We start from the raw sequence: 57,671 nt of genomic DNA on the forward strand, positions 1-57,671 counted from the left end.
TCAAAATGTTCAACTTTTTTAACTAACTTTCTTCGCCGTCGGTATTGAGCATTTGTTAACCAACCATATAATCGTTGTCTCTGACAAACGGCAACTCCCCTATAGCCTAGTACCCTGAGAGTAACTCATACATTTAAGGAGATACATCAAACAGGATGACAGAGAGGCAGAGCAATTTCTTTCGCGGAATGTTGAGTTAGGCTGCTGTGGTTCTGACGTCGTCTACAATGAATTCTAGAAATTCACAATAAATATTGAATTAACTCTATGCAAATATCAATTAATTGAAAAATAACATTTCAAAAAAGTTATCTATAAAAAATTAAACTGATAGCACTTTTTATAACGTTCTATTTGCTAACTCGGTAAGGAAAAACTTGTATGTTTGCTCAGTAAAGTGGAACGGAGCTAACCCCCACTTATGATCCATATCGGCCTTTATTATTTCTTTAGGGTACTCAATCATTGCCTCGCTTCCGAAGGTGTTTTCTAACTTAAGGTAAGCTGCTCGCAAATACTCGTTTTTTTCTGCAATTTTCGCTGGGAAATCTATAGAGTGATTGCCAGTTGGTTGATAAAACACACAATTAACGAATATTTTATTTAGCTTTAGATCATCACAATATCCCTTCAGACGTCTTAAACCTGCTTCCCATAGGGTTTTAAATTCGTCAGAGGAGCTTTTGACTATACGTCCATTTTGACCTTGAGAGATCGATGCTGTTTTGTACTCCGATGAAACAGTATGTGACGAATTATCATCAAAAAGCTTTAGATTAAATCTATCATCAATTAGGTCAATAACAATAATGTCATTTTGGCTGTTTTCTAAACTAAGCCAAAACCTTTTAGTCATATCTCTTTCTACCATTCGTTTTTGAAATGTAGATTTGATATTAGTTAATATTTTAGGGTCTTTTCTGCTTTTGGTTGCCAAAGACGCTAAGCTGGTTCTCGCCGTATAGTCAATTAACTTAAAGTCCGTAGTTATTTCTAATGCATCCCGCGTTACACAACTACCAAGAATTCGAACATTTTTCATTTCAAAAACTCTATAAATATTAAGTGTTGTTTCATTTTTATTAACTCACTAATTTTATTATAAGTACAGCACCACCATGCACCTAAGCTCTACTGAAATTGTTCGATTTTCAAACTATGAGCAGAATCCTGTATAGGTTTTTTCATGTTAGCAAGACAGCACAGTTTTAGCCATGAAGTTATAAACAGTTTTAGTTTACAGTAAGAAATAAGTTCGAGGAAATTAGGAGTTTTGCAACCAATGATGTTTTTATTGTGACCTAGTATAAAAATTAGTGACTTACCATATCGGAGGATAAAATGGGCCAATTTAATAAGTTGTCAACAATTAAGAAATTTCCGCAATCAGGCTTCAATGAGACTAGAATAGTACTTAGCTCTTCATCGCTACTATATTTATAACCATTTATTCCATCTACCACATAATAATTAAGGGTACCTAAACTAGGGGCTAATACGCTTTTTGAAAAGGACATTGCTTGAAAAAAGCCACCGGAAGTTAAAATATCACGATACGAGAGAAGCACGTAGTCTGCTGAGTTAAGATATAACTGTACATCATCATCATCAATAAACTTGTTTACTAATACAAGGTCCCCTTTATCTATTGATTTAATTTCAGCTAATGTTTCTTTACAAAAAACTTTCCCGGCAATTACGTAGCTCAAATAATCTTTATTTTCATTGAGCACCTCTTTAAAAACTCTGAGTTTATCAACCAAGTTTTTGTATTTTTTAATTTTACCTAAAGTCGTGATTACTAACTTATTAGAACCTACACCAACAATATCTCTTGCTTCAGACTTGGAAATCGTATTTTTATAAACATCTTGATAATGCCCATGTTCAATTATTTGTATGTTGGCATTTTCATCTAACCAGCCTTTTATCTCCATTTCTATGAGTGGATGATGAAGTAAAACAACATCACTCAAGTTAGACAATTCCTTTCGAAATTTATACTCTACATCAAGGTCTAACTGATCGTGATTCTGACGATTGTGAACTGTCCAAACAACCTTTACGCCCTTTTTCTTTAACAGCCTCAATTTAGTTAAAAAATCATCAAGTACAACAGATAAGGTATCCGTGGTTTGATTATTGAAGAAAATATTTACCCAATGAATATGTAAAACATCACCATTAATAAATTGTGACAAATCCAAGTTTTTACTGTCAGATTCTGACAAGCCCTTAACCTCAACACCAAACTGTTTAAAGTTTTGATAAAGTAGTTTTTGATAAGGGTTACCTTCACTATAATCTGGCAAATAGTAAAGAGTGCGATCAGGTGTTAACCAAGAAAAGTCTGACATTTTCGGCGCTTTATCTATTCTATCCAAAAAGTAAGATAATTTTTCCTCTAATCCATAAATACGATTTATGTTACACCAAAACTTATAATGGTCGGTGCTGTAAGCCTTGTTTAAATAAACGTTTTCAAGTTGTGACTCGCCCTTTTGGTGATGTACTTTCGCTTTTATCATCCACCCTAAAATACCGTCCTCGGAGGATATAATTTTGTCAGACAGAATCAATAGGCGGGCAAATAGGTTTTCAGTAATATCTTGCTGATTCAAACCTCGCAAATAAAATCCAATGAAATCAAAGAAAGTATCTCTTAGGTTTGAAACCGGCAAAAGTCTATTTGTGCAGTCAATCAAATACTGAAAATCAGTTTCTAATATTGATTCACATAAGGCTTCCAATAACTCCTTTTGGGATTGATGGTTAACAGACTCTTTTCTCAAAAACTTGTAAAGAAGCCCAAATCCCACCCAAAAATCATTTTGCTTAAATGCGCTGACAATGGCTGTTAATTGCAAACTCTTTAAATTCTGGCTTAAGGGTATAGAACGTTTACGTCGCCCAACAAAATACTCTTTTACAATCAAATCATCATAATTTTTTGCTTCTGGATTACGTCTCCAGTACGAATTTGGAGCTCGGTAATATAAACCTAACTCTTTGTTCAAAAGATAGTATTTACTGCCATTCACCCCACATCGAAGCCAGAATTCCCAATCTGACGAGGGGCCAAAACGGCTTTCTTTAAAGTAACCATTTTCGCGGTGAACCTTTGTGCGCCAAACAGGCATGCAATGGGGGATATTTTGAGATACTATTTTCTGACTTTTATGATTAAATTTCGCCAGTTTTTCAATGTCATACACTTCAGGTACTTTCGGCTTATACCAAACCTCGTTGTGATTAGAGTCATTCCAAGGTTGATTTTTAACATCAGTCACTCGAAGACTGGTGCTAGCGGCATCAATCTCTTGGTTTTTCGTTAATACATCAACCAATTCAACGACATGCTCAGAGCTGCGTTTGTCATCAATATTTGCATTTGAACAGAAAGACGAAGAGCTTAACCTAACGCCTAAGTTCCAAACATCATATAGCCCAGGATCAACAGCTAACCAAACATAAATTAACGATGTGTTGTCTTCACCAAAACTCATTAAGCTTAAATGCTCTTGACCATCAGACTTGGGACGAAAAACAAATGTTTCGATATTTTGAAGCTCTTTAAACTTCGCGGTGTTTTCAAGAAATGCTTCTTTGTATTCATCTCCATTAAACATTGAAGTAATGAGAGTACAAATTGGGTGCCAAGGCTTTAAATTTCGATTAATGGAAAATCCATCGTTTTCCATTAATGGAAAAAATAGATGATTTATGAATTTAGGTTCCCGCTGAGGCAGTAGGTGAAGAGTATCAAATTGAACTAATAAATTTTGAGTAAAGGTTTTACTATCAAATAAGAAGGCTGAGCTTTGACTAAAATCTATCTGATAGTCATCAATAATGAAAAAATCATCAGAGACTACTTTGCAATGATCTTTCTCGATACTCAGCAAGAAAACGTCAAATTGTAATTTGACGTTTTCTTTAAACCAGCTTAAAAGGTCAAGCCACAAAACAACTTGCTTTTGATTTAGCTTAATGCAATTAAGTATCAGCTTTTTATTAGGTTTTAGTAAATTTCGCAAAATATCTACTTTTAATGTATTAAGAAAAATTTGGTTGAGTAAGTTGATGTGATTATTTATTTAAAGCACTTTATATGTTGGCACATTTAAAACTAAAGTACAGTTCACTATTCCAATAAAAATTAGATTAAACATTTTAGTTCTACGTGTTTATCTTATTAGCTAATAGTTTGCTTTAAAGCAACTTCAGTGCAGCAGTCTTTTTTTGAATTACTTTCAACCGCAATAGCAAGTCGAGTGTGTACCTGAAGTCCTATTTTTTAGCCCATCTTTCTAAATAGAAAGATAATTTATATGGAAATTTATTTAACTTCGAGCATAAATATTAAATGCCTGAACTACAACAAATAAGAACTACCCAGACGATTATTACAATCTTGAATCTATAGCAAAACCATACTTTTAACCACTTAAGTCTAGTAGATAAGCAATAGTTGCTTTTTTATCGTCATATCCGCTTTAAGCTAAAAGATTGACCGGTTGCGCCATTCAACAAGTTTTGACTAGCTAGCATAACAGCCAAAGGGCCAACATCGTCTGGTTCTTTCCAAAAGCTTCCTTCCGCTGTGGGGTTCATTTGCGTTTTAACTGGGCCAGGGACTAACTCATTGACATTTATGTTATATTTAATCAACTCCATTGCTAATGATTTAGTGAATATCCAATTTACAGCTTTAGCTGAAGCGTAAGATGACGAGCCAGCAGACCCAACATGCCCGATACCTGAACCTATAGTAATAATATTTCCACCTTTACTTTTTAGATACTCAATTGCTACTTTACAGGTATTGAAGGTACATTTAACATTCGATTCTAATGGTAAAAACCAAGATTCAGCTGATAAATTTTCTACTGTGTCTTTTGCCTCATTAATGCCAGCATTGGCAAACACTATATTAATTTGTCCGAAAGACAAACTCACATCATAAAATGCTTTTTCGACGCTCGAATAATCACTTGCATCAACTTTCAATGCTAATACATTGTTTTCTCCATAAACATAGTGAAACTCTTGTAAAGTCAAATTTAAAGAATGTGCGTCTCTTCCTAAAATCGCAACTTTACAACCACTTTCCAGCAAGTGCTTACAAATTGCTTTTCCGATCCCCTTACTTCCGCCAGTTACTACTGCTACTAAATTGTGTAGTGGAGAGTTTCTTAAGGATTTAATTGGGTAGTCAAATATCTCATCTTCAGTTGCCAATTCTGGTGGGATAACGGTGTTACTAACGCACAAACGCGCTACCATTGAACACCGTTTAACGTTACTCCCTAATGCCGGTAAACTTCGATGTGACAACCCCGAATGAAATAACATAAACTCACCACGCTTTAATGGGATGGTGATACGTTTTTCAATTAAGTCCGCAGGAACATTCAAAAAATGTTGATTTAATGGACGCTTATGATATGGACGAGTGTCTCTGGTATAACCTTCTTGCTGTAAATGAGAGCCTGGAATAAACTCCATAATTCCAGACGCTTCATCGATATCAGTCAAAGCGATTAAAATCGAAAAGTGATTGGTTAAATTACTGAAATCTATATCATCATCAGCATTTTCAAAGTGCCTATCGTGATGCCATTTAACTTCACCTGAACCATCTGTTTTTTTAAAGCAGTTCGTTCGCCAAACTTTCAGATTATCCCCAAACGACTCTTGAATCTTAGCAGAGATGGTATTTTCAGAAATTAATTTTTGACAGTTTTCGTTTTCAATATGTAAATTCTTGAATGCCTCACCAATTCCATCAAGCTCAGTAATCATTTTACTTAGGAGCATGTCATTTTCTATCGAAAACGGTCCAATAAAACCGTCTTTAGCGAGTTTATTTTGCATTGGCGCCTCAAAAATTAGTGCTAGGTAACCCTAAGTCTTCGAGGTTACCTCCGCCACTATTTAACTAACCGAATTCTATAACACACACGCTACTCTCTGGAAACGGCCATTGAATAACCATGTTCTTTCAACAAAGCGTGTTGCTTAGCTTTGTCCAAATCACTGCGAACCATTTCAGCACACATTTCTTCTACTGTGATCTCTGGTACCCAGCCAAGCTTTTCTTTGGCTTTTGAAGGGTCGCCTAACAAGGTTTCTACTTCTGCAGGACGGAAATAACGTGGGTCAACTTTAACAATTACATCACCAACGCTTACGCCTGGGGCATCATCACCACTAACGGCTGTTACCGTAGCAACTTCATCTACACCTTCACCGCTAAATTCAAGGGTAATACCCGCTTCTGCTGCAGACATACGCACGAATTCACGTACAGAAATTTGTTTACCGGTAGCGATAACAAAATCTTCTGGCTTGTCTTGTTGCAACATCATCCATTGCATACGAACGTAGTCTTTTGCATGACCCCAGTCACGTAATGCATCCATATTTCCTAGGAACAAACACTTTTCTAAACCTTGGGCAATATTGGCGATAGCACGGGTAATTTTACGTGTTACGAAGGTTTCACCACGGCGCGGAGACTCATGGTTAAACAAAATACCGTTACACGCATAAATACCATAAGATTCACGGTAGTTTACTGCTATCCAGTAAGCGTACATTTTAGCCACGGCATAAGGAGAACGTGGGTGGAATGGTGTGGTTTCTTTTTGTGGAATTTCTTGTACTTCACCGTACAGCTCTGAGGTAGAGGCTTGGTAAAATTTAGTTTTCTTTTCTAACCCTAAGAAGCGAATGGCTTCTAACAGACGCAAGGTACCTAAAGCATCTACATCTGCAGTATATTCTGGTGCTTCAAATGAAACAGCAACGTGAGACTGTGCGCCTAAGTTGTACACTTCATCAGGTTCAACTTCACGCATGATACGGATTAAGTTAGACGAATCAGATAAGTCGCCGTAATGTAACTTAAAGTTAGCATTTTCAACATGTGGATCTTCATAAATGTGATCTACACGCTGAGTATTAAACAATGAAGCACGACGTTTGATACCGTGAACTTCATAACCTTTTTCTAATAATAGCTCGGCTAAATAAGAGCCATCTTGCCCGGTTACACCGGTAATTAATGCTTTTTTCATAATTCAACTCTATATTGGTGATAACGATTCTAAAGATGGTCGAACAATTATCGCATTTTTATCACAATACTGTTCCCAGCCTTTAAATTCCGTCCAATAATTTACGAAGACAAAATCTAAATTCGCCTGTTTTGATGCAACATGATCATATTTACTATCGCCTAAAAAAAGTGCAGGCTGTAGGATGTTCCCATTAGAAATCTCTCGCTCTAAGATAGTATCTTTACTATCGGGACTTCCAAAAATTCCTCCGTCAAATAGTTCGAAAAGACCCCGAGAAGAAAAAACATCTCGCAACTCTTTTTGATCTCCTCCTGAAGCCACTAGCCATCTTGCTTTACTAGTTTTTTGACGCAATGCCGCTAATCCATTGACAATCTCACACTTCATCAATCCATCTAAAACGAACTTAGCATAATTATCCAACAACTCTTGCTGTCGAATAGGTTTATCTTCGCTCTCAAAGGACTCGATAAACCACTCAAACTTTTTGTAACGTGAAATACCACCTCTGGCAACATGGTATTCAACTAACTTGTTAGCTGCCTCCTCTCCATACGGTAGAGCGGCCAAATAAAACGCTTGAGTTTTGACCTTATTGGAGTTCAAAATCACACCATCACAATCAAATATTATTGTTTTATATTCAGATAATGGTAGTTTCATAATTTGTGCAACACTTGTAATGCTTTTTCAACAGGTGCCACATCTTCAGGTACGTCCACAGCTAAACTTCCCGGTGTAGTTTCATACATCTGAATGCGCTTACCAAACTCTAGGAATCGTAAAATTTCAATATCTTCACTAAACTCCAATTCACTTTTTCTTCCAAAAGATTGATACATTTTAAGCTCTTCAGCACTAAAGGCATAAATACAAACTTGTTTTTTATAACCTTTAGGAGCATTTTGTGGGTCTTTGAAGCCAGGTAATGCACACCTAGACATATAAATTAATACATCATTTTCAGTTGTAATAACCTTAGGAATATTAACACTAGTTGGATCTTCGTCTTCTGACAACCAACAATATCCATTGATAATTGAAGACATGTCATTGATTTTTGCATCAATAGCTTTTTGGATATCACTAGGATTAACTAAGGGTTCATCCCCTTGAACATTAATATAGATATCAGCATTAATCTGTTTAGCAGCCTCGGCAAGTCTATCCGTTCCCGTTAAGCATTTATCCGAAGTCATCACGAAATTATATCCTGCTTGCTCAACAACGTCGGAAATTCGCGAATCCTCGGTCGCAATGTAAACATTTTCTTTACCCACAGCTTCACTAGCCAGCTCAGCAACCCAAATGATCATTGGTTTGCCAAGCAGAGGGACAAGTGGTTTACCCGGATAGCGACTTGAAGAATATCGTGCAGGAATTAATACAACAGTTTTCATTATGACTCCTGCATCGCATAAATTGACGATGTAGGGATGCGATAAGTTGTTGGTGTAACGGACATAACTTCAATATTTTGAGTTTTATTGAAAAGATCTAAAGTATTTTGCATTTCTTCACTTCTAGGATCTCCTGCACCGTAACCATCAAATCCGGCTAAGTAAATACAGTTAGCATTGCCGCTACTTGAAATGGCTAGAGCATAGCTTATAACCAGTGAGTTAGGTAACACTGCGGCTAACTTTCCTGATTCAAATGATGAAGGTTGTACTGTTAGACCAAAATCTAACAATTTCTTTCCATTAAGAGATTGTAAAACATCTAGCGGTAACATAGATGCTGGTGTAATCAAAGGTTGTGGTAATTCAACATGCGCAGCACAATCCGCTAACAATCTAACTGGATGGCATGCAACTCTGTAGTCAATTAGTTCTTGAGAAACTGAAGATTGTGTATTCAATGCGATGACCACTGGCTTTTCCGTCTTAATAAAACTTTCTATTGCAAGTTTATGGGCTGCAACACCAGGACCAGCACCTAATATAAGTACACTTTTTCCAGAAAGTACAGATTTTGGTTCCCAACTGCCTTTGCAGTTGCCTTGATAAAAGTGTCTAGACGCATCAAGTGTATTAGCACTAAACTTTTTACCGCCTTCAACTTTTAAATGATTAATTGCTGCTAAAATATCTTCTTCGTCATATCGTGAGTCACTCAACATTTCTTGAATGTAGGTTGGGTGAATTCCATATTTACCCGAAAGATAATAATATGGATTTGAGCCCCACCCACATTTATTTTTCATTGGCTGGAAGAATTGAGCAATGATCCCCATCAAAGGAACCATATCAATAGTTTGATTTCTCTTATCCGCAATTTCAATAACTAACTCTTCAGTGCGCGCATTACCTGGACCTCTTCCCATACCGGTAACAGTGGCATCTAACCAAGTAACACCATCGTCAATAGCTTGTACGGTATTTTGTAGCGCCAAGCCCATGTTGTCATGGGTATGTATCCCCATGGCACCTTTCCAATATTTACGTAACCAGCTAATAATTTTACTCGTTTGAGAGGGATTCATACTCCCCATGCTATCCGCAAAATACAAAGCATCAATGGGATATTTTGCAGCTTCTAATGCCAAATCTTCGACTTCCTCTTGAGACCGATCGGCTATTTGCATCAAGTTAAAGCCTACAAGATACCCTCGTTCTTTTAACCAAGTACAAGCAGGTAAGGCATTTACAAATTCGTGAACATGGCAAGCAATACGAACGACGTTGACTCTTGAATGTTCTGCGTTGTTCGGAAACAACTTAGATAACACCTCATTTTGATCTACATCTCCGACTATTTCTGTTGCATTTATCATTACCGCAACTTTCAATTCACTTGGTACATTAAGCGAATCAATATAACTATCAGTTGTAAATGCATTCGCTCCTTTAAAGCCTTTGTTTATCAGTGAGCGAAGACCCAATTCAACAATATCCACCCCAGCCGCAGTCATTGCGCTTAAGTAGTTATTTGTAAGTTCGAGGGGAAAGTCCCACGAGTTGTAATATCCACCGTCACGCAGTGTGCAGTCTAAAATATACATATTATTATAACCTCTTGAATTCTTGAATATTAAGCTTTATTAATTCGTTTTCGACCCTAGCAATTAAATTGCTTCTTCTGCTAGTTCTTACTTTAGAAACATTGCCAAAATTACTGATGTTAATATCAGTAATCATATCACTCACTAACACATCGCCTGCGTGCTTAATTAATTCAAAATCGTCAAGAAGATTTAAATTTTCGCAATTAAAATTTTTCTCTAATTCCTTAAAAGAAAAATAGTAACAATTTGCAATGTTTTCTAGAGGTTTATGAACTAACATTTTTGATTTATGTAACCACTTTTCAGATCCAACAAAAATAATTGTAGGATTTGTTGATATTCTTTTTTTAACTGTTGCCACTAACCAATTTATACGTTTTTGGAAAGGTAAAACTCCTATAATCTCAAACACGCTTTTTCTACAACATACAAAAGTCGCTTTTTTCAATTCAAAAATATTTTTTATATTGTCATTGTAAGTTTTTAGTGAGTTACTTCCTGTTTTTGCAAAATATTTCTCAGAAATTGCTTTAAAGTGCTCTTTGCTTTTTGACTTATTTTCTAAAATAGCTCTCGACATACTATCGAAGTTTTCAAATTGCATTTTTTGAGGTAAATGAATTGCAGGTGCACCTGAATTAAATTGCACCACAGGTAATCCAACAGCTAACGCTTCGAAAATCATTGTAGTGGTATGCCCTATAATAATTAGAGACTGAGTTATATCTAAATTATTGTGAACTGTGCAATTCTCAACACCAGTCCAGTCATACTTTTCAAAAGGCTTACCGGGATGACACCGAAGGTTTAAATCCAATTTATTTTGTTCGCAAAAACTCACGACTAACTTCAATAAAGAATCATTTTCCGAACTAAATAATGGCTGATCAAAAATTAAAGTTACGTATTTATTTTTACAAACATTTTTATCGAAGTTAACTGAAATATTCGGTTTACCGCAGAGTAATACTTTTTTGTTAGGATGGTACTTTCGAATAAGTTTCTGAGTATTCTCCCCCCAAGCTAAGAAGTATTCAGAAACACAACTTTCATAGTTAACTCTATTTATTGTTTCGATTTTATCATACTCAACATAAAGGCCATGCTGTAAAGTTATCGTCAACTTCCCAACGTTTTTAGAGACTAGCGAAAATAAGTATTCAATAGGCTGATGGTCTGAGAAAAAGACTACTGTTTTAAACTTCAATTTTAAAAGCTGTTCAACTAAATACAGATTTAAAACTAATCTTAATAAAATACAGCTATCAATTATATCTCCTGATAAACCCGAATGCTTTTTAATAGTATCGCCATGTTGGAGAAAATAATTTAACGTATCAAAATTAAACGTTCTTTCGATACTATATAACTCTGAAATCATGAGCTTACGTTTAGAATCAAGTGAATTAAAAACACTGTCGAAATACTTTTTATAATCTGATCGTTGTAAACTTCGAAAAAACAAAAAGTCATGATTTTCTTTATTATCAAACACAAAGCTATTTAATTTACAAAAAAACAACTCTCTATAACGTGTTCTTTCAATAATTAGTAACTCTTTTGATGTTTTAGTTTCCAAGATAGCTCTATCAAAAGAAACTAAATAATCTAATGGAGAATTATCAATCATGAGCGTCAATCAACTTTTGGATAGTATTTCTTTCATCTTCAAAATCAAGACTGTGGTAATCCCAATAACCAACAATCTTCTTATATTTTTCGTAATCTTGCTCGGGATATGATACTCCTTTCCACTTTTCTATTAATCGCAACCGATCTTTTTCTTTTTTATCATCATTATTTGTAGCTCTTATTTCTGGTGTAGCATCAAAATAGTGTTCAACAAATGAAGACTTTGAAGCAATGCATTTATACCCTTTGTTTTTTAATTTCATCACTAAGTCTGTATCAGCGAAATAAAAATGGTAATCTTCATCTATATAGCCAACATCTTTAATAGCGCTATTTAAGTACAGCCCATGATTTACATATAAATTACCTATATTGACGGCCACAGCATATTTTTTTCTCACTGGATAATCTCTAAAATAAAAGGCAACGGCACCAACATTTATATTGTTTTCAAGAAGCTCATCAAATAAAAACACTCCATTATTTATCGCTCCTGGAATAATTAAGCTATCATCACTTAGCATACATATGTACTTTCCAGAGGCACATTTAAATGCTAAATTCATAAAGTAAGCCCATGGTTTCCTATCAATTGTTTTACCTAACCATTCACCTCTATTGTGTTGAACCAAAGTTATTATATCTTTTTGCTCTACTAACCATTCGACGGTTCCATCTGTTGAACCTCCATCTACAACAATTATTTCGAAGCTTTGGTTGCTTAATTCAGCTCTAACAGCTTCAATACATACTTCAATTAACTTTCTTCGATTGTAACTTCCTATCACTACCGAAATTTTAGGATATTTCATATAAACCTTCTGATTTTCAACTTTGTAAACTGACCATAAATAATCGCTATACTTTTACGTAATTTTTTTATAATTTAATTTTTTAGCAAGCTTTCTGTAATAACTTGAACTCTTAATTTCTTTGTAAAACTGCTTCGATAACTTTCGTCTCTCTCGCGGTTCAATCTTTACTCCCCGCCGACCACTATCTCCAGTCACTTTAAAAATATCAAATATGTCATTAAACCTTTCGTTATAAGGTAATTCCAATAAGGTACAAATGTTTTCTAAGTGCTGTTCAGGGAGACTAACGAAATCTTCATACTTGGTAATATCTTCCGTCTTATAATGGCTAATGAATATAGAGAGCCTCTTACAATATTCATCAAAAGAATCTGGTGTAAATTGCACCCATTTATTGAGTTTTAGTGAATGATAAGAGTCGACCGGATCTCTCACTGTGACAATGTGTTTTAACTCGAAATGCTCTTTCAAACACTCATTTACTGTTGACTGAGTATTTGCGGCTCCTCCTAAACAATAATCCATATGCGTATGTTCTCGGATTACTAAAATACCACCTCGCTCTCTTATAAATTTTTCTGTATCAATAACGTTTCTAATAAAAAGCTTCACTGCTAATTCATCAGCATCGGGAACATTTGCATATCGTGCTAGTGTAGTTATATCTGTAGGGCAGTACTTCAATTCATTATGCAGATGATTTTTAGAAAGCGGATGAACTTCACTTAGGACGTAAACATTTGGTAATGCAGACAAACACTTAGATATCAATGTACCGCCACTACATGCGAAATGGTGAATTACTCGAAGTAATGGTTTCTTTTTAACTTCTTCTTCGTCACAAATCCGAGCACATCTTGACAACAAACTTTTCGTTTCTTTATCTTGGAAATTAAGATTATTTAATTTTTTACTTTTTTTAATAAAATCAGTGGTAGGGCTAGTTTCAATTAACTGAGAAATAGAATCTAGCTCATTTTTAAATTTTACAAGCTTTTTAAAGTTCATGTTTTTTAGATTCACAATCTATTAATTCTGGATAACTCTTTTTAACGTCATCATAAAACTCAGAAGCAGTAAGCAACTTATCATAAAGCTCATTAATTAGAGTTTTTAGTTGTTTACACTCATCAGTTCGTTCAATTATGCTGGCTCTTAAACCGTCATTATCCATTTCTAACTTTGTAATTAATTTTGTATTCAAAGTAAGCGTATTGAAAGATAATTTTAGATTACCATTGGCAATATTCAATGACTCTTCCAACGCATTAACCTTTTCTTGTAGGTCTTCACATCGCTTTTTAAACTCTTGGTGCCAATTGGCTTGTCCGTCTCTTTGTTTTGTCCTTTCTTCGAGTTCGCCCCTAAGTGAGCTTAATTGAGATTCCAACGAACTTTTTTCGCTTTGAAGTGATTGTTTGACTTCTAAAATGTCGTCCAGCTGTTGCTTATGCTCAGATTCCAATACTGAAAACTTTGTGCTTAACTCCTCGTTCTTACTCTCTAATCGCTGTTTTTCAGTCTGCACAGCCTTCAAATTTTCATTAGACGCTTTCAATGAAACCTCTAAGGACTCCACCTTTTTGTTTAACCCTTCAGCCCATTTTTTACTTTCTTCGAGCCTGTGGGCTTGTTCGTTTCGTTGCTTTGTTCGTTCTTCGAGTTCAGCTTTAAGTGAACTTAATTCAGATTCTATTGCACTTTTTTCACTTTGAAGAGATTGTTTGACCTGCAAGCTGTTATCAAGCTGTTGTTTATGCTCAGTTTCCAATACTGAAAGCTTTGTGTTTAAGTCGTCTACCTTTGTCTCTAATTGCTGTTTTTCAGTCTGCACAGCCTTCAAATTTTCATTAGACGCTTTCAATGAAACCTCTAAGGACTCCACCTTTTTGTTCAACTCTTCAGCCCATTTTTTATTTTCTTCATGCCAATGGGCTTGCTCATTTCGTTGCTTAGTTCGTTTTTCGAGTTCGATTTTAAGTGAAGATAACTCAGACTCTAATGAACTTTTTTCGCTTTCAAAAGATTGTTTGGCTTGTGAACTCTCTTCCAGTTGTTGTTTATGTTCTAACTCTAAAGTTGAAAAGTTTATTTTCAATTGCTCTAAATTACTCGCTACTTGTTGTTTTTCAGCCTGCAATGTTTCGAACTGTTTTGTAGACTCTGCTTTTTGAGTTTCTAAAGAAGTGTTTAAATGTTCGATTCTTTTAGTTTTCGGCTCCACTTGAGCCGTCAATGTTTGAATTTGACTGAATAATTTTTGATGTTGCTGTTCGTTTTCTTCTTTATCTTTTCCGTGCGTTTCAATTAATTGTTGCTTATCCGTTTGAAGCTGTTTTATTGTGGCTTCAGATGCTAACTTGTCACTTTCTAACCTTTTTTCCAAACTTTTTACTAAGTCTGTTTTTTGTTGATTAGACTCTTCCAACTCTGACTTAAGTTTGTTGTTAGTTTCGATTACTTTATTCAATTCAACAGACTGTTTTTCTAAAGATTGAGTAAAATCCCTCTTCGCTTTTTCGGCATCATTATTTTGCGCTAGGAATTGACTTTTATACTCTTCAATTTCCTTCTGATGCTGACTTTTTTGCAACTGCAGTTGTTTTTTTACCAACTCAAGTTCAGACCACATGGGATTGCGATGCATCTCGGCAATGGGAATATCTGGATCGAGGCTATCTGTAGTGGTCAGTTCGAAACCTTGGGACTGCAATAAGGATAATAATTCCGGTGCAGGCAGGGCATTTTCGTATAACGAGATCTCAGGAATAGGTAAATAAAGCGTGCTTATATTCTGCCAAAACTCAATGCTGAACAAAGACTCTAATATTAAGTGATTTATATCAAGTATATCCAAAACCAAGGTAATCGAAGCAGGTTGCGTAATGTACTCTTCTAACACATCAACAATAACTTCAGTATTTACTTCTTCCCGCTCTTCTAACTTTAACCCCGGATAAAGTTCCTTTAAGCCTGTAGCAGATGAAAAAGCAGAAAACTCATCTAAAGAATACCGATTAAAATCAGATTTTTGAGCAGTATTAGAAATGACTCCGTGGACTATTTTAAACTTGTTATCTTTACTAAACTGTTTACGAAGCTTGGCTACCTGTTCTAAGCGAGCTTCAACTAACACCACAGTTTCGAATTTATCGAAGTTAATACTTGGTGTTTCAACTTGCCCTGCCCCTAACCAAATTAAGACTTTATTCATTATATTCGTCCTTGCTCAAACTATGGTTTATTTTGATTGACAAGCATTTTTGGAGAGGCACTTCTTCCTTCACTTATTCCAAACTTTATATAGTGGATTAGAGGGTTAATATTTGCATCAGCAATATCAGGGTAGCGCTGAAGATACCACTTTCCATCAAACTGAGGGCTTGGGAAACGCCCCTCTTTGGCTCCAAATTTTAGATAATGTTCCGCAGGGTTAATTTCCGATGCCGCCACATCAGGATAAGTTTCTAAGTACCAAGCGGCATCAAAATATTCGGAGGTTAATAACAACCCTATATTTTCCTGTAATTTAGCTTTCTTTTTATCCATATTTCCTACGGCTTTTACCAGTTTACGAACAGGATCTGCCGACTTCCAGAAAGTGGATGATTTAATTTGGGTGATTTCAGCTTTTGCTTGATTCAAATTGTGCTTAAGAATGTTATTTTCACTCTTTGCCTTGGCGATTTGAGAGGCTTGTTTATCCAACTCCATTTGCTTTAATTTGATTTGCTGTAAATTTTTAGCCTGAGTTTTATCTTTTTGTTTTATCTCTGCGTTGAGATCAGTAACCTTGTAATTTAACGACACCACCAAATTAGTTGAATTAGCCAGTTGTTTCTCTAAATCAGCGTTTTTCTTGTTGAGCGATTCTAGTTCAATTTTAAAGGCTGTAATTTCTTTGTCTTTAGATTGGTAGTATAAGAAAAACTCTTCTAACTCTTCTTGAACCTGCCCTAATTGCAGTTCTAATAACTCCCCTTCACTTTTCTCCGCCTCTAACTTAGCCAAGGTATCTGTTAATTGGGTTGTTAACTGCAATTCTGTTTGTTCATATTTCTGTTTTTCAGTTTCGAAATCTAAATAAAACTGTTCTAACTCTTCCTGTACGCTCGCTAATTGTAATTCCAACAACTCATGTTCTTGTTTTACACTTTCGGCTTGCTGTTTCATTGAGGTACTCTGGAGCACCAATTTATCTTGTAGTTCAGCAACAATCTTCTGTTCACCTTTTAACGCTTGGTTAGCTAAATCCATGGCGTTTTTTTGTTCTTTGAGTTGATTGTTTAGAGTTTCAATATTTTTCTCTAACTCTTTTCTTGTACTACTATCAGCAGCATTCAGTTTTAACACCTTGTCGCTGTCCAAAACCAAATCAATTGTCTCACATACCGGCAAACTGCTAGCTGTTAAGACGAGATTTAAATGCGCCAATCTTTGTTCCTGACGAACGTGTTGACATGCAAGCAGTAGATTAAAATCGGAGATAAGTTGATAATCAAAGCTGTTAAGAATCGAAACTCCTTGATCTTTCATTTGTTCGGCAAAAGTAGTTTGATTCAGCAATGCTTGATTCAAATTAATCAGTTTAATTTTACGGCGATATTGTTTATGGACGTTCAACAATAAATCACCTTTTTGTTGCCATTCATTAGTGGCGGTTTCTAAATCCTCACCTTGACTAACTGCACTTGCAAGAACAAATTCACTTTGTTGATAAAACAAAAATGCCGAATCAATTTTATTCGTTTGCAAATCTTTCGCCAATAGCTCTAAGTCAACTACGGGTTGGTAACAAAAGACGAGTTTACTTTCTGTATTGTTTTCTAAATCACTATAAGATTCTATAAATTTGATATTCTTATCATCAAATGACTTCGCTAAATTTCGCCAAAGCTCTGTGTTTTCAGTGGTAATGATGATTTTCAAACTATATATCCTATTAATATCATTTGATTTTTTGTTTGCTTGATTTAACAGTTTCAATGGAAACTGGAAAGCTGTTAATTTGATGACTATTGATCAGATGAATAATAACTAATTTGTAAGAATATTACACCCATAACAGCACCTATTGTTTTACGGCCTATATATTTGTTAACTAAACAATTACTGACACAATATTTAAGTAACTAAAGAACATTTAATTAAAATTTGCGTTCTTCAGAAAAGACACTAATTAACGCTCAACTAATGTTTTCCACCAACTATCATTTTTTAAATACCAATCAATCGTTTTAGCTATCCCTGATTTAAAAGTCTCTTCAGGTTTATAGTATAATTCATTATTAGTTTTAGTGGCATCTATCGCATAACGTCTGTCATGGCCTGCCCTGTCGGTAACATAGGTAATAAGATCTTCAGCTTGCCCAGTAATTGCACTCGTTGCGTCTGGGTACTTTTCCTGTAATTCGGTGTTGGTAGCAAACGCCTGATTCATTTTTTCACAAACCAATTCCACAATATCAATATTAGCCCATTCATTATGGCCGCCAATATTATAATTTTCACCTATGCGGCCTTTTTTAAGCACCAGCTCAATTCCACGGGCGTGGTCTTCAACGTAAAGCCAATCACGAATTTGTTGCCCATCACCATACACAGGTAAGGGTTTATTGTGCAAAATATTAGTAATAATGAGGGGGATTAACTTTTCTGGGAAGTGGTAAGGACCATAATTGTTTGAGCAATTACTGGTGGTTACCTCTAAGCCATAGGTATGATGATACGCTCGCACTAAATGATCACTGGCGGCCTTACTTGCGGAATAAGGAGAATTAGGAGCATATGGCGTATCTTCGGTAAAAGCCGGATCGTTTGCGTCCAAAGAACCATAGACTTCATCGGTACTAACATGATGAAAACGATGTTCTAATGGCGCTTCCCCTGCTTCTTTTGGCAGGTCAATCCAAACTTTTTTAGCCGCTTTGAGCAAACTATAGGTGCCAATGATATTAGTTTCTATGAAGGCGTCTGGCCCAGTTATAGAGCGATCTACATGAGATTCTGCGGCAAAATGCACGATAGTATCAATTTGATGTTCTTGTAACAGTGACTCCACTAAACTTGTGTCACAAATATCGCCTTTTACAAATTCAAAAAACTCGTTTGACTCAACTGATGCTAGATTTGCACGATTACCAGCGTAAGTTAGTGCATCTAAAACCACTACTTTATCGTTAGGGTTATTTTGCATCCAATACAGAACGAAGTTCGCACCGATAAATCCGGCACCGCCGGTCACAAGTAACGCTTTATTTTTAGTCATTTTTAATATCTTTTATTCATTTAGTTGAAGCTATTTGTTGCATAACTTCACTCAATTCGACCCGCCAATGTTTGGGTTGAAGTCCGTTAAAAGCCATCGTAAGGGAGGCTTTATCTAATACACTATAGCTCGGTCTCTTTGCCGGAGTGGGATACGCTAAGGTTGGAATTGGTTTAACCGGGATGGATTTATTTAATAGCCCATACTTAATACCTAACTCTTGAATTGCTAGTGCAAAATCGTACCAACTGCAAACACCTGAATCAGTAAAGTGATGCACCCCATTCACATTATGATTAACCGCATACAAACAGGCTTTGGCTAAAGCGCTGGCTGATGTGGGTGAACCAATTTGGTCATCAATGATACCCAGTTCGGGTTTTTCGGCCATCAATCGCAGCATTGTTTTCACAAAATTATTGCCAAATTGTGAGTACACCCAACTGGTTCTAATAATACACCCTTGGCTAGGCGCGAATTGCTGAATAGCCTTTTCCCCTGCCGCTTTACTCGCCCCGTAAACACCGATAGGCGCATGCACATCTTCAACCAGATAAGGTGAACCTTTATCGCCAGAAAACACATAATCGGTAGATACATGCACTAATGGCACAGCGTTTTGATTTGCGAACTTGGCCAAATTCTCTACCGCGGCAGCATTGATTTCAAACGCTTGTTGCTTTTCTGATTCGGCTTTATCTACGGCGGTGTACGCTGATGCATTAATAATACCTGTGACATTATTGTTACTCAGTATTGAATTAACGTTTTCTGCACTGGTTATATCAATATCGTCACGGCCTAAACAAAGCAAACTATCATCTAGTCGTTTTAATTCTTGTGCTAACTGACCACTTTTTCCAATAACCACTATTGTCATTTAGACATCGCCTATGAATTTTTTCATCTTAATCAAAATAGGGTGCTGAATTGAAGTCGAGTCCATTTTCATCTTTTGCTGACAAGCCTGGCTTTTCAGTATTACTAAAAGGCCATTCTAAACCTAGATTAGGATCGTCATAGCGGATGGATACTTCAGATTCTGGATGGTAATAGTCGGTACAGCGATAACAAAACTCGGCGTAATCTGAGGTCACATAAAACCCATGGGCAAAACCTGCAGGCACCCACAATTGCTTTTTATTCTCAGCAGATAACAAAATGCTACACGTTTTGCCAAAAGTCGGTGATGATTTACGCATATCCACCGCCACATCAAACACTTCACCATGGGTAACTCGAACCAACTTTCCTTGGGTATGCTTTAGTTGGTAATGTAACCCTCGAAGAATTCCCTGCTTTGATTTGCTGTGGTTGTCTTGCACAAACTCGACGTCCGCGACATTTTTTTTGAACCAATCTTGGCGAAAGGTTTCCATGAAAAAACCTCGCTCATCACCAAAAACCTTAGGCTCTATCACTTTCACATCGGGAATATTTGTATTTACTACTTTCATTTTAATGTTTAACTTTCTCGGTGAGCAATTTTGACAGGTATTTACCGTAGCCACTTTTCAACAAGGGCTTGGCCAACTTTTTCAGCTGAGCGGCATCAATAAAACCTTTACGATAGGCAATTTCTTCAGGACAACAAATCTTTAAACCTTGGCGTTTTTCGATGGCAGCAATAAAATTTGATGCATCCAACAAACTATCAATAGTGCCGGTATCTAACCATGCCGAACCGCGCCCCATCAGCTCTACTCGCAAGTTACCTTGTTGTAAATAGAGGTTATTGAGGTCAGTAATTTCCAATTCACCTCTTTTAGATGGTTGAACTTGTTTAGCTAGCTCTACCACTTGGTTATCGTAAAAATACAAGCCTGTTACTGCATAATTTGATTTTGGTTTTTTCGGTTTTTCTTCGATGGACAATGCTTTCCAATCATCGTCAAAATCCACTACACCATAACGTTCAGGATCGGTTACGTGATAACCAAATACGGTGGCACCAGAGGGTTGATTATTAGCGTGCCGCAAAGACACTTGAAGATCATGGCCATAATAAAGGTTATCGCCTAATACCAGCGCACAGTGGTCATCTCCAAGAAACTCTTCCCCCAAAAGAAACGCTTGAGCAAGACCATCCGGAGAAGGTTGTGCAGCATAACTAAAGTTAAGCCCCCAAGCCTCACCTGTGCCTAATAGAGACTCAAAGCGAGGTAACTCTTCTGGCGTAGAAATGATTAGGATCTCTTTAATTCCCGCTAACATGAGTGTAGAAATGGGATAGTAAATCATCGGCTTATCATAAACCGGCATAAGCTGTTTACTGATCACTGAAGTTAGCGGGTGGAGTCGCGTTCCAGACCCACCAGCTAAAACAATTCCTTTTCTCACATTCATTACCTTATTAAATTTGAAACTTTAAAATTGCAAGGTTATTGATAAGATGTAACAACCTAATTTTAAATTGAGATTCCGATTATCTTAATTCCGCCACTGTAGCGATTACAATTCGCCCAATACCAAACAGCATTAAGGTTATGGCTAAAAACAAGCTTAGGTTATAAAACACTTCTGGGTACTTGGCATCTTGAGGCGACGTCGGGGACTCTACTGTAACCAAGTATTTAAGTTGACGATAAGCTTCAATTCGCGATTTTTCCAAAGAAACTTGAGATGAAGTATAAGCCTGTAAGGCTAGCTCCATATTAATTTTGTAATCACTAAATTTTGCCATTATTTGCGAAACACTTAAGTTTTGTTCGTCTTCAGGCAAAGAATTGTTATCTGATTTATCACTGGTAAGCCTAGACCTTTCATTTTCAAGCTGTTCCAACATACTTTCCAATTGTGACCTAGCTTGTATAACCTGAGGTGCATTCTCACTCATACTATTTCGTAGGGCGTTCAATTCTGTGCGCTTAGCCGCTACTTGTCCTTCCATCTGGTATGTTATCTGCTGCAACGCCATTCCTTCAGCTTGCGGATCTAACAAGTTATGGCGACGTTGAAAGGCTAACAGTTCTGTTTTGGCTTTTTGCAATCTTTTCTCAACCAACTGGTGTTCCAACATCACAAATTCCAGTTGTTTTTTAGCCAGATTATGACCAATTTCATTTATATACCACTCAGCCCTATCCACAATAGTCTTGCTCATCAAATGAGCAAAATCAGGTTCAAAGGCCTGTACATAAATATTAATAACTTGGGATTTTTCATCCAATTCAACTAGAACCCGATCCAAATAATATTTCAGGGTGGTTTCTCTACTAGCATCACCGTCCAAACGGCTAAACATATCGTAAGCGTTATTACTGTAGTGAGATGAAATATCTAGCGTATTTTCTAAATAAGTTAACATATCATTTGAATAAATAAAGGCTTTAACCAATTCCGTATCTAAGCTAGCAGAACCTACACCAAATCCAGACATTAACGCCATTGCTGGATCTAAAGTGGCCATTCCATCCGGCTCTTTTACTATCAATTTAGCCTGACTTTCGTACCTTGGGCTTGCCCATATCACTTGATAAAAAGCAAATAACACAAAGGGTAAAAATACGCATAAAACCAACGGACGTTTAAACTTTTGTAGTTGAGGATGGGCAAACACAACTGCAATTTGTTCTTTTAGACTTAACGCATTTTGTAACATCGTTTTTCGATTATTAGATTCCGTTGAAGATAAGGTCGCCAGTTCAGGTACCTCTTGCAACGCTTTACCCCGCAATTCCTTTAATTTGTTTTGATTAGTTTCACTAGGATCCAAATTTTTTACTCGCTGCATTAATCGGAATGCTAAAGCAACATCGGTAAGTTCTAACTCTTCAACCTTTTTATTTAAAAAGTCAGCATCAGACCATTGTTCATTAGATAGCAAAGCTTTGAGTTCTTCGAAGCGTTGTTCCAATTCTAATTGAGCTTGTTTAGTCATGTTTATAAAGCCTGATATTGTTCGATCCCTTGCTCGAGATCGTTATAAAACGTTAATTCACCTTTGTGCAGCACAATTGCACTATCACAAAATTGCCTGATCTCATCCATTTCATGACTGACCATTATGACATTTGCCTTTTCACTGCGCTCCAAAAGCGCTTCTTTGGCTTTCCTTCTGAATTTTGCATCCCCTACTGAAGTAACTTCATCAATAAGATACACATCAAAATCGATTGCAATAGAGCAAGCAAAAGCTAAACGTGGTTTCATTCCGCTGGAATAAGATTTAACAGGTAAATTATATTTATTACCTAATTCTGCAAACTTCTGAACCCGCTTTTCATAGGTATCTAAATCTCCTACTCCATTTATTTTTCCTATAAACCGCGTATTCTCTCGTCCTGTCATTTGCGGGTGTATTCCTGTAGTCAAGGCTACCGGCCATGATAAACTTAAGTCAGTTATTATTTGCCCTTTATTGGGATATTCACTGCCCGCAAGCAGTCTAAATAACGTTGATTTACCCGCGCCATTTGAACCCAATATACCGATGTTATGCCCTGCAGGTATCTCAAAAGATAACTCTTTAAAAACGTACTGATTACCTAACTTCGAAGGGTAATACTTAGTAATATTTTCTAAACGAATCACCTGCTTATCGCCTGTTTCCAAGTAACATGATAGATAGCTAATGAAAAGAACGTAAAAAACAGTACGATAGAGGATAAATATGCCAAACTGACCCCTTCGTTACCATATGAGGAATAAACGGAGAAGCGTGTTAATTCAATAGCATGCAGTACAGGATTCCAGTTTAGGAAATGCCAATATTCTTTAGGAAAGTCCTGCAAAGAAAAGAACACGCCGGAAATAAAAAACATAGGTCGAGTTATCATTTCTCTTACACGGCTAACTTCCTTTAAAAATAGTTCGGCTATTCCAAACAACAAGCCTATTGCCATTGCAAAAATCCACAAAAGAAAAAAGCAGGTAAAAAACAAAAGTAGATCGGATATATGTAGATCCATCCCCAAAAAATACATCAAAACAACAATACCAATTGTCACAAAGGCTTTAACTAGGATTTGAAATAATCCACCAGCCAAAACAGCGCTAATTGGTTGTACTTGCTTAAACGCATAAAGAGGCTTATTTTGCTTAATTGCTCTAGCAGTGCTCCCCAACGTTTGCAAAAAACTTTGAATAAACAGTATGCCAATGGCCATAAAGGTAAAGGTGGGTATAGTGTGAGTTTCGCCTCCGGCCAGTCTACCTCGCAAGAAAGACAACACAAAAATGAATACAACTGGATTCACCACCGCCCAACTCAAACCAAACTTATCATTAAACCCCGTGCGAATTTCGCGGGCAAATAGGGCGAATATGACGTCTCGCCATATTTCCCATTTGTTGCGTTTAATAACTGTTGTCATGAATTAGTGCTTTGCTTGCAGTTTAGCTTGCAGCATTGGCAGCTACAGCAATTTGATAGATGATTTGGGTAACATCTTTGATAGATTGCATAATCTTTGCGTCAACCTTAGGCAGCACCAGAATTTGGTCTCCAGCTTGTAAAGTGGCATTTTGCTCATCAGAATACCAATGTTGCCCAGCATCAGATGAAACAAAGCTGGTGATACCGTTAGCGTGAACTATGGCAATACGATCATCGTCAGCTCGTTCGCTAAATCCACCTGCCCATGCGATGTAATCGGATACTGTCGCCTCAGGATTATAAACCACGGCTTGAGGCATAAGCACTTCGCCAGCAATCTGAATCAAGTCAGTTTGGGCTGGAATAACAATTTCATCCCCTTGCTCTAGGCGAATATTGGCGACTTTGCCATTTTCAGACACTATCACTTTGCCTAGCGGCTCGATCCTTCTGGCGCGGGCAATAAATTGTGAGACTAACTGTGCTTCTTGAGCGCGGATCGACGCTTCACCGCTTGATGATGCAGGCGCTGTAAATAAGCTTCGCTCTAGGCGGTCTAAAGATTCGTTGATCAGCATTTTTTGCTGTTCCATGACACTTTCACGCTTGATGTAGATGGAACCATAGTTGGCTTGTTCTGGGTCAATCTCAATGTAGCTTAACAAGTCCAACAAACGTGTATCTTTTTCTACAGCATAATAAGAAGGTCCTTCGTAGCTGCCGGAGATTTGCACGCTGATCACTTGCGGTCTAATGTCATCATTAAATAACACGGTATCACCATCGGCCATGGTGAACTGGGCGAATTCATTAACTGGCAAGTAGACCGAAATAGGGCCTGATTCACGATTGCCGGTTATCGCCACATGACTGGTTTTCGACAATGGTCGAGCATAGTTCATTAATGCAGTGCCAGAGCGTTTTGATTTTTCTAACTCGAATCTAAATGGGTATCTAGCCGCGCCCTCTACGTTCACCATAGCGCCCTGTTCGCCTACAAAAATCACATCTTCATCTTTGAACGAGAATGCAGGTAATTTACCCATTTTTAGGAAGTCGTATAAATCGTAAGTTAGCACCGTTTCACCCTGACGCATTACCGTAATGTTTCGGTAACTGCCGCGATGGGGATCAATACCACCGGCTCGTTTTAGATAAAACAACACTGAATCTGAAGCCAAACCGGCGTACTGACCAGGTCTAAGCACCGGACCTGCCACAAACACACTCACTGGCGTTGCCGTAAGCAGATTGACATAAACACTCACGTTGTTGGTGTATATTGATTTTATACCTTGCGTCACTACGCTGTTGACGCGATTAGCGGGCACATCTTGCACTTTAATCGGACCGATATCTGGAATGAATATATTGCCTTGGTTATCCACGGTAACCACTTCTGAACTGTTCACCGTGCCCCACATTTGAATCGCAATTTTATCGCCGGGGGCAACTAAATAAGAAGAATTTAAACCATCACTACGTTCCGTTTCAAACCCACCTTTGAACAAGTTTGCGCCGTAAGGTGGTGGCAACCCTTCCTCACCCGCAGGCATAGGACCAGAATCCGAAGGTAAATTGATACTCCCTCCTCTACCGGTACTATTGCCACCTGATTGAATATATTGCGACAAGTCAACTCGTTGACTTTGGCTAGCCTGTTGAGCTTGTTGCAGTTGTTCTTGGGTTGGCGCTTGTTGCGCAAATAGGGAACCTACAAACATTGAGCTTGCGATGAAAAGTACTGTTCTAATTAGGAAAGCAGAAACGACACGATAATTTAATAACATTATTGGTTTCCTCCTGTTGTAGCTTCACTGTAGCTGGCTAAAACAGGGCTAACTGCGTACCAATCACCGTCACCGGTTTTACAATACACACGTTGACCATCAAGCATAAACTGCACTTTACGACAGGTTTTACCGCTGGCCGCGAAAAAAGGTTTGCCTAAAACCGCAGGTTTACCGTCGATTTGCACATTTGTAGACATAGAAGACTGCGACAAAATAGCTTGCTGCGTAGATGACACAGGCTTAGCGTCTGAAACAAATTCATGCTCAACAAGTGCTCGACTAGCAATGGGTTGGTCAATCGAAGTACAGCCTTGAAGAAGGATGCTTAGTAAAAAGAAACTACTCAGTTTTTTCATAAATTATTATTAGCTTTTGTCCACAACAGTTCATACTAACGCGTCACCTTGATTTTGCAAAGAATGCGTTTGCAAAGTAACACTAAAAGTAAGGGCAACCTGTTGGTTGCCCTTGATGCTATTCTAGCGAGCTATTTTTCGTTTACCACGAACAAAGCGTAAAATAGTCCAGATATTTTGAATTACGTAACTGTATATAAATAGCGACACTATGAAACCATAGAACATGATATATTCGGCAACTTCATACAGTTCACACAAAATTCCTACCGCGGCATAACAACATCCCATTAGCAAGATTGCGGCTAACGAGCGACGCGAAGAGAAGCCGGCTCGCATAAAGATATTATGTAGATGTTGGCGGTCAGGCTTCAATACTGACTGACCTTTTTTCGCCCGTCGGTACATAATTGCAGCCATGTCCATTAATGGTAACCCGATAATCCACACTGCTGTCATTGGACGCATAGCCGCCTCTGCACCTTGGGTAAAATCGACCATCAACCAAACAATGGTTAGTCCAACGAACATGCTGCCGCTGTCACCCATAAATATTTTATTACCTTTGAACCCTTTCCAGCTCAAGTTAAATGCCATGAAAGGTACGATGGCTGCAATAACCATCATAGGTGCCATAATGGCGTTGCCATTATTGGAAATTAATAACAAAAAGACCACGGCAAGCAGCACTATCAAGCTCATACCGCCGGCGAGCCCATCGATACCATCAATCATATTGAACGCATTGATAACACCAACCACACAAATTAATGTGAAGAAATAGCCAAATAAACCAAAAGAGGTGTCACCGAAGCCAAAAATATCGCCTAGCGAGGTGATATAATTCTGCGCAGCCCACGCCATTATTGCGGCCACACCGAACTGACACATAAGTCGCCCTTTAGCGCTTAAGTCGAACTTGTCGTCCAGCATACCTAGCAAAATAATGAAAAAAGATGCGGTAAAAAATAGAGAACCGTTTTTAAACCAGACATCGGTTAAGATACTAGTAATTAAAACTGCACCAAAAATGGCCACACCACCGGTGAGCGGAACCATACCATTGTGCTGTTTTCTTGCAGTAGGATGATCAACCAAACCAAGTTGATGAGCAAAGGGAGTCATTACAATCAACAATATTACCGCTACAAAAAACGCAGTAAAAAGTGGTACAAACTCCAAATAGGCAAACATATATTACACGATTCCTTGTTAATTCGTTAAAGCTGCAGAAGCAATAATCGAGCCTGTATGCAGCATAGCGTTCCAGCAGAACTTGTATTTTCAATGAGAATCAAGTTATACCCTCTTGATATTTATAAGAAAATCGTATTTTCCTTCGTATTCCTAATAAATAGGTAACGCCGCTACTTCGAAAATTCGCGGGGATGATACCAAATATCAGTTGCTGAAAACCAGTAAAATCGTGTTACTAAATGCAATCGACGTATTATCCGTTGGTATAATATACAGGAAAAACATTTACCCATCAAAAAACTGTATGTTTTTCGCAACACAGAATAAAAAACGCTTAGAATCGCTTGTTTTTTAAGCGCATTTTTATTCTCTAACTGTTGTTAAAAAAATCAGCTAATACCATTTTGGAATGCATGCACCAAATTTGATGCACCGAGTCTGTGCACGAATATATTAAATTTAGAGCATCCTCGTTATTAAAATGCACATTAATCGTACAGCATAGCTCGGTGGGAAATTAGATTTTTAATAACCTGCTTAGCCTGTAAATGAAAATCTCCTTTAAATTCGTTTAAATAAAGCACAATAAAAACCGACAATCTTGTTTTCAGACAAGAGCTCTAGTATAAACAATGGGTTTACAAGTTTTCATCTCGGTGATTTGATGCAAGCAATGGATCAATCTATGAGAAAAACAACAATAATTAAAATAAAGCAGTTCACATGCAAAGTTAGCGTTAACGCATCTGATGAACTCACCTAAAGGCAGCGACACAATGAATTCAAAAACACCCGATTTTTTCGGTCACCCAGGTGGCCTACAAACACTATTTTATACTGAAATGTGGGAACGAATGAGCTACTACGGCATGCGTGCTTTGTTAGTTTTGTTCATGACCGCCAGTATTCAAGAAGAAGGAATGGCAATTACGGTGGCATCCGCTACTGCAATATATGGATTGTACACAGGTGCAGTGTATTTCATGGGTTTACCCGGCGGTTGGATAGCCGACCGACTAATAGGCAGCCAAAAAGCAGTTTGGTACGGTGGTATCGTGATCATGTGTGGTCACATTGTGCTTGCCATTCCAGCCAGCTGGAGTTTCTTTATTGGTTTAATCCTAGTGGTGATAGGAACTGGACTGTTAAAACCCAATGTAGGTATTTTGGTTGGTCAGCTTTATGCCCCTGAAGATCAAAGACGTGATGCGGGATATACCATTTATTACATGGGCATCAATCTAGGTTCGTTAATTGGTTATTTTGTTTGTGGTTGGTTGCAGGTCAATGCAGGCTACCATTACGCTTTCGGTGCTGCTGCCGTAGGTATGGCAATTGGTCTACTGCAATATCGTGCCACCATAGGCCGATTAGGTGGCGTAGGCGCTGAACCTCTGCTTAAAATGACACCATCTGGGGAAAAGAAAAGCTGGACAGTAATCGCTGTGTTTTTAGTGGGTATTGCAGTGCTAACGTTTGCGATGATGACGGGAATGCTGAGTATTGACCCGGTCACCCTTGCTCAATATGTAGCAGTAGCCATTACGGTTGTCTTCTTAGCTTATTACGCTGGCATCTATGCGTTTGGTAACTTGTCATCAGACGAAAAACGAACCTTAGGTGCGCTCTTTGTGGTGTGTTTAGCCTCAATATTCTTCTGGTCCGGCTTTGAACAAGCAGGCTCTTCATTAAACTTATTCGGTCGTGACTACACAGAACGCATGATAGGTTCATTTGAGATCCCACCAGCTTGGTTCCAATCCGCTAATTCATTTTTCATCATTACTTTATCCCCGTTCTTTGCCGCCCTATGGGTAAATCTGGGTAAGCGCATGATAACGCCTTCATACGGAATCAAGTGCGCCATTGGTTTGGTGATAATGGCCACTGGCTTTATCGTAATGTTCTTTGCTGCACAAATTGCCGCAAGTGGCTTAAAAGCGGCGCCTTATTTCTTGGTTGCTACTTACTTTTTGCATACAGTGGGCGAGCTTTGTTTAAGCCCAGTCGCGCTGGCCGCTGTGAGTAAATTGTCGCCTAAACGTTTTGCCGGTCAGATGATGGGCGTGTTTGTACTTACTTACTCAATCGGTAATGTGACAGCGGGCTTATTAGCCGGTGGACTAGACCCAGATAATTTGAGTGATATGCCAAATCTGTTTTGGGGTATTGGACAAATTACCGTTGCCGCAGCGCTTGTTGTTGGGCTATTGACCCTGAAAACACGTAAGTGGGAAAAGTTAGCTGAAAAGAAAACCTTTAATCATGACGAAGAAAAGCCAACGATTTTGTAGTGTTAGAAACACCATAAATTTTTAGCTAAAACATTTATTTAAAAGACTGAATCACGCCCCGAAACAAAAAACATTATTTCGGGGCGTTTTTGATCCAAATAGTTTGTATAATGTCGCCATTATAATTCGAAGATCTCAAGGTAGTGCTTTTGAAATTCTATTTTTCGACACGTCAAATTCCTCAACTACAAAACTTAAGCCTTAAAGAGCGCTTTGTAGAAATTCGTGCAGCTGAAAGCAAGCTGACTGCGCCTGAGAAGTTATTTCTTAACGTTATAAAACTGCTTATTATGGTGCCTTTTTTTGTTTTTGTACTGCGCACTTTTCAAGATTGGTCTTCGTTACTTTGGGCCGCACTGATAATCATCGCTTACCCTCTAATTTTGAAGCCCTTTCAATACAGCTTATCGGCGAAATATTTGAAACAACCTGATGATTCACAAATAAAGGAATAACATGTCTACTATACTCGTTACTGGCGGTGCTGGTTATATCGGCAGCCACACAGTGTTGCAATTATTGGAAAATGGCGATCAAGTCGTAGTGCTAGATAACCTATGTAACTCTTCTCCAGAATCCTTAAAAAGAGTATCTGAATTAACCGGGAAAGAAATTGCGTTTGTAGAAGGTGATATTCAAGATTCAAACATTCTTGATAAGGTATTCACTGAAAATAAGATTGACTCTGTTATCCATTTCGCAGGTTTAAAAGCTGTTGGCGAGTCGGTTGAAAAACCATTACTTTATTATCGAAATAATGTGTTTGGCACACTGAATTTGTGTGAAGCCATGGCCAAACATAATGTCAAAAATATTGTGTTTAGTTCATCTGCCACCGTATACGGCGACCCAACTACCCTGCCGCTGCATGAAAACTTGCCAACCGGTCAACCGACAAATCCTTATGGCCAATCTAAACTGATGGTTGAATTAGTATTGCAAGATTTGTTTAAGTCAGACAACAGTTGGAATATTGCAATCTTGCGCTACTTCAACCCAGCAGGCGCTCATCCATCAGGCCGAATAGGCGAAGATCCTAATGGTATTCCGAATAACTTAATGCCGTTCATCACACAAGTTGCCACTAAAAAACGCGAAGCATTATCGGTTTTTGGTGACGATTATGACACCCCAGATGGCACAGGTGTGCGCGATTATATTCACGTTGAAGATTTGGCCAATGGCCATTTGAAGGCGCTGGATAAACTCACTCAAAACGCAGGATTAGTGACCTATAATTTGGGAACTGGCCAAGGTTATAGCGTGTTGGATATGGTTAAAGAATTCGAGAAACAAAGCGGACAGTCCATTCCGTACAATATTGTGCCCAGACGCAGTGGCGATGTAGCAGCTTGTTATGCCGATCCAAAGCTGGCCAAAGAAGAACTAAACTGGACCGCAAAAAAAGGCCTTGCGGAAATGTGTCGCGACTCATGGAATTGGCAATCCAATAATCCCAACGGATTTAAATAAGAATACCAACAATCCATGTAGCATGGCCTTCAGGCCATGGAACCTTCCACATTCCCGCGGGGCTAAAGCAACCACCTACAAAAAAATCCGTAGCATGGCCTTTAGGCCATGGGGCCCATCAAACCAATATTCTCGAGGCTGAATAACCCCCTGTAGGACGGGATTCATCCCGTGGGAATGTTCGTATTGCGTTTCGGGGCTAAAGCCACCGACTACAGGTGATACCCCTGTAGGACGGGATTTATCCCGTGGGAATGTTCGTATTGCGTTTCGGGGCTGAAGCCACCGACTACAGGTTCACCCTGTAGCATGGCCGTTAGGCCATGGGGTTAAAATGCTATCTCGGGGCTGAAAACGCCCCTGTAGGACGGGATTTATCCCGTGAAAATGTTCGTAATGCGTTTCGGGGCTAAAGCCACCGACTACAAATTCGCATGTAGCATGGCCTTTAGGCCATGGGATTAAAATGCTATCTCGGGGCTGAAAACGCCCCTGTAGGACGGGATTTATCCCGTGGGAATGTTCGTATTGCGTTTCGGGGCTAAAGCCGCCGACTACAAATTCACCTGTGGCATGGCCTTTAGGCCATGGGATTAAAATGCTATCTCGGGGCCGAAAACGCCCCTGTAGGACGGGATTCACCCCGTGGGAATGTTCGTAATCCGTTTCGGGGCTAAAGCCACCGACTACAGATTCGCCTGTGGCATGGCCTTTAGACCGTGGGATTAATACGCTATCTCGAGGCTGAAAACGCCCCTGTAGGACGGGATTTATCCCGTGGGAATGTTCGTATGCCGTTTCGGGGCTAAAGCCTCCGACTACAGATTCGCATGTAGCATGGCCTTTAGGCCATGGGATTAAAATGCTATCTCGGGGCCGAAAACGCCCCTGTAGGGCGGGATTCATCCCGTGGGAATGTTCGTATTGCGTTTCGGGGCTAAAGCCACCGACTACAGGTGATACCCCTGTAGGACGGGATTTATCCCGTGGAAATATTCGTATTGCGTTTCGGGGCTGAAGCCACCGACTACAGGTTCACCTTTAGGCCATGGGGTTCACCATAACAACATTTCCTGCCCCTAAAACCAAAAACGTCAGCTTAAGCTGACGTTTTTCATATGGACTCGCAGTGATGTTTTAAACAGTCACGTTTGCCGCTTGAGGACCTTTTTGGCCTTGCTCAATATCGAACGTCACTTGCTGACCTTCGTCTAGCGTTTTGTAGCCATCGCTAGCGATAGCACGGAAATGTACAAACACATCAGCTCCGCCATTATCGGGAGTAATAAAGCCGAAGCCTTTCTCTGCGTTGAACCACTTAACAATTCCAGTTGATTTAGACATAGTCTTTTCCTAATTTTTGTCAATAAATAGCGCATGCACGCCGGTTTAGCTGTGTAGAACGATGGAAATAATGCATGTTACTAACAGAAATTATTCAATAACTAACTGGTAAAACAGATGTAAAGATATTCTTAAGTAAAATGTAATTCACGTTTATGTTACACGCTGATTATTAGGTTAACAGATAATAATTAGGTGTATATAAAATTCATGTTTTTTACGACTAAAAGCTTATAAAATCAGCTCGTTAACCTAATCGTTTTGCACAGCTTAATGGGCGATGCTACTCAGTATTTATGACCCTAAAATGACAGATAAACTAAATATTTTGCCTAATCTTATAAGTTTGCTCTTACCCATAAAGGCGAGTAAAACGAGCTCTAAACCTACCAATTCATTTATTTACAAACAACATACGTATGTAATTCGCGCCTAAGCAAATGAACTTATAGACTAGGTGCTTGACCAAATAGACATTGGCAAATCGAATCAATTATTTAAAAAACCAACGCCCGTTTATAACGCCCATAGAAGCGTTGAGAGTGAGACAGGATTTAACATGAAACCTACTATTTATACTTGTACTATTAGTTTTGTCATGCTGCTCATATTGACAGCCTGCGGCTCGACAAAAACTAACCGTAGTGTTGGCGAACCAATAGCACTTAATTATGACACCAGCACAACCCAGGTCGATTTTTCCGCCCACTGGATTCGCGCCGATTTAATTTTATTAGCGAATAAAAAATCCCACCCAGCTTTGGTCTTTTCGAAAAATGGCAGTATAGATGACAAAAAACAAGCAGACAGACTGTTCAATTTAGTAGCGGTGGAAACACCTCAGTGGGTGTCGCAATCCTACCCACATTTAAGTCACTTTTATGCCTACAAAATGGACATTCCCCGTTCTGAATTAAAATCGCTACTGAAACAGCAAGCCGCTGTAGTCGAGGTTAATCACCACACAAAAAAACCAAACTTGGCAGATATCGAAAGTCTATCTTATCTACAAAATGCAAAACTACTCGACGCGTTATATACCTCAAAACAAGACGATGCAGATGAAATTGATAATTTTGGCGCGCAACTATTAGGAAGCTCTACGCGTTTCACGATTTGGGCTCCCACCGCACTGAACGTCAAAGTTCGCCTGTTCGATGAACATAAAAACCCGTTGGAAAGTGGCATATTAGAGCTCACTGAAGATCCCCAAACTGGCGCTTGGAGTGGCATTACTAGTCATGCTCCGCAAGGAACCTTCTATCGCTATCAAGTTCAGGTTTATCACCCTGAATCGAAACAGATTGAAGTATTACAGGTGACAGATCCCTACTCCTTAAGCTTATCCACCAATAGTGTCTATTCCCAAGTGGTGGATTTAAGCTCACCGCAAACTCAACCAGAAAATTGGCAACAACAAAATATCCCTGTGGTCGATTCACCGGAAAGTTTAATTTTATATGAAACAAGCATTAAAGATTTTAGCGCGTCAGACCAAAACCTCTCTAACCCAAATCTAGCTGGAAAATACGCGGCATTCAGTCAATCCAACAGTGACTCCATCAATCACTTGAAAGCGCTTAGAAAGGCGGGACTAAATACGATCCACTTGCTCCCCACCTATGATTTAAGCACCATAGATGAAATCCCTAACAACGTCATTTCCATGCACGACAGCTTAGAAAAAGTGTGCGTTTTAGCCTCTGAATTGGAAATTTGTCATACCGACTATAACCCTGAATTGTCCTTGCAAAGTCTTTTACTTAGCTATACGCCCTCATCCTCCAAGGCTCAAAAAGTAATTGGGCTAATCCGCAGTAAAGATGATTACAACTGGGGCTATGATCCTTATCATTACACTGTGCCAGAGGGCAGTTATGCGTTAAACCCGGAAGGCATACCTCGATTGGTTGAATTTCGGCAAATGGTCATGAGCCTGCACCTGTTAGGGTTTCGCGTCATAATGGATGTTGTTTATAACCATACTTTCGCAGCCGGGCTAGCAGAAAAATCGGTAGTCGACAAAATCGTTCCCAATTACTATCACCGCTTAGATCCTATTTCTGGAGCGATTGAACAATCTACCTGTTGTGAAAATTCCGCCACGGAAAACGCTATGATGGCCAAGTTGATGACAGACTCTTTGGTCACGTGGGCGCAACATTATAAAATCGATGGTTTTCGCTTTGATCTCATGGGACACCAACCTAAACAAGCCATGTTGCAAGCCAGAGAAGCGGTTAAAGCCGTTGATGCCGATACCTATTTTTATGGTGAAGGCTGGAATTTTGGCGAGGTAGCCAACAATGCTCAGTTCACCCAAGCCAGTCAAATGGAAATGGCGGGCACTGAAATTGGCACCTTTACCGATAGGTTAAGAGATGCCGTTCGAGGTGGTTCGTCATTTTTGTCAGGAAATGATATTCGCAAAGGTCAAGGACTCGGCAATGGCCTAGTGGTGTTTCCCAACAAGCTGCAAAGCCAACTCGATGCAAAAGCATTGCATGAGGAGTACCTGCTGTCCATGGATCAAGCCCGCATAGGGTTAGCGGCAAATTTAGCTAAATTCCCTCTACAAAATGCCAAAGGAGAAGATGTACTTGGTGCCCATGTAGATTATGGCGGCGCGCCTAGCGGTTATGCTTTAGATCCAGCAGATACGATTAATTATGTGTCGAAACACGATAACCAAACCTTATGGGACAATAATCAATATCGCATCAATCACCAAGCGACCACCCATCAACGGGTGCGGATGCAGTTAATCTCCCTGGCCTATCCATTGATGGCGCAAGGCATACCATTTATTCATATGGGCAGTGAATTATTACGCTCTAAATCATTTTTGCGGGACAGTTATGACTTTGGTGATTGGTTTAATAAAGTCGATTTTGGGAAAAACGCCAATAATTACAACGTTGGTTTACCCCCTGCTGAAAAAGACCAAAGTAATTGGCAGTTAATTACCCAAACCATTAGACAAAACCAAGGCAGAGATCTCGTCTCGCCAGATGACATTGAATTTTCGTCTCAAGTCTTTATGGACTTTCTTAAAATACGTACCTCAACCAAGCTATTCAGTCTGCAAACGGCTGATGAAGTGATTCAACAAGTTAAGTTTCTGAACACAGGTGCAAACCAGCAAAAAGGTGTCATAGCGATGTCAATTAGCTCGGCTCACTCAGAAACTATTGACTCTAATTTCAAACAGGTCATAGTTATTTTCAATCACAATCCCCATACCATAGGTTATAGCATGGCGCAGGCGCAGCAATTCAGTTTGCATCCTGCACAACAAACAGGAAGCGACCCATTAGTTAAGACCGCAACAACAGATGAATATGGTTTTAATTTGCCTGAATTAACAGTTGCAGTATTCGTTCGATAAAAAAGAACAAGAAATAGAAGGAAATAAAATGTTAGTGCAATTAACCCCTCTTCAGTGCCGTGTTATTGGAGTACTCCTTGAAAAAGAAGTCACCACACCGGATCAGTACCCACTATCAATTAATGGACTAACCTTAGGTTGTAACCAAAAAAGTAATCGTGATCCAGTAATGAACTTAACTGAAAGTGATGTTCAGCGCACGGTTGACGAACTCAGAGAACTAAAACAAATCAACGAGCACAGCGGTTTTGGTAGTCGAGTGGTAAAGTATCAACATCGTTTCTGCAATACTGAATTTGGCGATTTAAAACTGAGTCGACAACAATTCGCCATTGTTTGTGTTCTGCTTTTGCGCGGCCCTCAAACCCCAGGAGAATTACGAAGCCGCACCAATCGCCTTGCCGAATTTAAAAATGTAGACGAAGTAGAAGAAAACCTCGAATACATGAAAACCCTCAATGGAGAATGTTTAGTCACTAAGCTGCCAAGAGAGCCCGGCAAACGAGAATCAAGGTACATGCATATGTTTTCCGGGGAACCAGACATCAGTGAATTTGAATCTGCGCAAGAAAGCATCCCATCATCTTCTGTCCCGCAAACCTCGTTGTCACAGAAAGTGGATATACTAGAAAAAGAACTGGCCGAATTAAAAGAGCAATTCAATCAATTCAAACAAGAACTAGGCATGTAGTCGGTGGCTTTAGCCCCGAGAGATTAATTTGGGTGATTCCATGGCCTGAAGACCATGCTACAAAGGTTCGATGGAAAATATCCATTGTAGTCGGCGGCTTTAGCCCCGAGAAAGAAAGGTAAAAATCACCTGTAGTCGGCGGCTTTAGCCCCGAAAAAAGAAAGGTAAAAATCACCTGTAGTCGGCGGCTTTAGCCCCGAAAAATTGATTTGGATGATTCCATGGCCTAAAGACCATGCTACAGCCCCGAGAAATTGGTTTGGGTGAATCCATGGCTTGAAGGCCATGCTACAGCCCCGAGAGATTGATTTAGGTGATTCCATGGCCTAAAGACCATGCTACAAATATTGGGATCTCCCCCTGTAGTCGGTGGCTTCAGCCCCGAGAGCATTCAGCCCCGAGAGATTGATTGGGGTGAATCCATGGCCTGAAGGCCATGCTACAGGGGCTTTTTATGCAACCACCAATTTATTGTTTATTCGCTGTAACCGTTTAGGCATGTGTAAAGATCCCACTTGCAGGGCAAAGGATGTTTGCAAAAATGTATCAACCTTAGCCTTTTCATCGGCATCAAAGCCATCGTACAAATCAATCACTCTTTGCAACTTCCATTGGTGGAACGGCATAATCGCCCGCTTATCGGTAATTCCGCCAATGCTAAAATCATGGAAACCGATACTCCGTGGAATTTTGTCAACTGTGGGGTTATCCACGATCCACTCTTGTACTTTCTCAACACTTTGCATTAATACCGGCCAAAATTCCTTAAAAATTCTAGTTAACAACGGCATCAATGTCTCTGGAATTTTGTCATTTTCCACCCAATTTCCAACATTTTTAGGAGCATTTCGTAACCGTTCAATCCATTTGACCACATAAGGTGCTTTTTCACGAATAATAGCACCAGGGGCAGGATCGCGATAAAGGTGAGCGTAAAGGGGGCCGAACAGCCCAAAATCACCTGCACAAGGTCGTCCACCTAATAAATAATTGTGGGTAGAGAAGTGCTTATTTAGCTCGGATAGAACATGATTTTCAAACCAATCTTCAATAGCTGGAATGGTCTTTTCGGTAATGCCGAGAATAGGAACAAACCCATTAAATCTACTGGCTAACTTTTTACCTAAAAAACCTCGCACAAACGCCGGCATATTAGGCGCAGCCACTTTGCCAAACTCTTCGTAAATAAAGGGAAAGTTATCTTTGTTCCAACGATAGTGCATTGCTGGAATGACTAACCATTCATCTCCCCACAGTTGAAATATTTCCGACACCAACTGCTGTTTAGGTAATGCGGGATAGATACTCGATTTAACAAAGCGTTTTTCTAAATCGTCGATGATCTGCACGGTATCTTGAATAAATTCACCCTCAGGCGTTTCAACAACGGGGATGAATCGAACCCCAGTTTTCGGTTCAATTATGGTTTTATAAACCTTCACCGACGAAAACACTTCTCGAAACGGGATATTTTTATAGGTTAAATAAGCACGAGCTTTGCCAGTGTAAAGTGACACTGGCGCACCATACAAAGTAAACATATCAGACATAAATGTGCTACTTATTGTTATTGAAAAAACCAACCAGTGCCGCGATCATTTCAGCATGTTGCGGATTTGCTTTGGGTACTTTGCAAGCTTCAGACGCATCCACTTCAGACGCATCGTATTGCATATCAATTAATTGCGAGTCACTTACCACTAGATCTGCATGACAAACCTCAAAAGCGCTATCAATAAAGAAGGTTTCACTGGGACCGGCGTTCTGCTTTACAAAACTTTTCACGCCTCGAATGGGGGTGGTGGAATCAGCTTCCGAATGAACCGAAAAAATAGGTAGGTTCAGTTCACTCCCTTCTGCTAATCTATCTCTAACGTCAAAAATGATGTCAGCTAACATAAACGCAGAATGCCGAGACACTTCTGGATATTTATACGGATTGGGCCCCTGGGTTTCATAGCTCCAATCGAGAAGCTTTGCCAAAGTCTTAATTCCCCAGATCCCTGCCATACTCTCAACGGACTCATCTAGAGCAAGAGCACCGGAAAATAAAAGTAGTCCTTTTTGCTGATTCGGATGAGTTAATACATGTTGCGCTGAAAGCGCTCCACCAGTAGAGAACCCACCAATATATACATTAGGGCTCAAGCTGTGAGCGAAAGTCATAACTTCGTTCACATGGGCAGTCCAACGTTTGGCTAAATCTCCATCCTCCATATCATCATCGGCATCTAATTTACCGTGTCCGGGCAACAAGGGCACAATGACGGTATATCCAAGTTGATGCAGGACAGGAGCAATGGATTGGAAAAAGAAAGGAGAATCGCTTAGGCCATGGAATAACACCACAGTGGTTTCTGTAGGTTGCTGATGATGATACACATAGGCAGCATTACCCTCATTTTTAAGCGCTGGGGAACAGACGGTGTAAACGGATGGTTTGCTACTTTGGCAGTCTGACGTCTCGCCCAGTTCAGTGGCATAAAAAGTTTGAAAAGGCACTAGCCAATCAGGTGTTTGTGCATGGACTATTTGAATGAAACTCAGGGATAGTCCAAAGACAAATAAGGATAATTTTGACATATCAAAGGGCCATAAAAACGGTAATTAAAATACTATAAACAGGCCTGACCAGCATTGCTACGTTTTTTTAACATTATCCCCATGGCCTAACAAAACCTGTAGTCGGCGGCTTTAGCCCCGAGGGTTAGGTTTCGGTGAATCCATGGCCTAAAGGCCATGCTACAGGTGAATCTGTAGTCGGCGGCTTTAGCCCCGAGAGATTGATTTGGGTGATTCCATGGCCTAAAGGCCATGCTACAAGCGAATCTGTTGTCGGCGGCTTCAGCCCCGAGGGTTAGGTTTCGGTGAACCCATGGCCTAAAGGCCATGCTACAGGCGAATCTGTAGTCGGCGGCTTTAGCCCCGAGAGATTGATTTGGGTGATTCCATGGCCTAAAGGCCATGCTACAGGCGAACCTGTAGTCGGCGGCTTTAGCCCCGATATAGGTGAATCCATGGCCTAAAGGCCATGCTACAGGCGAACCTGTAGTCGGCGGCTTTAGCCCCGAGATAGGTGAACCCATGGCCTAAAGGCCATGCTACAGGCGAACCTGTAGTCGGCGGCTTTAGCCCCGATATTGGTGAATCCATGGCCTAAAGGCCATGCTACAGGCGAACCTGTAGTCGGCGGCTTTAGCCCCGATATAGGTGAATCCATGGCCTGAAGGCCATGCTACAGGCGAATCTGTAGTCGGCGGCTTTAGCCCCGAGAGCGTTCGGCCCCGAGGTAGGTGAACCCATGGCCTGAAGGCCATGCTACATCCCTGAGAATTAGGTTTGCACAGGCCATAGATATAAATTCTAGGCATAAAAAAACGGGCCGAGGCCCGTTTCTCAAAATATTAAGTTAATCTTTAATGATTATGCTTTGAAATACGCTTCTAAATCGTCGCTGCCGCCGATTAGTTTTCCACCAATAAAGACTTGTGGCACTGTATCGTTACCAGTGATAGCTTTTAGTGATGTTAAGCTAGCACCTGCTCCCATAACAATCTCTTCATAAGAATAACCTTTGTCATTCAACAATGCTTTTGCTTTCACACAGAAAGGACAACCTGGTTTTGTGAAGATACTTACGGCTTCTGGTTTAGCTGCTTCTGGTGCAACATAATCAAGCATAGTGTCAGCATCTGATACCTCAAACGGGTCGCCTGGTAGATCTGGTTCGATAAACATTTTGTCAACCACGCCGTCTTTTACCAGCATGGAATAACGCCAGCTACGCTTACCGAATCCAAGGTCATTTTTATCCACTAACAACCCCATACCATCAGTGAATTCACCGTTTCCGTCTGGGATTAGCGTCACGTTATCGCTTTCTTGATCTGCTGCCCATGCGTTCATTACAAAGGTATCGTTCACCGACATACAAATAATATCGTCTACGCCGTTTTCTTTAAATGTTTTCGCCAACTCGTTATAACGTGGCAAGTGGGTTGATGAACAGGTTGGTGTAAATGCACCTGGTAAGGAGAAAACTACAACGGTTTTTCCAGAAAATAGTTCATCACTAGTTACATTAACCCACTCATCATTTTGGCGAGTGCGGAAAGTGACTGAAGGCACTTTTTGGCCTGATTTGTCTTCGAAGTTAGGATTTGCTTGTGTCATGTAAATCTCCAATTAAGTATATTTAGTTTTGGCTAGTTGAAATAATAGTACATGGCATTTATGTTTATGAATAATGATTATAATCAATCACACTAATCTAAAAAATAGATTAAAAGAATTTAACAACGCTGTTCGCTGTAAAAGATACGCAATTTGTTAGTTTGCGATACCAGTAGATAATTCAGTAGTTTTGTTACGCTCAAGTTACATGTGGGTGTTATTTCCATCGAATTTAATGAATTTATTGTAAATTAACGGCTTAATTAAGATAATTGAAAATAAATTACATATTATCCTTGCAATTTTTGCTCATACTGGCAAATTCACCCGTTGGAAAAGGATATACGTCATAAAAATCTGAGCTGTTCGAAAAAGTTATTTCCTTTATCAGGCTCATTCTTGCGATACTTTTCCCTTACCTTAAACTTGGATATAAGAGAGATAAACCTTTATGTGTGGAATATTCGGCATTCTGGACATCAAAACTGATGTATCAGAACTTAGGACGCAAGCGTTAGAGCTTTCCAAATTGCTACGCCATCGTGGCCCTGACTGGTCAGGTATTTGGAATAATAATAGCGCAATCTTGAGTCACGAACGCTTAGCGATCGTAGACGTGGATACTGGAGCGCAACCTTTAATTAGCCGCAATAATAATCACGTTCTGGCTGTCAATGGTGAAATCTATAACCACAAAGCGTTAGAAAAAGATCTTGCGCAACCTTATGACTTTAAAACGAAGTCTGACTGTGAAGTGATTCTTCCTTTGTATCAACAAAAAGGCATCGAATTCATAGACGAGCTACAAGGCATGTTCGCTTTCATTTTATACGATGAAGAGCAAGATGCTTATTTAATCGCCCGTGACCATATTGGCATCATCCCTCTATATACTGGCTTTGATGAACATGGAAACTTCTATGTTGCTTCAGAAATGAAAGCTTTGGTCCCAGTATGTAAAACAGTTTCAGAATTTCCTCCAGGGCATTATCTGTGGAGTAAAACTGGCGAGTTGAAAAAATACTATCAACGAGATTGGATGTCTTATGATGCAGTGAAAGACAACACTACTAACTTAGACGATTTAAAAACCGCCTTTGAAAAATCAGTGAAGTCTCACATGATGTCAGACGTACCTTACGCGGTATTATTATCAGGTGGTTTGGATTCTTCGTTGGTATCAGCAATTGCAGCTAAATACGTCGCCAAACGAATTGAAGACGAAGATAAGTCAGACGCATGGTGGCCTCGCCTACATTCATTTGCAGTAGGTCTTGAAGGCGCGCCAGATCTAGTGGCCGCTAAAAAAGTAGCAGACATGATTGGTACAGTGCATCACGAGATCCACTTCACTATTCAAGAAGGTATTGATGCCATACGTGATGTTATTTACTACCTAGAAACCTACGATACCACGACCATTCGTGCTGCAACGCCAATGTACCTTATGAGTCGTAAAATCAAAGCAATGGGTATTAAAATGGTACTCTCTGGTGAAGGTGCAGATGAAATATTTGGTGGATACTTATATTTCCACAAAGCACCGAATGCACAAGAGTTCCACGAAGAGACAGTACGTAAGTTAGACCGTTTGCATATGTTTGATTGTGCTAGAGCAAACAAAGCAACGGCAGCTTGGGGTGTTGAAGCTCGTGTTCCGTTCTTAGACAAAGAGTTCCTAGATGTGGCTATGCGTCTTAACCCGCAAGATAAAATGTGTCTTGATGGCAAAATGGAAAAATGGATCCTTCGTAAAGCTTTTGATAACAATGAGTACTTACCTGCTGAAGTATTGTGGCGTCAAAAAGAACAGTTCGGTGACGGTGTTGGTTATTCTTGGATTGACTCAATTAAAGATTATGTTGATAACGAAGTAACAGATCAACAACTTGCTACCGCTGAGTTCCGTTTTCCTCACAATACACCTGATACCAAAGAAGGTTATTTCTACCGTACGATTTTTGAAGGTTATTTCCCTCAAGAAAGTGCTGCGAATTGTGTACCAGGCGGTAAGTCCATCGCTTGTAGTACAGTAGAAGCCTTAGAGTGGGATGAAAGCTTTAAAAATATGGCCGATCCCTCAGGACGTTCAGTGATTAGTGTTCACGGTAAATCCTAAGCATAGATCACACATCAAAATGAAAATGGGGCTTTTATAGCCCCATTTTTTTGCCCAAAATCCCCCTGTAGTCGGGTGCTTTAGCCCCGAGAAAACATGGGTTTCGCCATGGCCTAAAGGCCAAGCTACAAAGGTTGGATTTGCCACCTGTAGTCGGTGGCTTTAGCCCCGAGAAAACGTAGGTTCCCCCATGGCCTAAAGGCCATGCTACAGGCCCCGAGATAGGTGAATCCATGGCCTAAAGACCATGCTACAAAGGTTGGTTTTGCCACCTGTAGTCGGTGGCTTTAGCCCCGAGAGTTTAGATTAGACAACCCATGGCCTGAAGACCATGCTACAGAGGTTAATTTTGCCTCCTGTAGTCGGTGGCTTTAGCCCCGAGAAAACGTGGGTTCCCCCATGGCCTGAAGACCATGCTACAAGCCCCGAGATAGGTGAATCCATGGCCTTAAGACCATGCTACGGGACACTGAGGTATTTGTTGGTTAATACCATAACTCTTTGCGGTCGATGGGCATTTCGGGGGCGATTAATGGATTGTCGATTTGAAAAAAGAATCGTTTATCCATATTAGAACGTTCAAAAATATCCTTAAACTCTTCCTCGAACAATTTATCAAACGCTCCACTTGCTATGGCTTTTTCTAACCCATTTTCCAATAACTTTGCTAAAGTACGGTTACTTTTATTAACGAAAAAATACATTGCGGCTGGATATTTAACACCTAAAGTCGGTTCAACCGCAATGGACTCATCTATAAAACCGGCATCGTACTCTTTCCATACCTCAATAATTGAACGTGGTACAAAGTCACCTTGATTATTTGCTAACATCGTAAATATATTTGAATAATTTTTGGATGTAACCACATCGAAGCCATTGGATTGCAATATTTTAGTGTCTGGCCAATCAAAACTTTGAATCGGTTTAAAGTTAAGCAAGTTCTCCATGGTATCGATGTTCTTAAACTTAACGAGTTGGTTTTGTTTCACTAAAAATACTCGCCAACCAATTAGACCTTTATAAATAGGGATTCGAATAGGCAATAAACGGTTCTCTCTGTCTGTATCTGTCATACTCCAAACCACATTTACAGATCTATTCTCAGCTAATTGTTTCAACGACTTTTCTTGCAACATAACCACGCTAGCAGGCTTTAACTCATAGTTAACCCCTGTTTGTTCTAAAGCTAATGCTAAAAGTTTAACCGGATACTCTTGTCGACGATCATCATCGGACAAGGGGCGAGGATAGGTAATCTCCCATGTTGCCCCTGTGGCAAAATGGCAAAAGAATGACAAGATTATTAATCCAAGTATCTGTTTCATTACTTAATTCCAGTGTCGTTTCATCATCTGATTGAACTGTTTATCTTCATCACCTACTACGATGATGATTATCTTAAACGAGTTCAGGTCATCTATTTGTAAGGTATATGAACAATAGCAACTAAATACGTCTTTTCCATTTTGATCGCACAAAGTCCAACGGACTTTCACGAAAATAACACTTTCAGATAGCCGCATTGACTGCACAACGTTAGGAATGTACTTAACTACCCCCCTAGCTTTAAGGCTATTGATCATGTCGCTATTAATTTCATTGATATCTTTTTGTGAATGACAAATTATTTTGTTTTCATCGGTCACTACGACCAATGTTTTTCCAGAAAACTTAGCCATTTCGTCAATTAAACCTTGGTTTAAAGATTCAGAATAATCATCAAAAAACTTCTCTATTTTTTCCAAGTGCAAATACTCCGTTACTCAATGCCAATAAATTTGTGGGTTTGCAGAGATAGTCGCCAATTTTTAGCAATACAGGTTTTTACCGCTAGTTCAGTGGCTCTTTTCTGCTGGCTTATTGGTTGTAAATAAACTAACGGCGCAGGTGTTTGCTTAGCCCAAACTAACAAGTCTTCCAATTCTTCAATATGTTTTTCCATAGCGATAGGATGCTTAATTTCATTCGCACGCAATATCGCATCTTCACGCACAGCAAATCCGCCTTTCATATCCACCTTAGGAGAAACGGTAACCCAAGTCTTTGGGCTAACTTTTATTTCAAAGGTTCCACTGGTTTCAACCGAAACAGAATAACCATGTTCAAATAGCGCCTCACATAATGGGCGCAAATCGTACATACAAGGCTCTCCGCCAGTTAATATGATATTTTTAGCCTGATAGTTTTGCTCTTCGAACAGTTTCAACAGCTGCTCAATTGAGGTGGAAAACCAGTTTTCCGACTCAGTTGATTCTGCCATAACCTGATCAGCATTGACTTGAAACTGCGGTTCCAATGTCCAAGTGTGTTTGGTATCGCACCAAGCACAACCAACCGGACATCCTTGCAATCGAACAAATATGGAGGGTACACCTGTTAATGCCCCTTCACCTTGAATCGACTCAAACACTTCGTTAATTTTATATTCTATGGGGGTTTGCAAATAGACTTCCTCTAGCACTTTGACTCGCTTAACGGCATAATTCGCCTTTTTCGGGTTGCAGTCAAAGATTTGTTACTGCATTAAAACAACAGATTATAGAGAAGCACGGCAAATGTCACAAAAGGTAGTGGTAATTTTTTCAGGTGGGATGGATTCTTTCACTGTACTTAACAAAGTATTGCGCGAAGGATATGAAGTCTATGCGTTGTCTTTCGACTACGGCCAACGCCATAATAAAGAGCTGACGTATGCCGCAAATGTTTGTAATGAGCTAAATGTAGCGCATAAAATCGTCGATATATCGGCAATTAACCAATTAATTGGTGGTTCTTCATTAACCTCTGACATTGATGTGCCCGAAGGCCATTACGAACAAGAAAGCATGAAGACCACAGTTGTGCCCAACCGCAACATGATTTTATTGTCCATGGCCGTGGGATATGCGGTTTCACTAGAAGCGAATAAAGTATTTTATGGGGCTCATTCAGGTGACCACGCCATCTACCCGGATTGTCGGCCTGAATTTGTTCACAGAATGAATGACGTTTGTGCCATAGCCAATTACGAAGCGGTTGAAATAGCCTGTCCTTACTTAGATGTAAGCAAAACGGATATTCTGACGGATGGTTTGAAAATGGGCTTGGATTACAACAAAACCTGGACCTGTTATAACGGTCGTGAAAAAGCCTGTGGAAAATGTGGTGCCTGTCAGGAACGCCTTGAAGCTTTTGCAGAAAACAATGCAACCGATCCCCTCGCCTACGAACAAAGTGAGTAATAAAGATGTCGACTGAAAAACAAAAAATTGTATTAGCAACAGGCAATAAAGGGAAAGTTAGGGAGTTCGAGAGGCTGCTAGAAAACTTTCCTTACGAAGTGGTGCCGCAAAGTGAATTTGACCTTCCTGAAGCAGAAGAAACCGGTACCACCTTTGTGGAAAACGCCATTATCAAAGCCCGTCATGCAGCCAAATTAACCGGACTGCCGGCCATCGCGGATGACTCCGGCTTAGCGGTAGAAGCCCTTGGTGGCGCACCAGGAGTGTATTCCTCTCGTTATGCTGGCGTGGATTCCAACGATCAACAAAACGTCGATAAGTTGCTAACAGTATTAGAAAACGTCGCAGACGAAAATCGCAGCGCCCGTTTTTTATGTGTCATTGTCTTTATGCAATCGGCTGAGGATCCTACGCCTATTATTTGCCAAGGCGAATGGCATGGGCATATCAGCGACGTCCGTCGAGGTGAAAAAGGGTTTGGTTATGATCCAGTATTTTGGGTGTCTTCACAAAATCAAACTGCCGCTCAATTACCTGCGGAAGTCAAGAATCGACTCAGTCATCGTGGTAAAGCAATGGCCAAACTATTGGCAAGCTTGTCAGACAAAATTGGACTAATGGATTGATCGCCCCACCGCTATCCCTTTACATTCACATCCCTTGGTGTGTTCAGAAATGTCCATACTGTGATTTTAATTCCCATGGCATGAAACAATCCATACCGGAAAAGGAATATGTTCAGCATCTGCTGGCAGATCTTGAAGTTGATGCACAACAAGTAAAAGGTCGGACTGTAAACACCATATTTATTGGTGGGGGAACCCCAAGTTTACTTAGCGCAGAAGCACTGAATACACTATTAGTGGGTGTCTCACAACGGGTTCATTTAGCGCCAGATGCCGAGATCACCTTAGAAGCTAATCCTGGAACCGTAGAGAGCCAAAAATTCAGAGACTTTAGCCAAGCAGGCGTCAATCGCATATCCATTGGCGTTCAAAGCTTTCAACCTGAAAAGCTCATTGCCTTAGGACGTATTCACGATGACTCTCAAGCCCTAAATGCGGCGCAGTTTGCCAGAAACGCTGGCTTAAATAGTTTTAACCTAGACTTAATGCACGGATTACCTAATCAATCCATTGAGGATGCCTTGAGTGACCTGCAAATTGCCATTGAACAGCGCCCACCGCACTTATCTTGGTATCAACTAACCATTGAACCTAACACTCAATTTCATTCCAAGCCGCCTACTCTGCCCAATGACGATATTCTGTGGGACATTCAAGAGCAAGGGCAAGTTTTACTTGATGCTGCTGGTTACAAACAATATGAAATCAGTGCTTACAGCTTGCCTGAGCAACAATGTCAGCACAATCTCAATTACTGGCGCTTTGGTGATTATTTAGGAATTGGTTGTGGGGCTCATAGTAAAGTTAGTAATCCTATTACTGGCAAGATTACTCGCACAGAGAAAGTCAAACATCCCCGCGGCTATATGGATTTAAGCAAAGATTATCGATTTAAAACTTGGCAAGTGCCCACTGAAGATTTGCCCTTCGAGTATTTTATGAATCGTTTACGCTTACTCGAGGCTTGCCCAAAACAGGAATATGACATGTTTACTGGACAGCCACTCAGTGCAGCTTTAAAACAAAACTTGCAGATTGCGGTACAAAAGGGATTAATCAGTGAGACACAAAACGAGTGGCAATTAACCCTTCTAGGAAAGCGTTACCTCAACACGTTATTAGAAACCTTAGTGTAAATCAGGGGCCGAGCTCAGTGGCTTTTAGTCTGACATTTTGGTTTTTGAGGTGATGATCACATTGATGTCTTGTAGCTCTTGTACATTTTTCCGTAAGCTTTCTTCTATTTGATCTAAGTGATTCATTTTTTTACAAAACCAATGGGCTTTTTTACGTAAATATTGCGCTTTTGAGCCCACTTGTCTTTCTAGTTCTTGGCCCATAGCTTCAATGCGTTGAGATAAGTCATCGACTTTTTGTTCGGTTTCTTCACCGCCGCCATCACTTAATCCACCGATTGCAGACAAAACGCCACCTAAGGAAGTATTAAACGCTTTTTCCAGTTGTTCTTCTATTTCCTGATCAACCAAATCATTTACATTTTCTAAGCGTCCGGGGCCGATGTAAAAGTTTTCATTGGCTTGAATAAACTTTTCTTTAATTCGATCTTGTACCCGTTGCAATGACGATTGGACTTTCTCGTAATTTGTATTATCCGCGCCAACAAGTCCTTGGTATACGTGCTCAACCGTTTCGACGGCAAGTTGAACCCCTTCAGTGGCCAAAATAATCATTTTTGGTACCACATAGTGAATACCTGTTGAGAAGTCTTCGAGTTCAGCTTGTTGTTTCGACGCCAAAGGCACTACTTCGCCCAACACAATGAGTTGATTGGTATCGTTGATTTGATAAATGGTGCGGCTGTGATCATCCACAACACGGATCTGGCGCTCATTCACAACCACTCCATATTTGAGATCAATGTCACATTTGAGATCCGCAAAACTCGTCAGCGGAAACATCAAACAAATTGTAAACAGCAAAGCTCGCATTCATACACACCTAAAATAACTTAAGGGTATTGTGTACCGAATCTTGCTGGAAAAAAAGTAGTGAATAGACAAGCCGGATAAAATATAAGTTAATCGGCAGTGCGCACCAATCTGACGAACACAAACAGGTCCTTTTGTTTAATCGAGTTACTACTATTAAAAAATGCCACAACCCAAGCCCTTTGCGGATCAGTTAGCGAAGGAGTCGAGCTCCAATAATCATCAGAAGGCGTATTCGGAAAGCGTGTTTCATTAATGGCCGGTCGCACACATTGCCTTTCAGTCAAGCTAGCGAGTTCTTTGATATTAGGCAGTCGCCATCCATCTAAGCTGGCAAATTCGTAACCGTGGGCTTGCTGTAAGGCCTGTTGCCAAGTCAACGCATCGGCATCACCTGTACAACGGCCATTTTCCCAAGTTTGTCCTAAACTGCACTGCATCCACATTAAATCGTGGTCTGTGTCGGTAACCGTTCCGTCACCATTGTCGACAAATTGAACTTCTGAAGCTGTAGTCGGTGCATCAGATAAACAGGTTTGTGCACTTGCAATACCCGTTAAGAGCGACATAGCACAAGCTAAAAGGGTGAATTTCATATTAACGTCCTCCGCGTACTAAGCGCACTTTACCTAAAGTAGATTTGTTTAAAAAGTTGTCGTTGCCAGTGGAAAAATCAATGGCCCAAGCGGTTTGCGATGCATCGTCTGAAACTCCGTCAGCACTGGGTTGACTTGTCCAATACCAGAGGGGAGAGGTAACAAAATCGTCGGTGTACGGAAAGTAATTCACATCAATTTTAGTGCCTGTGACATTGCCATAATGAACCAATGACAACAACTCGTTGTGGGTTGGTAAACGCCAGTCATAGAAGTTACACAAACCAGCTTGATTGACCGCAGCTACAAATGATTCAGTGTCGCATTGCTCGTTGTCACAGGTTAAACCTAGGCTACCTTCTGCCCCTTCGTAACCGCCATTTAGCTCTTCTTGATACCAGCTAAATACATGCCCAGCACCGTGTAATTCACTATCGTCGGTTTTGACTTCCCAAACCAACCCAGTTGTATTATCACGCACACAACTCCAATCTGGGCTGGTTTCGTCTTGTTCATCACCGATGGCATCTAACTTAGTAAAGTCGAACCCCTGCTCACCGCGCCCGGCTTTTTCTAACAACCCGTTTTCGCTAATGATATCTTGTCCGCGTTGACCATCTTGACCTGGATAATCAGGCTGATGCTGGGTACCATTTTGGGTCAACGAAGCTTGCAAAGTCACGCCCGTATCATTCAGGTTACTAATTGGCAGAGGTTTAATCCGCACGTTGATGCTGTCCTCTACTTCATTACCATAACTATCGGTCACCGTTAACGTAAAGGTGATCAGTTCAGTTTCCGTGACTAACGGAGCAATGGCATAGGTTTGTTCTGCACTACGATTATTAATATCAGGCAATAATTCTGAATCATTTAACCAGTCATACTCCAGCGGAAGCCCCGCAGGAATGCTAGTGCTAGCTTCGCCAGTGAGCAATATTATTTCACCGGAATAAACCTGATGATCAACCCCGGCATCCACTATCGGCTGAGTTTCACTAGCACTTAATACGTTGAGAGTAATTGTGGCCGTATCTTGGGCCCCTTCTTGATCTGTCACTGTCAGCTCAAAACTCAATGAACTGGCATCATCTAAAATTGGCGTAACAAAAGCGATGCTATCTCCATCCAAACTGACATTATCTAACACGTCGGTTCCGGCAGTTTGTTGCCATCGCCATGCCGCTATTGGGTCAAGGCTGTCCGCAGGATCAATATCACTGCTAGTACTGCCATCTAAGGCAACCTCAATACCAGCAGGATAACTGCCAGATATCACAGGGCTGGTCACTTCTATCAAAGCGCTAGGGGCTTCATTTACTGGGTTGATTTGATATTCAACCGTATCAGAACCTTGGTTTCCATTTTCATCTGTTACTACCAATGTCAGCACATACGTGAGGGGTTCAGTGGCACTGGGCGCAACGAATGTCGCTGCGGGAATGTTTACATCTTCTTGGGTAATGGTTAAGGCGGGTGAAGCGCTCCAACTATAGATTAAAGTGTCAGTCGTACCTTGTGCAGTAGCATTAAGTACCACGGTACTTTCTTCGTTGACACTTTTACTTGCGCCAGCATTGACTAATACATCTGGAGTGGGTTGATCAGTGTCACTATCTAAAGAGCTTCCCGAGCATCCCACCATCATCATAGTAAAAATGCTAATGGCTAGGACTTTGTAATATCTAAGAAATAAAGTGTAATTCAAGAAAAACCCCATAATTGATAGATCGCTGTTTGTGGAACGGCAAATAAATGTTTGCTTCATAACTAGAATTTAGCAATTACTATACCAAGGAAGTTTAAACGATTTTAAATCAGGACAGGTTCAGAAGTTAAGGTTTGAACCTTTCTTCCAACGCGTGGAGCTTCACTTGCAAGGTCTCAAAACTTTTTTTATTTTCCGCCACATCGGTGACATCGTAAATCATCATACATATAGTATTTATTTGGCCCGTAGCACTTGCTAGTGGTGATATGGTGATATTTTGGTACATAAAATCTTCACAGCCTGTGATAGGACGGTAGTTTGGAAATCGAAATAAAAAGGGACGTTGCTCCCATGTCATAAACGCTCGTGTACCTAATTCAAACACCGGTCGGGTTTTACGACGTAACCATTGGGAATTGATGTCGGGAAACAGCTCAAACAAGCTTTTATTCTGCACTTGAGTAGGTAACAAGCCACTGTGGCTTTCCATAAAACCATTCCACACTTTCACCACAAAATCTTTATCTAATACTACTATCCCGACGTCAACGGTTTGCACCATGTCCATCATCCAATGGAATTCAGCCATTTCGTGATTTTCCGACATGTTCAATCCTCCAATAAGTGTGAAAGTTTATAATTCATCACTTGCATAGATTCTTCGGTAAATAACAACACTAAATCACATTGCACATTGTAACCTTCTAATCCGTAGCTAAGTTCGATTGCCAAAGTTTTGCGCCATTTCGTCTTATTGTTTGAAATAAGTTCCGACACGCTTCGGTGTTGCCCTAAAACGATGGGGTGTCCTTGGCTGAAATTTAAATCGAGCTGATTGGCAAACCCTCGTAGACAGGTTCCAATTAAAATATTCGCTGCATCCATTAATAATTCAAGTTGTACCTGATCGTCGACTTCCTCAGTTATATCCATTATTTTAGCGACATCTCCAAAGCTAGAGTCACTTAATATGAACAAAGCTTCCCCGGATACACCAGCCCCTAAAAATCCTTGGCATATACCTGAAACAGTTTCTTTATCTTCAATATCTTGCAGCATCATGTGGAGTTCAGATACTTCGATAAGGTTGACGTTTGGTATTGGCAATTTGACAAATACGTTTAACATTCGCGCGAGGTGATCTCCCGCCTGCCCCATGGCGATGTTCGTTACCTCTTGATAACAATCTCGGATCTCAGCAGATAAATCAGAGTTGAGAATTTGCTTTTCAGAAACCTCTTTGCCTATAAACTGATGCTTAACTAACACACTATGGATAAAATCAGGAGTGACTGGCTTTTCGATAAAATCAATTGCGCCCAAAGCCTTTACTCTCTCGTGAGCGGTAGGCTGTACATCACCTGTAATCACTATAACTTTGGAGCAAAGTTGCTTTTTGTGGATCATTTTCAGCGTGTCGTAACCATCCATTACTGGCATGTTTAAATCCAGAAACATGAGCTGACCTTTTCCCTCCTCGATAGCAGCAATAGCTTCTTTACCATGTTTAGCAAAATGGACTGCGACCTGCCAGTTTTGAGGAAGGCACTTAGCAACTTGTTTACGTGCGACCATAGAGTCGTCACATATCAACACTGAAAACATATTGGTCAATATTCTCTATTTAACAATGAAAAGACTTTATGGAAGATTAAAGTAACACAACAAGGAAAAATTTTTTCAACAAAAAAGTAACGAATTCATTCATTTATCAGATAGCCAATGTTAATTAATAGCAGTGTTTGAAAATAACACCAATTATTAGTCGCCATTATTATCAATTTCGCCGTTAAGCAGAACAGAGAAATAAAAAGGAGAAGCTCAGACAAGAGTATATGTGGTAGGCATGCATAGATAAATGAATAGACAAAAAAAGAGGCTGCGTTTTGCAACGAACAGCCTCTATTTATCCAGGTATTAATACATGTTTAAGAAATGAGTTTCAAAAGCATATATTCATCGGTTCACTACGCCGATGTTTCAATCTATTCACACAATTTACTGATTAACAGGCAATTGTGACGAATTCACACTATTTTGGGTTAAACACCTCCTTTTTTAATTTGAATGTTCGAAAAATCCTTGGTGACAACGGCCCTGTTACATGGGCTTTCCCATGGTTTCTTGGCATATCATTTACCGCTAACTACCCACGGCATAAATACCGTGCTACATCCTTTGGGTGCTTGGCTTACTATTCACGGCATAAATACCGTGCTACATCCTTTGGGTGCTTGGCTTACTACCCACGGCATAAATACCGTGCTACATCCTTTGGGTGCTTGGCTTACCATTCACGGCATAAATACCGTGCTACATCCTTTGGGTGCTTGGCTTACCATTCACGGCATAAATACCGTACTACATCCTTTGGGTGCTTGGCTTACCATTCACGGCATAAATACCGTGCTACATCCTTTGGGTGCTTGGCTTACTATTCACGGCATAAATACCGTGCTACATCCTTTGGGTGCTTGGTTTACCATCCACGGCATAAATACCGTGCCACATCCTTTGGGTGCTTGGTTTACTATCTTTTGGCTAACATTTTGTCGTAATTAATATTCACTTTTCGGGCCAAAAACCCTGCAGTTTCATGGGCATCATGAATGGCGGCAAAATCTAGGGCTGATTGACCATTGCATACCAAACCTTTGGCCACTGCTTTATAATTTAAATTGCTAGCCTTTATGGCTCTTTGGAGTTTCATTCGATTATCACTTTTTAACGCTTTGCAGATCTTAACTAAGGAAGCTTCTTGATATGAGGTGAGCGATGAAGCAGCTAATGCACTATTGGTTGCAAATACACCTATCATAAGTGCCATTGCCAGCACGCTTTTATTGTTGACGCTTTTCAAAATTTTCATTTCAGTTCCACCATTGGTTAATTTTAATTTGTGCCTAAATAATTATTATTTGGGCCTAAATCCACCTTAATTCCCATTCCAATGGCTTTAGGAACAAAGCAGATTTGATATTAACCGTAAGCGTAAGATGCTGTCGCGCATAGTAAATATCGCTAAGTTACAGTTACATGAGACTAAGCGACAAGCCGCTAAAAAAGCGCGATGGATTGTCGCGCAAATCGGTTATTTAACCTAAAATGAACACGCTTTGTTACAAACACGCGAAATGAAATTTCAAATAATGAATGGAATAATGACTATTTAGGGGAAGTTAAATACGGTGTCATCATTCGGGAGCGAGCCCCTAGTTGTTGGAAGGCAAGTTACTAATTTGCAGCGTAATCCAAAAAAGCAAAGCGGCCGAAGATGGCCACTCAATTAAATAGGCTAAAACGCATTATCTTGATGAATTTTGATAAATAAAGGCGAGTCTACTTTACTGTAATCAATTTTGTACTCTTTGCCGTTTAGGGTTTGTACGAAAATCAATGTCTTTTCATCACCAAATACATCTGTAACGGTAACATCCACCAATTCAATATCCTGCAGTTTGGCTTCACGTTTATTGTCAGGCACTTTGCCTGTAAACTTTTTCAACGCTTTATGGGTCACTAGTACTGGTGGATTTTCTTCACCATTGAGAATTAGTAGATCCAGTTTTCTTATCTTATGAATGATGGTATTTCTACCACTGACTAAGAAAGGTTTTTCAGTCATAAATGTCTCCGCAATGACGAACCGCCACTTATAAAATTTTAAATCTGTAACTGTGATTCGAATGTAACAAAGTTCTTTCTTCCTTGCACCCCTATTTAATTGACTTTCAAGCAGATTTAGTCCAATTCACGATCAAAACAGGGTATCTAGCTCAGAGGTGTTTTAACAGAATATCAACATTTAGTTTATTAGATAAATTTTAGGTTGGTCAAATCTCTCACCACAGTTTGTTTAATTGAACTGATCCCTGTGTCATAATTCTCTGCATCATTGGTAGATTCAACACTTCTACTTCACTTTCAATAAATAGCCGTTTCTGCTGGTTAATCAACGATTTCAAGGACGTTTTAAATAATGAAAAAACGCTATATTGTTCTCTCATTCATTTTTGTTGCCATACTTATTTTACCCAAATACTTCAGTTTGCAAGTTAGAGAAAACCTTGAGCAATATATTGCTGAAATCAATAAAATTAATGGTTACAACGTTGAACTAGTTGACTTAAATGACGGTTGGTTTAGCTCTAATGGTACCCTTAAAGTTAATATAGCCTTTGCAGAAATGGGAGCAATTTCAGATTTACCTTGGGCACAAGGAACTCCTGAGTTCTTGGTAGATTTCACCTCTCATCACGGCCCCGTTATTTTCACCGATGGATTCGATATTGGCCTAGTCAACTTGGCACTAGTCTATAAGGGTGATGCCTTGAGAACTAAGCTAAATTGGTCAGAAAATGTCAACTTTTATGAACTCACCATTGGCCAGGGGCTTTTAGGTGGCTTTGACATGGAAGATCGCATTGTATCGTTCTCTGTTATTGAAGATACTGATAATCAGAATGTTGTATTTTCTGGCTATCAAGGAGAAGGCGAGCAATCCAGTGGCGGTTTTTCTTACGAAGGTGAAATGGACTCTTTTCAGTTTACATCTGACGAAGGTAAGTTCGAGATTAAGGGGGTCGATATATCAATGAGCTCCGAAGGCGAAATATTTGCAGCAATGCAAGGTGAGATATTTGAATCTAGCGCTGAATTAAGCCTTGATAAATTAAACATTTTGACGGTAGGCGATTCAGAACAGACTGTTGAGTTAGATGAACTATCTTTTTCAGTAGAATCAGATATCAATGAAAAAGAACAATTCATGGATATTACTCAAAATCTTAAAATCAACAGTATTTCAGCTATGGATTATGATGTCACCGACATTCAGTTAGATATCGAAACCAATCGGTTAAGTTTAGTATTTCTTAAAGCCTACCAAGAATTTGCGAAAAGTTTATCTGGAATGAACGAATACGAAATAAAGCAACAATCTATGAGCTTTATGACGAATAACCTATTGCCACTTTTACAGAGCGAACCACAGCTCAACATCAGTAAATTGTCTGCCAATTTGCCTGAAGGGGAACTATCAGGCTTTAGTAATAACCAATTAGTTGGCATTGAAGCACTTCCAGATGTCACAGCAGATCCAAAATTTTGGATTAATCATACCGTATCTGAAACAGAGTTAGAGATGGATAAAGGTGTAGCAAACATAATATTTACTCGCTACGTAACCAGTCAATTACAGCAACATCCACAGACTGCTGAAATGAGCCAAGAAGAAATAGACCTTATTGCCGCACAACAAGTGCCCAACATGATTGAAGGACTAAAATTACAAGGGTTCCTTGTAGAAAAAGACGACAAACTGCTACTACAGTTCTCGCTAAAAGACGGAAACGCGATATTGAATGACAATACCGTCCCTTTGCCCTATTAATTCGGCAAGGAATACCTCGAAAAGGTAACTTAACCGTTACCTTTTCATTGTTTTCACGAGCAAAACGCACAAATATTAAGCAAACAGGATTATCTGTCATACAAAATAATGACAACGCCGAAAAAACTGCTTATACTGCGCACCGTTTTGGAAAACCTATTTCCATGCATCCTCAAATGGCCCGATAGCTCAGTTGGTTAGAGCATCCGACTCATAATCGGATAAGGGTTGTATAGAAAGTAGAAGTAAAGCGTTATTATTCAATCGCTTAAAATAAATTGAATTATTAGTGAATTGGTTTGTGCTACATATGTGCTACAATTCACGGCCTTGGAAATGGCCCCATAGCTCAGTTGGTTAGAGCATCCGACTCATAAGTAATTGTGACCCTAGACAGAGATGTTTAGTGGAAAAACTGGGTGAATTGCTGGAAAGCTAAGTGACATTGTCATATGCCAATCAGCAGCCAAGCTCTTCAAGCGTGAAGAGAAGGTTCAGAGACTAGATGGTTCAGCACGACCTTGCTGTGTAAAACATCATTAGCGCCCAGCACCCTACCGGATTTATTCGAGGGTGATGATATAGTCCGTGCCATTACGAAAGTAGTGGATAAACAGAATCGGCAGGTCCCCTGTTCAAGTCAGGGTGGGGCCACCATTTCCAAATGTTCAATTTAATTGTTTTCGTTAGTAAGAATTTTCTGAATACGAGATTTATTTATACTCACCTGCTCAGCAATTTTTCTAACTGACATACCCTTCTCACGCAAAGAAAAGACGAGTTTATTGCGCTCTAACGTACCACGCTTTTGTTTAGATTGATTTATTTCCATTTCTAACTCAGCTTTATACCACCCTTCGGCTATTGCCAGTGTATTTACAAACCAAAAAGCACTACGAGATTTTTCGCATGTATTCCTCAATACCTCCTTTGAATAAACCCTGTTTATAAAATCAGTCAGAGAACTATATTCCTCTTTTAGAAATTTATAAGTAAGTAGTCCGTTAGGTGCTTTTAATTTGTCTCCGAGGAGCAAGAATATAGTTGGAAGATATTTACGCATCAGCTGCATTAGTGCTAAGCAGCTTTCTTCCCACTTTGAGTTTTCCAGTAGAAAGCTTAATTCCTTTGGATTACCCTTAGGATTTTCCCCATATGCTCCCCGAAGATCCCTTTTCCTCAGATGATTCTTGAGTTTTTGATCGGTTTTTAAAAAACCTC

Annotated in this window: 51 protein-coding genes (1 of these 51 only partly in view); 13 read left to right on the forward strand and 38 right to left on the reverse strand. The window is 39.7% G+C overall.

Annotated elements, in window-relative coordinates:
- Positions 1 to 340: 340 nt before the first annotated feature.
- From AB6T38_RS06685 to wecA, 22 genes are all read right to left on the reverse strand, one after another.
- Positions 341 to 1,042 (reverse strand): DUF6270 domain-containing protein, encoded by a 702-nt coding sequence (locus AB6T38_RS06685; RefSeq protein WP_372546556.1) that lies wholly within the window; start codon positions 1,040 to 1,042, stop codon positions 341 to 343.
- A gap of 271 nt (positions 1,043 to 1,313) precedes the next feature.
- The gene (locus tag AB6T38_RS06690) at positions 1,314 to 3,965 is read right to left on the reverse strand and encodes a glycosyltransferase (protein ID WP_372546557.1); all 2,652 of its coding nucleotides are present in this window, start codon (positions 3,963 to 3,965) and stop codon (positions 1,314 to 1,316) included.
- Between the two features lie 520 nt (positions 3,966 to 4,485).
- Positions 4,486 to 5,877, reverse strand: a complete 1,392-nt coding sequence (locus tag AB6T38_RS06695; protein ID WP_372546558.1) for an SDR family NAD(P)-dependent oxidoreductase — start codon at positions 5,875 to 5,877, stop codon at positions 4,486 to 4,488.
- A gap of 89 nt (positions 5,878 to 5,966) precedes the next feature.
- The gene (gmd, locus tag AB6T38_RS06700) at positions 5,967 to 7,082 is read right to left on the reverse strand and encodes a GDP-mannose 4,6-dehydratase (RefSeq protein ID WP_372546559.1); all 1,116 of its coding nucleotides are present in this window, start codon (positions 7,080 to 7,082) and stop codon (positions 5,967 to 5,969) included.
- Between the two features lie 9 nt (positions 7,083 to 7,091).
- A complete protein-coding gene (locus AB6T38_RS06705) occupies positions 7,092 to 7,748 on the reverse strand; it encodes an HAD family hydrolase (RefSeq protein WP_372546560.1) in 657 nt (218 codons plus the stop codon).
- Positions 7,745 to 8,485 carry a 3-deoxy-manno-octulosonate cytidylyltransferase gene (locus AB6T38_RS06710; RefSeq protein WP_372546561.1) on the reverse strand — a complete coding sequence of 247 codons (741 nt, stop codon included), beginning with the start codon at positions 8,483 to 8,485 and terminating at the stop codon, positions 7,745 to 7,747. The genes AB6T38_RS06705 and AB6T38_RS06710 overlap by 4 nt, the downstream gene beginning before the upstream one ends.
- Entirely contained in the window at positions 8,485 to 10,089 is a 1,605-nt protein-coding gene (locus AB6T38_RS06715; RefSeq protein WP_372546562.1) for an aldolase catalytic domain-containing protein, read from the reverse strand. Before AB6T38_RS06715 ends, AB6T38_RS06710 begins: the two co-directional genes overlap by 1 nt.
- Positions 10,090 to 10,093: 4 nt before the next feature.
- Positions 10,094 to 11,722 (reverse strand): hypothetical protein, encoded by a 1,629-nt coding sequence (locus AB6T38_RS06720; protein WP_372546563.1) that lies wholly within the window; start codon positions 11,720 to 11,722, stop codon positions 10,094 to 10,096.
- Complete coding sequence (locus AB6T38_RS06725) at positions 11,715 to 12,536, reverse strand: glycosyltransferase family 2 protein (protein ID WP_372546564.1); 822 nt, start codon at positions 12,534 to 12,536, stop codon at positions 11,715 to 11,717. The genes AB6T38_RS06720 and AB6T38_RS06725 overlap by 8 nt, the downstream gene beginning before the upstream one ends.
- Positions 12,537 to 12,590: 54 nt before the next feature.
- Positions 12,591 to 13,547 carry a hypothetical protein gene (locus AB6T38_RS06730; protein ID WP_372546565.1) on the reverse strand — a complete coding sequence of 319 codons (957 nt, stop codon included), beginning with the start codon at positions 13,545 to 13,547 and terminating at the stop codon, positions 12,591 to 12,593.
- Positions 13,537 to 15,753, reverse strand: coding sequence for a hypothetical protein (locus tag AB6T38_RS06735; RefSeq protein ID WP_372546566.1), 2,217 nt, complete (start codon positions 15,751 to 15,753; stop codon positions 13,537 to 13,539). Before AB6T38_RS06735 ends, AB6T38_RS06730 begins: the two co-directional genes overlap by 11 nt.
- A 20-nt stretch (positions 15,754 to 15,773) precedes the next feature.
- Positions 15,774 to 17,468 carry a hypothetical protein gene (locus AB6T38_RS06740; RefSeq protein WP_372546567.1) on the reverse strand — a complete coding sequence of 565 codons (1,695 nt, stop codon included), beginning with the start codon at positions 17,466 to 17,468 and terminating at the stop codon, positions 15,774 to 15,776.
- A 250-nt stretch (positions 17,469 to 17,718) separates the two neighbouring features.
- Complete coding sequence (gene rfbB / locus AB6T38_RS06745; RefSeq protein ID WP_372546568.1) at positions 17,719 to 18,807, reverse strand: dTDP-glucose 4,6-dehydratase; 1,089 nt, start codon at positions 18,805 to 18,807, stop codon at positions 17,719 to 17,721.
- A gap of 16 nt (positions 18,808 to 18,823) precedes the next feature.
- On the reverse strand, positions 18,824 to 19,687 hold the full coding sequence (gene rfbD / locus AB6T38_RS06750) for a dTDP-4-dehydrorhamnose reductase (protein WP_372546569.1): 864 nt from the start codon (positions 19,685 to 19,687) through the stop codon (positions 18,824 to 18,826).
- 28 nt (positions 19,688 to 19,715) lie between these two features.
- Positions 19,716 to 20,264, reverse strand: coding sequence for a dTDP-4-dehydrorhamnose 3,5-epimerase (rfbC, locus tag AB6T38_RS06755; RefSeq protein WP_372546570.1), 549 nt, complete (start codon positions 20,262 to 20,264; stop codon positions 19,716 to 19,718).
- A gap of 1 nt (position 20,265) precedes the next feature.
- Positions 20,266 to 21,153 carry a glucose-1-phosphate thymidylyltransferase RfbA gene (rfbA, locus tag AB6T38_RS06760; protein ID WP_372546571.1) on the reverse strand — a complete coding sequence of 296 codons (888 nt, stop codon included), beginning with the start codon at positions 21,151 to 21,153 and terminating at the stop codon, positions 20,266 to 20,268.
- 79 nt (positions 21,154 to 21,232) lie between these two features.
- Entirely contained in the window at positions 21,233 to 22,687 is a 1,455-nt protein-coding gene (locus tag AB6T38_RS06765) for a lipopolysaccharide biosynthesis protein (RefSeq protein ID WP_372546572.1), read from the reverse strand.
- Positions 22,688 to 22,689: 2 nt separating this feature from the next.
- Entirely contained in the window at positions 22,690 to 23,340 is a 651-nt protein-coding gene (locus AB6T38_RS06770; protein WP_372546573.1) for an ABC transporter ATP-binding protein, read from the reverse strand.
- The gene (locus AB6T38_RS06775; protein ID WP_372546574.1) at positions 23,337 to 24,122 is read right to left on the reverse strand and encodes an ABC transporter permease; all 786 of its coding nucleotides are present in this window, start codon (positions 24,120 to 24,122) and stop codon (positions 23,337 to 23,339) included. The genes AB6T38_RS06770 and AB6T38_RS06775 overlap by 4 nt, the downstream gene beginning before the upstream one ends.
- Before the next feature lie 22 nt (positions 24,123 to 24,144).
- Complete coding sequence (locus tag AB6T38_RS06780; protein ID WP_372546575.1) at positions 24,145 to 25,914, reverse strand: polysaccharide biosynthesis/export family protein; 1,770 nt, start codon at positions 25,912 to 25,914, stop codon at positions 24,145 to 24,147.
- Positions 25,914 to 26,273, reverse strand: a complete 360-nt coding sequence (locus AB6T38_RS06785) for a hypothetical protein (protein WP_372546576.1) — start codon at positions 26,271 to 26,273, stop codon at positions 25,914 to 25,916. The genes AB6T38_RS06780 and AB6T38_RS06785 overlap by 1 nt, the downstream gene beginning before the upstream one ends.
- 123 nt (positions 26,274 to 26,396) lie before the next feature.
- A complete protein-coding gene (wecA, locus tag AB6T38_RS06790; RefSeq protein WP_216048035.1) occupies positions 26,397 to 27,467 on the reverse strand; it encodes a UDP-N-acetylglucosamine--undecaprenyl-phosphate N-acetylglucosaminephosphotransferase in 1,071 nt (356 codons plus the stop codon).
- 779 nt (positions 27,468 to 28,246) lie between these two features.
- On the opposite strand from wecA, the gene AB6T38_RS06795 reads away from it, so the two are divergent.
- The 3 genes from AB6T38_RS06795 (at position 28,247) to galE (ending at position 31,237) form a co-directional block, all read left to right on the forward strand.
- Positions 28,247 to 29,764, forward strand: a complete 1,518-nt coding sequence (locus tag AB6T38_RS06795; protein WP_216048034.1) for a peptide MFS transporter — start codon at positions 28,247 to 28,249, stop codon at positions 29,762 to 29,764.
- A 143-nt stretch (positions 29,765 to 29,907) separates the two neighbouring features.
- Entirely contained in the window at positions 29,908 to 30,219 is a 312-nt protein-coding gene (locus AB6T38_RS06800) for a DUF6170 family protein (protein ID WP_372546577.1), read from the forward strand.
- 1 nt (position 30,220) lies between these two features.
- Positions 30,221 to 31,237: a UDP-glucose 4-epimerase GalE gene (galE, locus tag AB6T38_RS06805; RefSeq protein ID WP_372546578.1), complete on the forward strand. Its 1,017-nt coding sequence runs from the start codon at positions 30,221 to 30,223 to the stop codon at positions 31,235 to 31,237.
- Positions 31,238 to 31,534: 297 nt separating this feature from the next.
- On the opposite strand, the gene AB6T38_RS06810 is transcribed toward galE, so the two are convergent.
- Both AB6T38_RS06810 and AB6T38_RS06815 read right to left on the reverse strand, forming a co-directional pair.
- Positions 31,535 to 32,143 (reverse strand): hypothetical protein, encoded by a 609-nt coding sequence (locus tag AB6T38_RS06810; protein WP_372546579.1) that lies wholly within the window; start codon positions 32,141 to 32,143, stop codon positions 31,535 to 31,537.
- 231 nt (positions 32,144 to 32,374) lie between these two features.
- Positions 32,375 to 32,581: a cold-shock protein gene (locus AB6T38_RS06815; protein WP_216048031.1), complete on the reverse strand. Its 207-nt coding sequence runs from the start codon at positions 32,579 to 32,581 to the stop codon at positions 32,375 to 32,377.
- 559 nt (positions 32,582 to 33,140) lie between these two features.
- On the opposite strand from AB6T38_RS06815, the gene pulA reads away from it, so the two are divergent.
- Both pulA and AB6T38_RS06825 read left to right on the forward strand, forming a co-directional pair.
- A complete protein-coding gene (gene pulA / locus AB6T38_RS06820) occupies positions 33,141 to 35,969 on the forward strand; it encodes a pullulanase-type alpha-1,6-glucosidase (RefSeq protein WP_372546580.1) in 2,829 nt (942 codons plus the stop codon).
- Between the two features lie 28 nt (positions 35,970 to 35,997).
- The gene (locus AB6T38_RS06825; protein ID WP_372546581.1) at positions 35,998 to 36,660 is read left to right on the forward strand and encodes a YceH family protein; all 663 of its coding nucleotides are present in this window, start codon (positions 35,998 to 36,000) and stop codon (positions 36,658 to 36,660) included.
- 452 nt (positions 36,661 to 37,112) lie between these two features.
- On the opposite strand, the gene AB6T38_RS06830 is transcribed toward AB6T38_RS06825, so the two are convergent.
- Both AB6T38_RS06830 and AB6T38_RS06835 read right to left on the reverse strand, forming a co-directional pair.
- Complete coding sequence (locus AB6T38_RS06830) at positions 37,113 to 38,210, reverse strand: glutathione S-transferase family protein (RefSeq protein ID WP_372546582.1); 1,098 nt, start codon at positions 38,208 to 38,210, stop codon at positions 37,113 to 37,115.
- Between the two features lie 7 nt (positions 38,211 to 38,217).
- Positions 38,218 to 39,243, reverse strand: coding sequence for an alpha/beta hydrolase (locus AB6T38_RS06835; RefSeq protein ID WP_372546583.1), 1,026 nt, complete (start codon positions 39,241 to 39,243; stop codon positions 38,218 to 38,220).
- 134 nt (positions 39,244 to 39,377) lie between these two features.
- Between AB6T38_RS06835 and AB6T38_RS06840 the strand changes: the two genes are divergently transcribed.
- Entirely contained in the window at positions 39,378 to 39,521 is a 144-nt protein-coding gene (locus AB6T38_RS06840) for a hypothetical protein (RefSeq protein ID WP_372546585.1), read from the forward strand.
- Positions 39,522 to 39,527: 6 nt separating this feature from the next.
- On the forward strand, positions 39,528 to 39,686 hold the full coding sequence (locus AB6T38_RS06845) for a hypothetical protein (protein WP_372546586.1): 159 nt from the start codon (positions 39,528 to 39,530) through the stop codon (positions 39,684 to 39,686).
- Positions 39,687 to 40,083: 397 nt separating this feature from the next.
- On the opposite strand, the gene AB6T38_RS06850 is transcribed toward AB6T38_RS06845, so the two are convergent.
- A complete protein-coding gene (locus AB6T38_RS06850) occupies positions 40,084 to 40,833 on the reverse strand; it encodes a glutathione peroxidase (protein WP_372546587.1) in 750 nt (249 codons plus the stop codon).
- 451 nt (positions 40,834 to 41,284) lie between these two features.
- Between AB6T38_RS06850 and asnB the strand changes: the two genes are divergently transcribed.
- Positions 41,285 to 42,952 carry an asparagine synthase B gene (gene asnB, locus AB6T38_RS06855; protein WP_372546588.1) on the forward strand — a complete coding sequence of 556 codons (1,668 nt, stop codon included), beginning with the start codon at positions 41,285 to 41,287 and terminating at the stop codon, positions 42,950 to 42,952.
- A 485-nt stretch (positions 42,953 to 43,437) separates the two neighbouring features.
- On the opposite strand, the gene AB6T38_RS06860 is transcribed toward asnB, so the two are convergent.
- From AB6T38_RS06860 to queE, 3 genes are read right to left on the reverse strand one after another with little or no spacing between them, the layout of a single operon-like run.
- Positions 43,438 to 44,280, reverse strand: a complete 843-nt coding sequence (locus tag AB6T38_RS06860; protein ID WP_372546589.1) for an amino acid ABC transporter substrate-binding protein — start codon at positions 44,278 to 44,280, stop codon at positions 43,438 to 43,440.
- Positions 44,281 to 44,283: 3 nt separating this feature from the next.
- Positions 44,284 to 44,700: a hypothetical protein gene (locus AB6T38_RS06865; protein WP_372546590.1), complete on the reverse strand. Its 417-nt coding sequence runs from the start codon at positions 44,698 to 44,700 to the stop codon at positions 44,284 to 44,286.
- A 14-nt stretch (positions 44,701 to 44,714) separates the two neighbouring features.
- Positions 44,715 to 45,398, reverse strand: coding sequence for a 7-carboxy-7-deazaguanine synthase QueE (queE, locus tag AB6T38_RS06870; protein WP_372546591.1), 684 nt, complete (start codon positions 45,396 to 45,398; stop codon positions 44,715 to 44,717).
- A gap of 112 nt (positions 45,399 to 45,510) precedes the next feature.
- Between queE and queC the strand changes: the two genes are divergently transcribed.
- Genes queC through hemW form a run of 3 tightly spaced genes read left to right on the forward strand, consistent with a single transcriptional unit; the run spans position 45,511 to position 47,938 of the window.
- Positions 45,511 to 46,176 (forward strand): 7-cyano-7-deazaguanine synthase QueC, encoded by a 666-nt coding sequence (gene queC / locus AB6T38_RS06875; RefSeq protein ID WP_372546592.1) that lies wholly within the window; start codon positions 45,511 to 45,513, stop codon positions 46,174 to 46,176.
- 5 nt (positions 46,177 to 46,181) lie between these two features.
- Complete coding sequence (locus AB6T38_RS06880; protein WP_372546593.1) at positions 46,182 to 46,802, forward strand: XTP/dITP diphosphatase; 621 nt, start codon at positions 46,182 to 46,184, stop codon at positions 46,800 to 46,802.
- Positions 46,799 to 47,938: a radical SAM family heme chaperone HemW gene (hemW, locus tag AB6T38_RS06885; RefSeq protein WP_372546594.1), complete on the forward strand. Its 1,140-nt coding sequence runs from the start codon at positions 46,799 to 46,801 to the stop codon at positions 47,936 to 47,938. The genes AB6T38_RS06880 and hemW overlap by 4 nt, the downstream gene beginning before the upstream one ends.
- Before the next feature lie 24 nt (positions 47,939 to 47,962).
- Here the strand turns inward: hemW and AB6T38_RS06890 are convergent, their stop codons facing one another.
- The 5 genes from AB6T38_RS06890 to AB6T38_RS06910 all read right to left on the reverse strand — a co-directional run bounded on the left by AB6T38_RS06890 (position 47,963) and on the right by AB6T38_RS06910 (position 52,663).
- The gene (locus tag AB6T38_RS06890) at positions 47,963 to 48,751 is read right to left on the reverse strand and encodes a DUF2884 family protein (protein ID WP_372546595.1); all 789 of its coding nucleotides are present in this window, start codon (positions 48,749 to 48,751) and stop codon (positions 47,963 to 47,965) included.
- 89 nt (positions 48,752 to 48,840) lie between these two features.
- Positions 48,841 to 49,347: a DUF1566 domain-containing protein gene (locus AB6T38_RS06895; RefSeq protein ID WP_372546596.1), complete on the reverse strand. Its 507-nt coding sequence runs from the start codon at positions 49,345 to 49,347 to the stop codon at positions 48,841 to 48,843.
- A gap of 1 nt (position 49,348) precedes the next feature.
- On the reverse strand, positions 49,349 to 51,055 hold the full coding sequence (locus tag AB6T38_RS06900) for a DUF1566 domain-containing protein (RefSeq protein WP_372546597.1): 1,707 nt from the start codon (positions 51,053 to 51,055) through the stop codon (positions 49,349 to 49,351).
- Between the two features lie 127 nt (positions 51,056 to 51,182).
- Positions 51,183 to 51,665 carry a PAS domain-containing protein gene (locus AB6T38_RS06905; RefSeq protein ID WP_372546598.1) on the reverse strand — a complete coding sequence of 161 codons (483 nt, stop codon included), beginning with the start codon at positions 51,663 to 51,665 and terminating at the stop codon, positions 51,183 to 51,185.
- A gap of 2 nt (positions 51,666 to 51,667) precedes the next feature.
- Positions 51,668 to 52,663 (reverse strand): response regulator, encoded by a 996-nt coding sequence (locus AB6T38_RS06910; protein WP_372546599.1) that lies wholly within the window; start codon positions 52,661 to 52,663, stop codon positions 51,668 to 51,670.
- A gap of 462 nt (positions 52,664 to 53,125) precedes the next feature.
- Between AB6T38_RS06910 and AB6T38_RS06915 the strand changes: the two genes are divergently transcribed.
- Positions 53,126 to 53,620 (forward strand): hypothetical protein, encoded by a 495-nt coding sequence (locus AB6T38_RS06915; RefSeq protein ID WP_372546600.1) that lies wholly within the window; start codon positions 53,126 to 53,128, stop codon positions 53,618 to 53,620.
- Here AB6T38_RS06915 and AB6T38_RS06920 read toward each other — a convergent pair.
- Positions 53,589 to 53,927 carry a DUF3718 domain-containing protein gene (locus AB6T38_RS06920; RefSeq protein ID WP_372546601.1) on the reverse strand — a complete coding sequence of 113 codons (339 nt, stop codon included), beginning with the start codon at positions 53,925 to 53,927 and terminating at the stop codon, positions 53,589 to 53,591. The two genes, AB6T38_RS06915 and AB6T38_RS06920, sit on opposite strands and share 32 nt — an antisense overlap.
- A 426-nt stretch (positions 53,928 to 54,353) precedes the next feature.
- Positions 54,354 to 54,683, reverse strand: coding sequence for a hypothetical protein (locus tag AB6T38_RS06925; protein WP_348492848.1), 330 nt, complete (start codon positions 54,681 to 54,683; stop codon positions 54,354 to 54,356).
- A gap of 354 nt (positions 54,684 to 55,037) precedes the next feature.
- Here AB6T38_RS06925 and AB6T38_RS06930 point away from each other — a divergent pair, with 354 nt between their 5' ends.
- Positions 55,038 to 56,450: a YdgA family protein gene (locus tag AB6T38_RS06930; protein WP_372546602.1), complete on the forward strand. Its 1,413-nt coding sequence runs from the start codon at positions 55,038 to 55,040 to the stop codon at positions 56,448 to 56,450.
- A gap of 673 nt (positions 56,451 to 57,123) precedes the next feature.
- On the opposite strand, the gene AB6T38_RS06935 is transcribed toward AB6T38_RS06930, so the two are convergent.
- Positions 57,124 to 57,671: the 3' portion of a hypothetical protein gene (locus tag AB6T38_RS06935; RefSeq protein ID WP_208804140.1), read on the reverse strand. The gene runs 532 nt beyond the window's last position; 548 of the gene's 1,080 nt are visible here — the last part of the coding sequence; its start codon lies off the right edge, out of view; it ends in the stop codon at positions 57,124 to 57,126.

It is taken from the genome of Aliiglaciecola sp. SL4 (assembly GCF_041538045.1).
Classification (GTDB): domain Bacteria; phylum Pseudomonadota; class Gammaproteobacteria; order Enterobacterales; family Alteromonadaceae; genus Aliiglaciecola.

Coding starts and splice junctions, on each gene's coding strand:
- rfbD (WP_372546569.1), bottom strand. CDS start 19,687: ATGACAATAGTGGTTATTGGAAAAAGTGGTCAGTTAGCACAAGAATTA.
- AB6T38_RS06730 (WP_372546565.1), bottom strand. CDS start 13,547: ATGAACTTTAAAAAGCTTGTAAAATTTAAAAATGAGCTAGATTCTATT.
- gmd (WP_372546559.1), bottom strand. CDS start 7,082: ATGAAAAAAGCATTAATTACCGGTGTAACCGGGCAAGATGGCTCTTAT.
- AB6T38_RS06905 (WP_372546598.1), bottom strand. CDS start 51,665: ATGTCGGAAAATCACGAAATGGCTGAATTCCATTGGATGATGGACATG.
- AB6T38_RS06765 (WP_372546572.1), bottom strand. CDS start 22,687: ATGACTAAACAAGCTCAATTAGAATTGGAACAACGCTTCGAAGAACTC.
- AB6T38_RS06880 (WP_372546593.1), top strand. CDS start 46,182: ATGTCGACTGAAAAACAAAAAATTGTATTAGCAACAGGCAATAAAGGG.
- rfbA (WP_372546571.1), bottom strand. CDS start 21,153: ATGAATGTGAGAAAAGGAATTGTTTTAGCTGGTGGGTCTGGAACGCGA.
- AB6T38_RS06835 (WP_372546583.1), bottom strand. CDS start 39,243: ATGTCAAAATTATCCTTATTTGTCTTTGGACTATCCCTGAGTTTCATT.
- wecA (WP_216048035.1), bottom strand. CDS start 27,467: ATGTTTGCCTATTTGGAGTTTGTACCACTTTTTACTGCGTTTTTTGTA.
- rfbB (WP_372546568.1), bottom strand. CDS start 18,807: ATGACTAAAAATAAAGCGTTACTTGTGACCGGCGGTGCCGGATTTATC.
- AB6T38_RS06910 (WP_372546599.1), bottom strand. CDS start 52,663: ATGTTTTCAGTGTTGATATGTGACGACTCTATGGTCGCACGTAAACAA.
- AB6T38_RS06930 (WP_372546602.1), top strand. CDS start 55,038: ATGAAAAAACGCTATATTGTTCTCTCATTCATTTTTGTTGCCATACTT.
- AB6T38_RS06735 (WP_372546566.1), bottom strand. CDS start 15,753: ATGAATAAAGTCTTAATTTGGTTAGGGGCAGGGCAAGTTGAAACACCA.
- AB6T38_RS06850 (WP_372546587.1), bottom strand. CDS start 40,833: ATGACACAAGCAAATCCTAACTTCGAAGACAAATCAGGCCAAAAAGTG.
- AB6T38_RS06860 (WP_372546589.1), bottom strand. CDS start 44,280: ATGAAACAGATACTTGGATTAATAATCTTGTCATTCTTTTGCCATTTT.
- AB6T38_RS06810 (WP_372546579.1), bottom strand. CDS start 32,143: ATGAATCCCGCCCTACAGGGGCGTTTTCGGCCCCGAGATAGCATTTTA.
- AB6T38_RS06815 (WP_216048031.1), bottom strand. CDS start 32,581: ATGTCTAAATCAACTGGAATTGTTAAGTGGTTCAACGCAGAGAAAGGC.
- AB6T38_RS06925 (WP_348492848.1), bottom strand. CDS start 54,683: ATGACTGAAAAACCTTTCTTAGTCAGTGGTAGAAATACCATCATTCAT.
- AB6T38_RS06720 (WP_372546563.1), bottom strand. CDS start 11,722: ATGATTGATAATTCTCCATTAGATTATTTAGTTTCTTTTGATAGAGCT.
- queC (WP_372546592.1), top strand. CDS start 45,511: ATGTCACAAAAGGTAGTGGTAATTTTTTCAGGTGGGATGGATTCTTTC.
- AB6T38_RS06725 (WP_372546564.1), bottom strand. CDS start 12,536: ATGAAATATCCTAAAATTTCGGTAGTGATAGGAAGTTACAATCGAAGA.
- AB6T38_RS06830 (WP_372546582.1), bottom strand. CDS start 38,210: ATGTCTGATATGTTTACTTTGTATGGTGCGCCAGTGTCACTTTACACT.
- AB6T38_RS06705 (WP_372546560.1), bottom strand. CDS start 7,748: ATGAAACTACCATTATCTGAATATAAAACAATAATATTTGATTGTGAT.
- galE (WP_372546578.1), top strand. CDS start 30,221: ATGTCTACTATACTCGTTACTGGCGGTGCTGGTTATATCGGCAGCCAC.
- AB6T38_RS06785 (WP_372546576.1), bottom strand. CDS start 26,273: ATGAAAAAACTGAGTAGTTTCTTTTTACTAAGCATCCTTCTTCAAGGC.
- AB6T38_RS06795 (WP_216048034.1), top strand. CDS start 28,247: ATGAATTCAAAAACACCCGATTTTTTCGGTCACCCAGGTGGCCTACAA.
- AB6T38_RS06915 (WP_372546600.1), top strand. CDS start 53,126: ATGTTCGAAAAATCCTTGGTGACAACGGCCCTGTTACATGGGCTTTCC.
- AB6T38_RS06895 (WP_372546596.1), bottom strand. CDS start 49,347: ATGAAATTCACCCTTTTAGCTTGTGCTATGTCGCTCTTAACGGGTATT.
- AB6T38_RS06685 (WP_372546556.1), bottom strand. CDS start 1,042: ATGAAAAATGTTCGAATTCTTGGTAGTTGTGTAACGCGGGATGCATTA.
- rfbC (WP_372546570.1), bottom strand. CDS start 20,264: ATGAAAGTAGTAAATACAAATATTCCCGATGTGAAAGTGATAGAGCCT.
- pulA (WP_372546580.1), top strand. CDS start 33,141: ATGAAACCTACTATTTATACTTGTACTATTAGTTTTGTCATGCTGCTC.
- AB6T38_RS06710 (WP_372546561.1), bottom strand. CDS start 8,485: ATGAAAACTGTTGTATTAATTCCTGCACGATATTCTTCAAGTCGCTAT.
- AB6T38_RS06715 (WP_372546562.1), bottom strand. CDS start 10,089: ATGTATATTTTAGACTGCACACTGCGTGACGGTGGATATTACAACTCG.
- AB6T38_RS06890 (WP_372546595.1), bottom strand. CDS start 48,751: ATGCGAGCTTTGCTGTTTACAATTTGTTTGATGTTTCCGCTGACGAGT.
- AB6T38_RS06695 (WP_372546558.1), bottom strand. CDS start 5,877: ATGCAAAATAAACTCGCTAAAGACGGTTTTATTGGACCGTTTTCGATA.
- AB6T38_RS06825 (WP_372546581.1), top strand. CDS start 35,998: ATGTTAGTGCAATTAACCCCTCTTCAGTGCCGTGTTATTGGAGTACTC.
- AB6T38_RS06920 (WP_372546601.1), bottom strand. CDS start 53,927: ATGAAAATTTTGAAAAGCGTCAACAATAAAAGCGTGCTGGCAATGGCA.
- AB6T38_RS06780 (WP_372546575.1), bottom strand. CDS start 25,914: ATGTTATTAAATTATCGTGTCGTTTCTGCTTTCCTAATTAGAACAGTA.
- AB6T38_RS06775 (WP_372546574.1), bottom strand. CDS start 24,122: ATGACAACAGTTATTAAACGCAACAAATGGGAAATATGGCGAGACGTC.
- asnB (WP_372546588.1), top strand. CDS start 41,285: ATGTGTGGAATATTCGGCATTCTGGACATCAAAACTGATGTATCAGAA.